At 61.3% G+C, this 57,671-nt stretch carries 48 protein-coding genes (2 of these 48 running past the window's edge); 32 read left to right on the forward strand and 16 right to left on the reverse strand.

Annotated features, from left to right (window positions below; genetic code table 11):
- From FQ705_RS12685 to FQ705_RS12725, 9 genes are all read left to right on the forward strand, one after another.
- A protein-coding gene (locus FQ705_RS12685) for a beta-galactosidase (protein WP_144141253.1) crosses the window boundary here: on the forward strand, nt 1-1,508 show its 3' portion. It extends 466 nt beyond the left edge of the window; the window shows 1,508 of its 1,974 coding nt (coding positions 467-1,974); its start codon lies beyond the left edge, outside the window; its stop codon occupies nt 1,506-1,508.
- 78 nt (nt 1,509-1,586) lie between these two features.
- On the forward strand, nt 1,587-2,840 hold the full coding sequence (locus tag FQ705_RS12690; RefSeq protein ID WP_144141255.1) for an ABC transporter substrate-binding protein: 1,254 nt from the start codon (nt 1,587-1,589) through the stop codon (nt 2,838-2,840).
- A 46-nt stretch (nt 2,841-2,886) separates the two neighbouring features.
- Nucleotides 2,887-3,870: a carbohydrate ABC transporter permease gene (locus FQ705_RS12695; RefSeq protein WP_144141257.1), complete on the forward strand. Its 984-nt coding sequence runs from the start codon at nt 2,887-2,889 to the stop codon at nt 3,868-3,870.
- A 10-nt stretch (nt 3,871-3,880) separates the two neighbouring features.
- Nucleotides 3,881-4,732 (forward strand): carbohydrate ABC transporter permease, encoded by an 852-nt coding sequence (locus FQ705_RS12700; protein ID WP_144141259.1) that lies wholly within the window; start codon nt 3,881-3,883, stop codon nt 4,730-4,732.
- Nucleotides 4,733-5,079: 347 nt separating this feature from the next.
- Entirely contained in the window at nt 5,080-6,081 is a 1,002-nt protein-coding gene (locus FQ705_RS12705) for a glycosyltransferase family 2 protein (RefSeq protein ID WP_144142386.1), read from the forward strand.
- Nucleotides 6,074-6,475 carry a GtrA family protein gene (locus FQ705_RS12710; RefSeq protein ID WP_144141261.1) on the forward strand — a complete coding sequence of 134 codons (402 nt, stop codon included), beginning with the start codon at nt 6,074-6,076 and terminating at the stop codon, nt 6,473-6,475. Before FQ705_RS12705 ends, FQ705_RS12710 begins: the two co-directional genes overlap by 8 nt.
- Before the next feature lie 63 nt (nt 6,476-6,538).
- Entirely contained in the window at nt 6,539-8,152 is a 1,614-nt protein-coding gene (locus tag FQ705_RS12715; RefSeq protein WP_144141263.1) for a glycosyltransferase family 39 protein, read from the forward strand.
- A 185-nt stretch (nt 8,153-8,337) separates the two neighbouring features.
- Entirely contained in the window at nt 8,338-8,838 is a 501-nt protein-coding gene (locus FQ705_RS12720; RefSeq protein WP_144141265.1) for a lysozyme inhibitor LprI family protein, read from the forward strand.
- Between the two features lie 983 nt (nt 8,839-9,821).
- Complete coding sequence (locus FQ705_RS12725) at nt 9,822-12,152, forward strand: hypothetical protein (RefSeq protein WP_144141267.1); 2,331 nt, start codon at nt 9,822-9,824, stop codon at nt 12,150-12,152.
- A 114-nt stretch (nt 12,153-12,266) separates the two neighbouring features.
- Here the strand turns inward: FQ705_RS12725 and FQ705_RS12730 are convergent, their stop codons facing one another.
- From FQ705_RS12730 to FQ705_RS12745, 6 genes are all read right to left on the reverse strand, one after another.
- Complete coding sequence (locus FQ705_RS12730) at nt 12,267-12,641, reverse strand: DUF4148 domain-containing protein (RefSeq protein WP_144141269.1); 375 nt, start codon at nt 12,639-12,641, stop codon at nt 12,267-12,269.
- A 61-nt stretch (nt 12,642-12,702) separates the two neighbouring features.
- Nucleotides 12,703-12,852: a hypothetical protein gene (locus tag FQ705_RS34065; RefSeq protein ID WP_186307841.1), complete on the reverse strand. Its 150-nt coding sequence runs from the start codon at nt 12,850-12,852 to the stop codon at nt 12,703-12,705.
- 439 nt (nt 12,853-13,291) lie between these two features.
- The gene (locus FQ705_RS12735) at nt 13,292-14,452 is read right to left on the reverse strand and encodes a porin (RefSeq protein WP_144141271.1); all 1,161 of its coding nucleotides are present in this window, start codon (nt 14,450-14,452) and stop codon (nt 13,292-13,294) included.
- An 18-nt stretch (nt 14,453-14,470) separates the two neighbouring features.
- Nucleotides 14,471-14,647 (reverse strand): hypothetical protein, encoded by a 177-nt coding sequence (locus FQ705_RS34070; protein ID WP_186307842.1) that lies wholly within the window; start codon nt 14,645-14,647, stop codon nt 14,471-14,473.
- 286 nt (nt 14,648-14,933) lie between these two features.
- Entirely contained in the window at nt 14,934-16,604 is a 1,671-nt protein-coding gene (locus tag FQ705_RS12740) for an FAD-dependent oxidoreductase (protein WP_144141273.1), read from the reverse strand.
- 78 nt (nt 16,605-16,682) lie between these two features.
- Complete coding sequence (locus FQ705_RS12745) at nt 16,683-17,552, reverse strand: metallophosphoesterase (protein WP_186307843.1); 870 nt, start codon at nt 17,550-17,552, stop codon at nt 16,683-16,685.
- Between the two features lie 447 nt (nt 17,553-17,999).
- Here FQ705_RS12745 and FQ705_RS12750 point away from each other — a divergent pair, with 447 nt between their 5' ends.
- Nucleotides 18,000-19,916: an SMP-30/gluconolactonase/LRE family protein gene (locus FQ705_RS12750; protein WP_144141277.1), complete on the forward strand. Its 1,917-nt coding sequence runs from the start codon at nt 18,000-18,002 to the stop codon at nt 19,914-19,916.
- 87 nt (nt 19,917-20,003) lie between these two features.
- Nucleotides 20,004-20,336, forward strand: coding sequence for a DUF2322 family protein (locus FQ705_RS12755; RefSeq protein ID WP_144141279.1), 333 nt, complete (start codon nt 20,004-20,006; stop codon nt 20,334-20,336).
- Nucleotides 20,337-20,399: 63 nt separating this feature from the next.
- Here FQ705_RS12755 and FQ705_RS12760 read toward each other — a convergent pair whose 3' ends face one another.
- Nucleotides 20,400-21,308, reverse strand: coding sequence for a LysR family transcriptional regulator (locus FQ705_RS12760; RefSeq protein ID WP_144141281.1), 909 nt, complete (start codon nt 21,306-21,308; stop codon nt 20,400-20,402).
- A gap of 135 nt (nt 21,309-21,443) precedes the next feature.
- Between FQ705_RS12760 and FQ705_RS12765 the strand changes: the two genes are divergently transcribed.
- The gene (locus FQ705_RS12765) at nt 21,444-22,244 is read left to right on the forward strand and encodes an alpha/beta fold hydrolase (protein WP_144141283.1); all 801 of its coding nucleotides are present in this window, start codon (nt 21,444-21,446) and stop codon (nt 22,242-22,244) included.
- 243 nt (nt 22,245-22,487) lie between these two features.
- Here FQ705_RS12765 and FQ705_RS12775 read toward each other — a convergent pair whose 3' ends face one another.
- From FQ705_RS12775 to FQ705_RS12795, 5 genes are all read right to left on the reverse strand, one after another.
- A complete protein-coding gene (locus FQ705_RS12775) occupies nt 22,488-23,681 on the reverse strand; it encodes an MFS transporter (RefSeq protein WP_144141285.1) in 1,194 nt (397 codons plus the stop codon).
- A complete protein-coding gene (locus tag FQ705_RS12780; RefSeq protein ID WP_144141287.1) occupies nt 23,678-24,472 on the reverse strand; it encodes a DeoR/GlpR family DNA-binding transcription regulator in 795 nt (264 codons plus the stop codon). Before FQ705_RS12780 ends, FQ705_RS12775 begins: the two co-directional genes overlap by 4 nt.
- An 85-nt stretch (nt 24,473-24,557) precedes the next feature.
- Nucleotides 24,558-26,093: a PepSY-associated TM helix domain-containing protein gene (locus tag FQ705_RS12785; RefSeq protein ID WP_144141289.1), complete on the reverse strand. Its 1,536-nt coding sequence runs from the start codon at nt 26,091-26,093 to the stop codon at nt 24,558-24,560.
- A gap of 51 nt (nt 26,094-26,144) precedes the next feature.
- Nucleotides 26,145-28,523 (reverse strand): TonB-dependent receptor, encoded by a 2,379-nt coding sequence (locus FQ705_RS12790; protein WP_144141291.1) that lies wholly within the window; start codon nt 28,521-28,523, stop codon nt 26,145-26,147.
- Between the two features lie 82 nt (nt 28,524-28,605).
- Nucleotides 28,606-29,007, reverse strand: coding sequence for a DUF2946 domain-containing protein (locus FQ705_RS12795; RefSeq protein ID WP_144141293.1), 402 nt, complete (start codon nt 29,005-29,007; stop codon nt 28,606-28,608).
- A 170-nt stretch (nt 29,008-29,177) separates the two neighbouring features.
- On the opposite strand from FQ705_RS12795, the gene FQ705_RS12800 reads away from it, so the two are divergent.
- Nucleotides 29,178-31,328 carry a tetratricopeptide repeat protein gene (locus FQ705_RS12800; RefSeq protein WP_144141295.1) on the forward strand — a complete coding sequence of 717 codons (2,151 nt, stop codon included), beginning with the start codon at nt 29,178-29,180 and terminating at the stop codon, nt 31,326-31,328.
- A 54-nt stretch (nt 31,329-31,382) separates the two neighbouring features.
- Here FQ705_RS12800 and FQ705_RS12805 read toward each other — a convergent pair whose 3' ends face one another.
- Nucleotides 31,383-32,345, reverse strand: a complete 963-nt coding sequence (locus tag FQ705_RS12805) for a LysR family transcriptional regulator (RefSeq protein WP_144141297.1) — start codon at nt 32,343-32,345, stop codon at nt 31,383-31,385.
- A gap of 104 nt (nt 32,346-32,449) precedes the next feature.
- Between FQ705_RS12805 and FQ705_RS12810 the strand changes: the two genes are divergently transcribed.
- From FQ705_RS12810 to FQ705_RS12820, 3 genes are read left to right on the forward strand one after another with little or no spacing between them, the layout of a single operon-like run.
- Nucleotides 32,450-33,565 carry an aryl-sulfate sulfotransferase gene (locus tag FQ705_RS12810; protein WP_144141299.1) on the forward strand — a complete coding sequence of 372 codons (1,116 nt, stop codon included), beginning with the start codon at nt 32,450-32,452 and terminating at the stop codon, nt 33,563-33,565.
- A 38-nt stretch (nt 33,566-33,603) separates the two neighbouring features.
- A complete protein-coding gene (locus tag FQ705_RS12815; RefSeq protein WP_186307844.1) occupies nt 33,604-34,932 on the forward strand; it encodes a uracil-xanthine permease family protein in 1,329 nt (442 codons plus the stop codon).
- 50 nt (nt 34,933-34,982) lie between these two features.
- A complete protein-coding gene (locus FQ705_RS12820; protein ID WP_144141301.1) occupies nt 34,983-36,089 on the forward strand; it encodes a porin in 1,107 nt (368 codons plus the stop codon).
- An 18-nt stretch (nt 36,090-36,107) separates the two neighbouring features.
- On the opposite strand, the gene FQ705_RS12825 is transcribed toward FQ705_RS12820, so the two are convergent.
- Entirely contained in the window at nt 36,108-36,701 is a 594-nt protein-coding gene (locus FQ705_RS12825) for a molybdopterin-dependent oxidoreductase (protein ID WP_144141303.1), read from the reverse strand.
- Nucleotides 36,702-37,277: 576 nt separating this feature from the next.
- Between FQ705_RS12825 and FQ705_RS12830 the strand changes: the two genes are divergently transcribed.
- The 7 genes from FQ705_RS12830 (at nt 37,278) to FQ705_RS12860 (ending at nt 46,139) form a co-directional block, all read left to right on the forward strand.
- The gene (locus FQ705_RS12830) at nt 37,278-40,046 is read left to right on the forward strand and encodes a type VI secretion system Vgr family protein (RefSeq protein ID WP_144141305.1); all 2,769 of its coding nucleotides are present in this window, start codon (nt 37,278-37,280) and stop codon (nt 40,044-40,046) included.
- Nucleotides 40,047-40,048: 2 nt separating this feature from the next.
- The gene (locus tag FQ705_RS12835; RefSeq protein WP_144141307.1) at nt 40,049-41,611 is read left to right on the forward strand and encodes a hypothetical protein; all 1,563 of its coding nucleotides are present in this window, start codon (nt 40,049-40,051) and stop codon (nt 41,609-41,611) included.
- 23 nt (nt 41,612-41,634) lie between these two features.
- On the forward strand, nt 41,635-42,714 hold the full coding sequence (locus tag FQ705_RS12840; protein WP_144141309.1) for an Imm72 family immunity protein: 1,080 nt from the start codon (nt 41,635-41,637) through the stop codon (nt 42,712-42,714).
- The gene (locus tag FQ705_RS12845) at nt 42,715-43,392 is read left to right on the forward strand and encodes a hypothetical protein (protein WP_144141311.1); all 678 of its coding nucleotides are present in this window, start codon (nt 42,715-42,717) and stop codon (nt 43,390-43,392) included.
- Between the two features lie 205 nt (nt 43,393-43,597).
- The gene (locus FQ705_RS12850; RefSeq protein ID WP_144141313.1) at nt 43,598-44,326 is read left to right on the forward strand and encodes a PIG-L deacetylase family protein; all 729 of its coding nucleotides are present in this window, start codon (nt 43,598-43,600) and stop codon (nt 44,324-44,326) included.
- A complete protein-coding gene (locus FQ705_RS12855) occupies nt 44,323-45,018 on the forward strand; it encodes a 4-carboxy-4-hydroxy-2-oxoadipate aldolase/oxaloacetate decarboxylase (protein WP_144141315.1) in 696 nt (231 codons plus the stop codon). The genes FQ705_RS12850 and FQ705_RS12855 overlap by 4 nt, the downstream gene beginning before the upstream one ends.
- Nucleotides 45,019-45,032: 14 nt before the next feature.
- A complete protein-coding gene (locus FQ705_RS12860) occupies nt 45,033-46,139 on the forward strand; it encodes a 4-oxalomesaconate tautomerase (protein WP_144141317.1) in 1,107 nt (368 codons plus the stop codon).
- A gap of 22 nt (nt 46,140-46,161) precedes the next feature.
- Here the strand turns inward: FQ705_RS12860 and FQ705_RS12865 are convergent, their stop codons facing one another.
- Nucleotides 46,162-47,430 carry a LysR family transcriptional regulator gene (locus FQ705_RS12865; RefSeq protein ID WP_144141319.1) on the reverse strand — a complete coding sequence of 423 codons (1,269 nt, stop codon included), beginning with the start codon at nt 47,428-47,430 and terminating at the stop codon, nt 46,162-46,164.
- A gap of 363 nt (nt 47,431-47,793) precedes the next feature.
- Between FQ705_RS12865 and FQ705_RS12870 the strand changes: the two genes are divergently transcribed.
- The 6 genes from FQ705_RS12870 to FQ705_RS12895 all read left to right on the forward strand — a co-directional run bounded on the left by FQ705_RS12870 (nt 47,794) and on the right by FQ705_RS12895 (nt 53,385).
- On the forward strand, nt 47,794-48,639 hold the full coding sequence (locus tag FQ705_RS12870; protein ID WP_144141321.1) for a gallate dioxygenase: 846 nt from the start codon (nt 47,794-47,796) through the stop codon (nt 48,637-48,639).
- Nucleotides 48,636-48,995: a protocatechuate 3,4-dioxygenase gene (locus FQ705_RS12875; RefSeq protein ID WP_144141323.1), complete on the forward strand. Its 360-nt coding sequence runs from the start codon at nt 48,636-48,638 to the stop codon at nt 48,993-48,995. The genes FQ705_RS12870 and FQ705_RS12875 overlap by 4 nt, the downstream gene beginning before the upstream one ends.
- A 109-nt stretch (nt 48,996-49,104) precedes the next feature.
- Entirely contained in the window at nt 49,105-50,448 is a 1,344-nt protein-coding gene (locus FQ705_RS12880) for an MFS transporter (RefSeq protein WP_144141325.1), read from the forward strand.
- A 47-nt stretch (nt 50,449-50,495) separates the two neighbouring features.
- A complete protein-coding gene (locus tag FQ705_RS12885) occupies nt 50,496-51,716 on the forward strand; it encodes a porin (protein WP_144141327.1) in 1,221 nt (406 codons plus the stop codon).
- A gap of 185 nt (nt 51,717-51,901) precedes the next feature.
- On the forward strand, nt 51,902-52,450 hold the full coding sequence (locus tag FQ705_RS12890; RefSeq protein ID WP_144141329.1) for a carboxymuconolactone decarboxylase family protein: 549 nt from the start codon (nt 51,902-51,904) through the stop codon (nt 52,448-52,450).
- An 80-nt stretch (nt 52,451-52,530) separates the two neighbouring features.
- On the forward strand, nt 52,531-53,385 hold the full coding sequence (locus FQ705_RS12895) for a helix-turn-helix domain-containing protein (RefSeq protein WP_144141331.1): 855 nt from the start codon (nt 52,531-52,533) through the stop codon (nt 53,383-53,385).
- A 27-nt stretch (nt 53,386-53,412) separates the two neighbouring features.
- Here the strand turns inward: FQ705_RS12895 and FQ705_RS12900 are convergent, their stop codons facing one another.
- On the reverse strand, nt 53,413-54,363 hold the full coding sequence (locus tag FQ705_RS12900) for a LysR family transcriptional regulator (RefSeq protein WP_144141333.1): 951 nt from the start codon (nt 54,361-54,363) through the stop codon (nt 53,413-53,415).
- A gap of 128 nt (nt 54,364-54,491) precedes the next feature.
- On the opposite strand from FQ705_RS12900, the gene FQ705_RS12905 reads away from it, so the two are divergent.
- The 3 genes in view from FQ705_RS12905 to FQ705_RS12915 are tightly spaced (at most 54 nt apart) and all read left to right on the forward strand, a layout consistent with a single transcriptional unit that may run on beyond the window.
- The gene (locus tag FQ705_RS12905) at nt 54,492-55,922 is read left to right on the forward strand and encodes a sulfatase-like hydrolase/transferase (protein WP_144141335.1); all 1,431 of its coding nucleotides are present in this window, start codon (nt 54,492-54,494) and stop codon (nt 55,920-55,922) included.
- A gap of 54 nt (nt 55,923-55,976) precedes the next feature.
- Nucleotides 55,977-57,284: an MFS transporter gene (locus FQ705_RS12910; RefSeq protein ID WP_144141337.1), complete on the forward strand. Its 1,308-nt coding sequence runs from the start codon at nt 55,977-55,979 to the stop codon at nt 57,282-57,284.
- A gap of 28 nt (nt 57,285-57,312) precedes the next feature.
- Nucleotides 57,313-57,671, forward strand: the beginning of a protein-coding gene (locus FQ705_RS12915) for an FAD-binding oxidoreductase (RefSeq protein ID WP_144141339.1). Its footprint extends 1,066 nt past the window's final position; the window shows 359 of its 1,425 coding nt (coding positions 1-359); its start codon is at nt 57,313-57,315; the stop codon falls past the right edge of the window.

Consider the following 57,671-nt stretch of genomic DNA (forward strand, 5'->3'; position numbering starts at 1 on the left):
CCGTAGGGCGCTTTCGCGAATGGCTGAAGGCGCGCTATCAAACCATCGACGCACTGAATCTCGCGTGGGGCACGGTGTTCTGGAGCATGGAATACCGCAGCTTCGACGAGATCGACGCGCCGGTGGCGACCGTGACCGAAGCGCATCCGTCGCATCGCCTCGATTACCGGCGTTTTGCTTCCGACGAAGTGGCGCGCTACAACCGCATGCAGGTCGAGATCATCCGCGCGCATTCGCCGGGGCGGCCGGTCGCGCACAATTTCATGCAGCTCTTCACCGAGTTCGATCACTACAAGGTCGCGGCCGACCTCGATATCGCGACCTGGGACAGCTATCCGCTCGGCGCGCTCGAAGAGCAATGGTTCGCGCCGGAAATCAAGGCGCGCTGGCTGCGCAGCGGCCATCCCGACTTCGCATCGTTCAATCACGATGTCTATCGGGGCATGTCGAAGCTGCCGTTCTGGGTGATGGAGCAGCAGCCTGGTCCGGTGAACTGGGCGCTGTGGAATCCAGCGCCGTTGCCGGGCATGGTGCGCTTGTGGAGTTGGGAAGCGTTTGCGCATGGCGCGGGTTGCGTGTCGTATTTCCGCTGGCGTCAGGCGCCGTTCGCGCAGGAGCAGATGCATGCCGGGCTGAATACGCCGGATAACCGGCTCGACGTGGGCGGCAACGAAGCGGCTCAGGTGGCCGACGAGATTCGCGTGGTACTCGCCGCGAATGCCGACGCCGACGCCGCCATTCGCTCGAAAGTCGCGCTCGTCTACGATTACGAGGCGAAGTGGTTGTTCGAGATTCATCCGCAGGGTGCGGACTTTCACTATCCGCGTTTTGCTTTCGAGTACTACTCGGCGCTGCGTGCGCTCGGACTCGACGTCGACATCGTACCGGTCGACGCGAATTTCGACGGCTACAGTCTGATCGTGGTGCCGCCGTTGCCGGTCGTGCCGGCCGATTTCAGCGCACGTCTCGAGAGTTCGGGCGCACACGTGGTCTTCGGCCCGCGTACCGGTTCGAAGACCGAAGACCTGCAGATTCCCGCGAACCTGCCGCCCGGCGCGCTGAGTTCCGTGCTGCCGCTGCGTGTCTGGCGCGTCGAATCGATGCGGCCGAACGTGACCGAAGCGGTTCGCCTGGTTGACGGTGAAGGCGATGGCGTTGGGCGTCACTGGCGCGATTTCATCCACAGCGCGAACGGCGATTCGCTCGACGTGCGTGCCCGTTTCGCGGACGGCCATCCGGCGTATGTACGCAGCGGCGCATTTCACTACTTTGCCAGCCTGTTCGACGACGCGCTCACCGTGCAACTGTTCGATCAGATCGCCCAGCAAGCCGGGCTCGACACGATACCGCTCGGCGACAGCGTGCGAATCAGCCGCCGCGGCGGACTGACTTACGCGTTCAACTACAGCGACGAAACGCAGACGCTCAGCGAGATCGACGACGGCGCGTTCGTGGTCGGCTCGCCCGACATTGCGCCGCAAGGCGTGGTCGTCTATCGATCGATATGACAATGCAGTGAGCCGACCAGTAGATTCCATGCAGTACCGACAACGACGCAAAATCAAGGAATATAGGAGACAGGCAGCATGAAAATGAAACCACGCAAAGTTCTGTTGGCCCTCGCGCTGGCTGCGGCCGCTGCGGGAACGTCCGTCGTCAGCACGGCGCAAGCGGGCACGCTGACCGCCAATATCGCGTTCAAAGGCGCAAGCCAGCGCGCGGTGTGGCAGTCGGTGATCGACGACTTCAAGAAAGCACATCCCGGCATCGACGTTAAGGTGTCGTTCGTCGACGAGGAAGCATACAAGGTCCAGTTGCCGGGTTGGCTCACCACCGTTGCACCCGATATCGTCAACTGGCACGACGGCGAGCGGATGGCGTATTACGCGCAGCGCGGGCTCTTCGAAGACCTGAGCGGCGACTGGTCGAAGAACGGCTGGAACGACATGTATGCGTCGACCAGGGAAGCGTCGTCGTATAAGGGGAAGCAGTACGCAGCGCCCACCGTGTACTACTCGTGGGGCATGTTCTATCGCAAAGATCTGTTCCAGAAGGTCGGCATTGCCGGAGAACCGAAAACCTGGGACGAGTTCCTCGAGGACTGCAAGAAGCTGAAGGCCGCGGGCATCACGCCGATCGCCGTGGCGGGCCGCGATTCGTGGACGCTCGCGGGCTGGTTCGACTATCTCGACTTGCGCGTGAACGGCAATGCGTTCCACCAGAAGCTCATGGCCGGCGAGATTCCGTATACCGATCCGCGCGTGAAGAAGGTCTACACGACGTGGAAGCAATTGATCGATGCGGGCTATTTCATCGACAACTCGCTCTCCTACGATCTGGATTCGGTGCAGCCGTTCCTATTCCAGGGCAAGGCCGCGATGATGCTGATGGGCACCTTCATTACTGCCGGTTTCCCTGCGAACGTGAAGCCGGAAATGGGCTACTTCCAGTTCCCGATCATCGACTCGAAAGTGCCGACCGCCGAAGATGGCCCGGTCGAATCGCTGCATATTCCGTCGAAGGCGAAGAACAAGGCGGATGCACACACTTTCCTCGCCTTCGTCGAGACGCCTGAAATCGGCGCGAAACTGGCAACGGGTCTCGGCTCGCTGTCGGCGAACAGCAAGTCGCCGGAGCCGGAAGATCCGATTTCCAAAATCGGCTTCCAGATTCTCGCGAATACGAAGGGCGGCATTGCGCAGTTCTACGATCGCGATATGACCAAGGAAATGGCCGACGAAGGTATGAAGGGGATGCAGCAGTTCATCTCCGATCCTTCGAAGCTCGACGATGTGCTCGCGCAACTCGAGCAAACGCGTAAGCGTATCTACAAGAAGTGAGCGGTGGCGGCCGCGAGGCCGCCATTCGTCGTAATCGATCGGGAGAATGATCGTGTCGCATTCCGTCACCCGGCAAACTGTCGGCGGTCCTGCTGAACCCGGCGGCTCCAGCCTGCCCGCATCGGGCGGCTCAGTGCGCGGCGGCCCGCCTGCCGGCGCGCGCCGTCGCCGTCCGTCGCCTACTGCGCGCAGGCAGAGTCGTGCCGCCTTCCTGTTCCTCGCGCCGGCCTGCGTGATGGTGGCCATCTACGTGGTGTGGCCGATCATCTCCACTATCCGGCTGAGTTTTTTCAGCTGGGATGGGATGAGCGACCCATCGTTCGTCGGGCTCGCGAACTATATCGAGTTGTTCCATGCCGCTACGTTCTATACGGCGTTGAAGAACAATCTCATCTGGTTGCTGCTGTTTCTGCTGGCGCCGCCGATGGGTCTTGCCGTCGCGCTCTATCTGAACCAGGCGGTCGCGGGTATCCGCATCGTCAAATCGCTATTCTTCGCGCCATTCGTGTTGTCGGGCGTGGTGGTCGGTCTGATCTTCTCGTGGTTCTACGACCCGACCTTCGGCCTGCTCGCGGTGATTCTCGGTCACGGCGTGCCGGTGCTGGGCGACCCGCGCTACGCCACGCTCGGGATCGTTTTCGCGGCGCTCTGGCCGCAAACCGCCTATTGCATGATTCTGTATCTGACTGGCCTCACGTCGCTGAACGCCGAGCAGATCGAGGCCGCCCGCATGGAAGGTGCGCGTGGCTGGTCGATGCTCTGGCATGTGATCCTGCCGCAACTTAGGCCCACGACGTTCATGGCGATCGTCGTGACGATTATCGGCGCATTGCGCAGTTTCGATCTGATCTCGGTGATGACAGGCGGCGGTCCGTTCGAAAGTTCGACCGTGCTCGCTTATTACATGTACGACCAGGCGATCAAGTACTACCGCATCGGCTATTCGGCGGCGGTGGCAGTCGTACTGTTCTGCATCATGCTGGTGTACATCGTTTATCACTTGCGGCGGATGCTGCGCGCCGAGCAATAAGGAGTCGACCATGTTTCCGATCCCAATCGACAAATGGAAGCCGGCGACGCGCCGCGCGTACAAACTGACCTTGCCGATCGCCTTGCTGATCTGGCTATTGCCGATGATCGCAGTGCTCGTCACCTCCGTGCGTTCGACAGAAGAACTCAGCGAGGGCAATTATTGGGGATGGCCGAAGCACTTCGCGATGATCGAGAACTATCGCGAAGCATTGACTACGTCGCCGATGCTGCATTACTTCTGGAACAGCGTGTTGATCACGGTACCGGCGGTGGTTGGATCGATTGCACTGGCCGCCATGGCGGGATTTGCACTGGCGATTTACCGGTTTCGCGGCAACTCGACCCTGTTTGCCACTTTCGTGGCGGGCAATTTCGTGCCGGTACAGGTACTGATGATCCCGGTGCGAGATCTGTCCTTGCAGTTGGGCCTGTTCAATACCGTCGGCGCACTGATTCTCTTTCACATATCGTTTCAGACCGGATTCTGCGCGCTGTTCCTGCGCAATTTCATCAAGCAACTGCCTTTTGAACTGGTCGAGGCTGCGCGCATCGAAGGCGCCAACGAGTGGACCGTGTTCTTCAAGATCGTGCTGCCCTTGATCCGCCCGGCGCTCGCGGCGCTGGCGATTCTCGTGTTCACTTTTGTCTGGAACGATTATTTCTGGGCCTTGTGCCTGACGCAAGGCGACGACGCCGCACCGATCACGGTCGGCGTGGCTGCGCTGAAAGGGCAGTGGACCACTGCCTGGAATCTGGTCTCGGCTGGATCGATTCTGGCGGCGCTGCCGTCCGTTGCGATGTTCTTTGCCATGCAGAAGCATTTCGTGGCCGGTTTGACGTTCGGTGCGACGAAGGGCTGAAAAGGGTTGTGTGTTGTCCGAGAGAAGTTTGCCCGCGTAAGCGGGCTTTTTTTTGTCCCGCCGTTTGTGTTCTTGTCAGGGTTTGTACCGATGCCATGGATCATAGGCCGTGTCGCGTCGATATCCAGTGTGGGATCGCGAACAAACTCGGGCCTCGAACCCGGCTACATTGCCTTTCATTATCCAAAAACGTGCACCTTGCGCGAGCGGACTGGCGGATTAAGTGATCCCTTCAGTCGCGGTGATGATCGAGGCAAATCATGAATCACATAGGTCGCGAACCACTGCTCGACTCGCCCATGCTGCGGGAGCGTTATCTCGACGTGCCTCTCGCGGTCGATGTGCGTATGCCGCCGGTGTCGTTGCCGCTTGCCAGCGCGCCTCAGGCGGTCGCGGAGCCCACGGTTTTGCTGTCCCTCGTCGTACCGATGTACAACGAAGAGGAAATGATCGCGCAGTTCTTCGACACGACGCTGCCGGTGCTCGAAACGATTCCCGGCGTGACCTTCGAAATCGTCTGCGTGAACGACGGCAGCCGTGACAGCACGCTGGACCGCCTGCTGTATCAGTCATCGCTGGACAGCCGTATCCGTGTCATCGACCTCACGCGCAACTTTGGCAAGGAAGCAGCGCTGTCTGCGGGACTCGACGAGGCGTTGGGCGATATCATCGTCCCGTTCGACGCGGACCTCCAGGACCCGCCGCATGTGATTGCGAGGCTGGTGAGCAAGTGGCGCGAAGGCTACGACGTCGTGCTGGCCCGGCGTAGCAATCGCGACTCCGATTCGCTGATGAAGCGCATGACCGCCGCGCAGTTCTATCGGATGCATAACGCGGTCTGCGATACGCATATTCCCGAGAACGTCGGCGACTTCAGGTTGATTACGCGTGAAGTGGCCGAGGCGCTCAAGAAGTTGCCTGAAACAAGGCGCTTCATGAAGGGACTGTTCGCGTGGGTCGGCTACCGTACGGCGGTGGTCGACTATGCACGCGAGCCTCGCGCGGCGGGTACCTCGAAGTTCTCCGGCTGGAAGCTGTGGAATTTCGCGCTGGAAGGCTTTACGAGCTTCAGCACGTTGCCATTGCGGGTGTGGACTTATATCGGCAGCTTCGTGGCGCTGGGTGCGTTCCTCTACGCGGCATTTCTCATCACGCGCACTCTGATTCAAGGCATTGCCGTGCCGGGCTACGCTTCCATTCTGACGGTCGTACTCATGCTGGGTGGCGTGCAATTGATCGGCATCGGCGTGCTCGGCGAATACATCGGGCGGATTTATTTCGAATCGAAGAAACGACCCGTGTATCTGGTGCGAAGCCGCTATCAGAAACCCGGCGCGAGCGATGTTTAGCCGCCGCTTCTTCGCTTACGCCGCCGTTGGCGCGGTCGGTACGCTCACGCAATATCTCGTGTTGATCGTGGTCGTGCACACCGGCGCCGCCACGCCGGCGGTCGGCTCGATGGCCGGCGCCGTGCTCGGTGCAGTGATCAATTACTGGCTGAATCACCGGGTGACATTTCGCGCCACCTCCAGCCATCTGACCACCTTGCCGAAGTTCGCGGCGATTGCGTGTCTCGGCGTACTCGTCAATGGACTCGTGATGAAGGTGCTCGCCGAAAATCATCATGTCAATTACCTGCTCGCGCAAATGGTCGCGAGCGGACTCGTATTGATACTCACATATCTGATCAATTCGGTTTGGACCTTCAGGCCGCAGCAAACCCGTACCGGCGCGCGTCTTTAGTTTCATGTGGAGCGGTAGCGCCAAACCAATCAAATAACAGGCAGGGAAGGGGGTGTCACGATCATGCAGTCCGAGAGCATCGAAACACCAGGCTATAAACAGTCCGCAGTCGACGGCCCCGCACTTTCCCAGACGGACCGCGTGACGCGAGCGAGGGCTAGTGTGAAGTCGGTCGGCTGGTTTGTCCCAGCGGTCGGACTGGTGCTGGTGCTTGCCATCGCATTCCGTCTGCCGACGCTCACAGGCCGTTCGATCTGGACGGATGAAGCCTACAGTTACTGGTTTTCCAATCTTTCATGGACGGCGCTCTGGACCCAGACACCGTTCTACGAAACGCATGCGCCGTTCTATTACTCCTTGCTGAAACTCTGGACGGCGGTGCTGGGATCGTCGGAGGCGGGCATGCGTTCGCTTTCGGTAGTGGCGAGTCTGGCGACGGTGGCGCTGACCGGGTTCGCCCCGCGACTGCTCGGCTTGGGCAAACAGGGCGACCGGGTCGGTGTCGTAGCGGCGTTATTGCTCGCCATCAATCAAGGCAATATCGAATATGCGCAACAGGCACGCCCTTACGCCATACAGACGCTCTTCGCCACGGCGATGATCCTGGCGTCGGCGATCATGCTTAAACGCCTGCTGATCGATGAGCGCGCCGCGCCAAAAATTAGCGCTGTCAGATGGCTGTACGTGTCCGCGGGTGTTTTTGGTGGCCTGACGCTTTGGCTTCACAACACGAGCCCATTCATTATTTTCGGCAACTGGATCGGTATTTTCGGTGCGATTCTTCTGTTTTCAGCGAACCGGCGGCGTGACTTCACGATTGCGATTCAATCATTGCTTATCGCGTTGCTGATCTGGGCGCCGTGCGTTCCGATCACGCTCATTGAATCGAAAACCGTCGCAGGCGCTTTCTGGGCAACCATTTCGCCGAAGATGCTCACCTGGCCGTTCACGCTCGCTGCAGGCGGCAAGTTCGCCTTCGTTCCCGCGATTATCATTGCGGCGCTTGCGTGGAAGAGTCTCTATCAGTCGAACAGGGCGCTTGCGCTCTACGTGGCATCTATTCTGTTCATTCCGGTTGCCGGGCTCTTCACGGTTTCGTATCTGTTCAAGCCCGTTTTCGTCACGCGCACATTCGAATGGATGGCGCCGGTGTTTCTGTTCGTCGTCGCAGCCGGCCTGTTCTTGCCGGGAAGAATGCAAAAACTGAAGTTCGTGCTGCTGCCGCTTCTGCTCGTTCTGTGTATTGGACAAGACATGGCTTACTATGCGGCGCCCACGCAAGACTTGCGCGGCGCGGCTCAATACCTGCAAGCCAATTATCGCAAGGGCGATCTGTTGATGACTTACCCGAATGAAGTTCAGGTGGGTCTCGACTACTATCTGCGCGACAGCGCGAATGGCATGCAGACGGCCCCGCTGCCGGCGAAGTACCCAGCGGTGGGATGGCCGCGCGCGTACCTGCAAAGTAATCGGGGAGTGCCGAGTGTGATCGAAAGCGATCGTCCGCAAATCGCGCGACTTCTCGCTTCGCACAAACGCGTGTGGTTCGTCGGGGAATTGACGAAGCAGGAAGACAATATGAGCATCGTTGCGAGCGAGCTCTATCGTGCACACGACGCGGCGGTGTCTTCGGCGGCATTCGCCGGGACGCCCATTACGTTGTTCGTGAAGCCGTGAGTGACTCGCCGGCAAAGAAACTTCTGGTAATGACCTTTGAATCAGGCCGTTTTCTCATCGGATCGCGGCCTCGTCGTCCCACTATCCTATGGTCGCAAGCAGCGCATGCCTGCATGCACGGCGACAGGCAGTGACAAAGTTTCGCCACGCCTCAGCCGGGTGACTTCCCTGACCAGAGGCTCGGTATGTTGACTTTCAATATCGCTTTTCTCCATTCCCTTCAGCGCGCCGACAAGCCGTTCCGGTGGCTATCGATCGGCGTGCTCGCCGCAAGCGCCATGTTGGCCTCGCAAGCAGATGCCGCGAGTTTCAAATGCACCGGCAAATTGTCGGCTTCGGAACAGATCGTCTGCAAAGACCCTGCGCTTTCAGCGCTGGATGACCGCCTGGCAATTGCATGGCGGCACGCGAAGGACACGACGCTCGATAGTGCCGCGCTCGAATCGGCACGCACTCAGCAATGGCTTTGGCGTCAACACAACTGCACCGATCAAGCCTGCGTGAAGAGCTGGTACGACCGTCGAATTGCTGAACTCGATGCCGACTACGCACAAGCCACGCATGCGCGCGACGAAGCCTTCGACGCGTCGCTTGCGATGCAGAATCTTGCTCCTTCGGCCGCCGATGCAGTGAGGAAAATGAATGGCCGACCGGTCGCGGATGAGAAGACCGCGAGCACTCGTTAGTCGACTTCGTATCACGCTGTTGTGGTCGAACACGCGGGCGTCGTTCGCGCGCGTGTTCGATGTTTATTTCTCTCCAGGCACATCGTGCAATCCTAGTTCTAAACCGCCTCGCCGATATTTAGGGAGCTACCCTAAACCTGTACTGGCATGCAAAGCATGGTCACTAAAGCGGTCCTCGAGGTACCAGCCCCGCCGATATTTAAACGGTCACTGCCAATGCTCTGGCGAATTTTTTTCTATCCACTGATGAATCAAAGAATTATCTTTTCCCTGCCGTGGTGAGGAGAGATTTTCGGAAGTGGGCACTTTGCAGGGCCATGCCCGGCGCTCGACATGAGATGCTTGCCATTCTCACTTATCGTCCGTGGCCACTATAACGTTAAGTGTTTGAAACGTTTATAATTCCTCTGCCGAAAGCGTCTGTAAGTAATACCGGGCACGCTGTGATTGACATGTGGCCGGTAATGTTTGCAGTGCTAGTTGCGCGACGCCAAGCTGTCTCATGGGACTGCTGAACGCGCGGTGCGCAAACTGTTTGTCACCTACAAGGCACGCCGGACTGTCGACGTGGCCCTTGCCAGAGTCACGAGTCGTACACCAACATGCCGTGCCCCTTTTGATGGGCTGGTCGCGCTGCGCATTGCGGCGGGACACGCGTTGTCTTGTCGACCTGGACTTTGACTGATTGATTCACGGCGCGTGGTGCGCGTTGCTCTCCACGCGCCGCGCTGCGAATCCAGGAGTGCAGACATTGACAGCGTCTTATTCAGATGACAGGTTTCGCACTCTGTAGTAAGGAATGCGTAATAAAAATACGGAACCCGTTGTTGTCTCTGATTCAGGCATGTGGACGTTCTTGCATCATCCGCAACGAACGCGATCAGTGCGTTCTCCTCTCTGTACTCAATAACGCCAAAGCGGGACGGCCACGACCGATCTTGCTGAACCTTCGGGGATAACCTGCTTTCATCGACATACGGACAATGACGAGATATTTCAATCTGCTGGGGGTTGCGGCGGCAACCGTTCTGGCGTCGTTTGGTGCGGAGAACGCACAGGCGCAAACAAGCACCATCACCGTTTCGGGCTTGCAATACAAGTTGTGCGGTCAAGAGAATGGCAACTGCTCGTTTCTCGGGACGGGTTCGGTCGTGTTCGGCGCAGTGCCGCCTAACTCGCCGTCGGTCATGCTGACCGCACCGCGTACCTTCAGCAATGGCGTGGGTTGCTACGTCGGCGCAGTTTCGCAGACAGACCCCGCATATGGTTATGGCAAATCGTGCTGGGTCAGAGCCGTAGCCGCGACGCCAACGCCAACGCCAACGCCAACGCCAACGCCAACGCCAACGCCAACGCCAACGCCAACGCCAACGCCGACGCCGACGCCGACGCCGACGCCAACGCCAACGCCAACGCCAACGCCAACGCCAACGCCAACGCCAACGCCAACGCCAACGCCAACGCCAACGCCAACGCCAACGCCAACGCCAACGCCAACGCCCACACCGACGCCCACACCGACGCCCACACCCAGCAACTCGACCCTCTCGTGCAGCACCCCGACGCAAGCCGCCGGCGGCACCGCAAACGGTCTCATCAGCGCCGACACGCCCACCACCGACGGCCTGCGTGTGTTCCAGAACAACGCACCGTTCAAGCTCGCGATTACCACGAACGCCCCGAATGCGGACACGGTGGTCTGGTCCGTCGCGGATTCGAATGGCGCGATCAAGGCGCAGGGTAGCTTCGCAGTCAAAGCGGGCACGCAAACCAGCACGATTCCGTGCACCTCGACATGGTCCGGCTACGGCGCGCTGACGGCGACGCTGCGTTCGAACGGCGGCAATTTGCCGAATAGCGGCACCCGTCCGATGGGCATCGCGACGTTCGGCGTATTGCCGAACCTCAGCTCGGTGATCGGCACCGTCACCTACGCGCATCAGGATCAGCATCGTTTCGGCATGCAGGGCTTCAACGGCAACATCGCCGCGCTGCACGACCTGGGCATCTCGTGGACGATCGACGACCGCGAGCAATCGGCCATGGAACCCAATGGCCCGAATACGTACACGCCGAGCGTGAGCGACCTCGATCCGTTCTACAAGGCCAATCCGGATCAGATGCGCATCGTGCGTCTGGATGGCATTCCTGCATGGGACTCGAAGACGGGTCAGTTCAACGACAGCTACTACGCGCCGTCGAACCTGACTGAGTTCCAGAGCTTCATGGCCAAGGTCGGTACTGACACGAGCCAGATCCGCGCGGCAACCTATCCGAACCAGCAGAAGAACTACTATCAGGTGACGTGGGAGCCGAGCCTCGGCTGGGCCGATAGCGATGCGAACTTCGTCGCCATGTACAAGGCCGCGTATCAGGGCATTCACTCGACTGATCCGAATGCCGTCGTGATGGGCACTGCCAACCCGTTCGCCTCGAATTGCCAGACCTGCACCACAGGCTATCTGCAGAAGTTCGGCGCGCTCGGCTTGTGGAACTACATCGATGCTGTCTCCACGCACGGCTACTGGAACGCGGGTACGTATCCGTCCCATCCGCCTGAGTTGCAGGACTCGGATCCGGATCCGGCAAACCAGGCCAATGCGCTCGACAACCAGATGACTCAGCTTCGTTCGATCATGCAGGCCGGCAAGCCGAACATGAAGCTGTTCTTCACGGAAGCCGGCGTGAGCTACGACCCGGGTATGAGCTACGGCCCGAACGTTCCGTCGCAGAACCAGTTGTTCGCTCATGCCGCAGTCGGCGTGCGCGCGCACATCATCACGCTGGGCGGCGGCGCACAAACCACCACGCTGTTCTACGGCGCGGACTATCCGGGCGAAGTCGGCTACGGCTCGTTCTTCGATCTGAACGACGCCCAGGGCGCATTCGGCGCGACGAATCTTTCGCCGAAGCCGGAAGCCATGGCGTTTGCCACGATGACGCGTGTGCTCGACGGCACCAATACACTGGGCCGGATCACGGGCGCGCCGTCAGGTGTCTTCGCGTACGCGTTCCAGCAGCTCGGCAACGGCAAGGTCGTCACGGCCGCATGGGCGCACAGCAATGCACAGTGGCCGACCAGCGGCGGTGTCTACAGCCAGACGTATTCGACGAGCTATTCGCTTCAGGTCGACAATCCGGGTACGTCGGGTAACGTGACGAAGATCGATGGTTACGGCAATGTCAGCACGGTTGCCTATACCAACGGCCAGGTCGCGTTGACGGTCACCGAAGTGCCGCAGTACATCGTGTCGGCTAACGCCACGGTGGCGAAGGCCAATTCGACGGTTCCGCTCGGCTACACGGGCCAGTAAACGTTGCAAACTAACGACGCGCCGCCCGTAAAACGGCGGCGCGTCGTCGTTTCAGCTTCCCCTGTCGCTTTCGCGACGGCTGTGCGCGCGGCGCCAGTTTCCTCCAGCATTCGCTCAGCTTCCGAAGAAAATATCGCAGTAGCTAACCGGCCCGACACAAGTGGACCCCATCGGCATAACGTTAGGCTTGCCCGAGGCGCCGACGTTCTGTGTCACGCCACCGTAGTCTGCCTGCGAAGCTTGAGGCGCTTGAACTGCCTGCGTCGCTTGCGGGACATCTTGTGCGGCGATTTTCGCTTCCGCTGCCTGGATGCCGGCGGGGTAGGTGGAATCGTCGCCAGTGGCGGGGCTGTAGCCGGCTTGCTCGACGCGGATCAGATCGGCACGTACTTCAGCGCGTGTCACCGGCGCATTCGATTGCGCGAAGCTGAGAGCGGGAGCGGCCAATGCACCGGCGGCGAGTGCGAAGCAAACGAGAGCGTTTTTCATGATGGGTACTCCTTGAATGAGATGAACTGATCGTTAGATCATAAGAGGTCGTGCGTCTGTGTTAGCTGCCGAAGTACGGCGTGCAGAAACCGGCCGGGCCGACACACTCCTGTGTCTGGGCATGCGCTTTTTCGTGAGTCGCAGCCTGGGCGATGGAGCCTGCGGTGGCGAGAACGAGCGTCGAAAGGATGAGGAGAAGATTGCGTTTCATTTGGATGCCTAAATAAAAGTAAATTTAAACCGCCTGTCTGGATGATCGGGAACCGTGCCTTCACTTTGCGCGCGGCGCCCCCCGCTATGTGTCGGAACCGGGCAGACAGGTTGTTTCTGTTACTGGCTGCGGCGTCCGACTGTGTTGCTGTTCATGTAAGGGCTAACAAGACAAGTCGCGGGTTTATTCCCGAAATTTTTTCAGACTCATCACAATCTTTTTCTTACGCTCTTGTAAATGTCGCGCAAAGCAGGCGGCACACGGGCTCCAGGCGCAAACGGCCGGACGTCGCAGCCCGCGTCGCGGGTCGTAACGTCCGGCCGTTCTATTGAAATACTGAAGCGTCGGCGCGAATCGACCCCCAAAATGACACATGCCCGGCGCAAGCCAGGCATGTGTTTTCCTACTGGAGGCGTTGCAGTACGCTAAACGCCGCGCGTTAGAACGCGTGGCGCATGCCCACCGTGACCGCCACTTGCGAGTTCGTCGACGACGGCGAGAGCGTATTGATCATCGCGTGCGACAGCACGGAGTCGGCCGGCGCGCCATGGACGTTCTGATACACGCCTTCCAGATAGAAGTCGGTGCGCTTGCTGATCGCGTAATCGGTCTGCAGCATGGCCGTATTCCAGCCCGGCGACGAGCCGTTGTACGCGCCACGCGTATACGTGTAGGCGCCCGAGAGCGTCAACGCCGACGTGAGCGCGTACTTGGCGTTCACTTCGTAGTTGTCGAGGCGCAGCGAGCCCGCCAGCGTACCGGCGGAAGCGTCGTCGGCGCCGAGATAGCTGCCGGTGCCGAATGAGAACACGCCCGATGCATTGTCGATCTGCGTATGGCTCCAGACGAGGCCGACAGTTGCCGGACCGAACGTATAGTTGCCGCCGAGCGACCAGATCCGCTGACGCTCTGCGACGAAGTTCGCGCTGGTGTCGGCCGTGGTCACGGCGCCGCCTTCGTTGCCGGCATTGTTGAATTGCAGGTAGCCCGCGGCAAGGTTCAACGGGCCCATCGCGTACGAGAGGCCGAAACCGTACGAACGGTTATTCGCGAAGTCGCCGGACTTGTTGCTGAACGAGTACATCGTCTCGAACGTCACGCCGCGATACGTCGGGCTGGCGTACTTGACCGAGTTGTTGATCACGACCGAATTGCCGGCCAGGTTGTCGTTCTCGAACGGGTGGCCGGCCATATTGCCGCCCCACGTGTTGAACTCCGAGGTGAGCGGTCCGACCAGGTCGTTCATCGCGTCGAACTGGCGACCGAACGTGACCGTACCGTATTGGTCGCTTTGCAGACCGACCCACGCCTGCGAGCCGAAGCCGTCACCGGAGAATGCCTGAGCACCGTTGTTCAGCAGGAAACCTTGTTCGAGTTTGAAGACCGCATGCAGGCCGCCGCCCAGGTCTTCCGAACCCTTGAGGCCGAAGACCGTGTTCTGCGTCGAACTGGTGTTTTCCTGCCAGTTGCTGTGGCCGCCCTGATTATTCGTGTAGACGAGGCCTGCATCGATGAGGCCGTAGAGCGTGACGCTGCTTTGCGCATGCGCCGAGATCGTGAACGCGCCGAGCAGCGCGGCTGCGATTAAAGACTTTTTCATACCGGGTTGGCTCCGTGATCAAGCGGTGATTGAGGAAATCAATTGCTCTATCCACCAGCGCCATGAACGCACCTGCAAAACGTTCGCGACACGTTGCTGCGAGAATTGCGAAAACAAGAATAATTGTTTTTGTTTATTGCGCGCGACGTCATTCCATTGCCAATCACCCCTGATGCGCGCCGTGAAATCGGTCACGCCAATCATAGGGTGGTGAAAATAAATGGGGTGTCAAAAAATACAACAACGTGGCGCTGGCGGAACAGTAAGGGGGCGAAGCTTAGCGCGTTCCGGCGCGGGTTGGCGAGCCTGCGGAGCCGGTTTGGCGGCAAAAATGCAAAAGTACAACATAACGCGCAATGCTCGACATCGTTCGCTGCGGATTGTCGAATCATGATGCAGAGACTATGCGCGCTCTGAGGTTATATTGGTGAAATGATGTAGAAAGTTAAACGTAATTATTGGAATAAAGGTGCAATACCTGTCAGCCGTCCAATGCCAGATATTGATGGAGAGACTGAATAGCGGCCGCGCCTTCGCCCACTGCCGCTGCTACGCGCTTCACCGAACCGCTGCGCACATCGCCCACCGCAAAGATACCAGGCCGGCTCGTCTCGAGATAATGCGGAGCGCGTTCGGAGGGCCATGTGTCGATGGCGTCCTGGCCCGTGAGGACGAAGCCGTTCTTATCGAGCGCTACACAATCGCCGAGCCAGCCGGTGCTGGGTTGCGCACCGAGAAAGAGAAACACGTGGCGGATCGGCTTCTCTTCTATATGCCCCTCGTTGTCCCATTTGATCGATTCCAGATGCGCATCGCCATTCAATTCGACGATCTGCGTGCGTAAATGCAGCGTGATGTTTTCGGCCGCTTCGATACGCCGGATCAGATAGCTGGACATGCTGGCGGCGAGTCCTTCGCCGCGAATCACGATATGTACATGGCGCGCCAGTCCCGAGAGAAACACGGCCGCCTGGCCCGCTGAATTGCCGCCGCCCACGATGACCAATTCCTGATTGGTACAGAACGCGGCTTCCATGAAAGTGGCGCTGTAATAGATGCCGCGTCCCTGGAAGTGTTCGAGTCGGGGCAGCAGCGGTTTGCGATAACGCGCGCCGGTAGCGATCACGACGGCGCGCGCATACACGTGCTCGTCATAGTTGAGGCGGATATGAAACGGCGGCGCATTCTGGCAATCGATACTCAGCGCTTCGATCGGCACGCCCACCTCCGCACCGAATTTCCGGCATTGCGACAGGCCGCGTCCGGCCAGCGCCTGACCGGAAATGCCGGTGGGAAAGCCGAAATAGTTTTCGATCTTCGAACTGGTGCCTGCCTGACCGCCCGGCGCCTTGGTGTCGAGCACGGCGACCCGCAAGCCTTCCGAGGCGGCATACACGGCGGCGGCGAGGCCTCCCGGTCCCGCGCCGACCACGACCACGTCGAAGCGCTCGCCATTGAGCCGGTCGGGACTCAGGCCGATCGCGTCGGCCACTGCACGGTGAGTCGGTTGCTTGAGCACATTGCCCTGGAACGTGATGACCACGGGCAGATCGGCTTCCGTCGCGCCATAGCGCTCGAGCAATGCGGGCGCTTCCTCGTGGTCGACGATATCGAAGTACGCCGATGGCTGGGCATTGCGACTCAGGAAGTGCCGCAAAGCGAGCGTGGCAAAAGACGCCGAGCTGCCGATCACCACCAGACCGCCGAGCTGATCGTGAATGAAGGCGACGCGTCTCAAGATAAACGCGCGCATGATCGTCTCACTCAGTTCGGCCTCGGCGACCACGAGTGCGCGCAGCGATTCTTCGTCGATGGCAATCACTTCCGCATCGGACGTGACACGCGCGCTCGCGACGGCCGCGCGTCCGGCCAGCGTGCCGACCTCGCCTGAGAAACTGCCCGGGCCATGCACGCCCAGCACGTGATGTGTCTCGCCCGAACCGCGCGACGTTTCGATCGTGCCGGAGACGATGGCGAACATGGGAATGTGGCGGTCGCCTTCGGAGAACAGTACGTCGCCGACACTGACTTTGCGGCGCTCGCCGTAGCGCTCCAATAGCGCGAACTGCTTTTCGCTCAGCCTGGGAAAAACCTGATGATGACGACTACCGCCTGGTATCAACTCTTCGAATTTGCCTGAAGACTTACTCATTAGAACGTTCCGCACGGGTGAGCGCACGGGCGGCCCAGCCGAGTCAGCTGCCGGATAGGGGGTGCCGCGTGGCGCGAATCAGGAAGACTGCAAACTGGATGATCCGCCCAGATTGTGCGCCTCAGTTCCCTTGTCCGTAAAGTAAGCGGGCGCCGGCTTGGCCGCGGCCTTGCGATTGAGCAGCATGGGTATCTCGTCGAGGCGCAGAAGCGTGAGATTGCCGCCGTACACCAGACCGGTGTCGACGTTGATGACATTGCCGCGAATCAGCATCTTCGTCGTCGGCGTATGGCCGACGATCACCGCGGCCACGCCTTCAACGTGTCTGGTTGGCTCACGCAGGCCCGACGTGAGCCGGCGCAGCAGGTGCGCGGCCGTGCGGCGTAGCGAGAACGCGCTGCCGGTCCGGCGCGTTTTCCAGCGCGAGCGATCCCACATGACCTTGCGGCGAATCCGGCCGTCGCGGTTTTCCTGCTCGAGCGCCTGCATCGTTTCGCCCCACGAGGGCAGCGGCACGTTGGCGTGCACGATGCCGACCAGACCGTCGTCGGTTTCGATTTCGATCGCGTAGGGCAGCGCCGCCATGTAGGCGACGATATCGTCCAGGCGCGTTTCGTCGTCCGCCAGTTCCAGCGCCCACTCGCCGCCGTTACATCGAACCGAGGCGTCCTTGCCGCCATGAAGGTGCCAGCGCACGATCACGTCTTCGTGATTGCCGCGCACCGATTGAATGTCATAGCGGCGCACCATCTCGAGCACCGACGACGATTCCGAACCCCGGTCCACCAGGTCGCCGACCGAAAACAGCCGGTCGCGAGCCGGGTCGTAGTGCCGTGCATCCAGTTCGCGGCGAAGCTGCTCGAAACATCCGTGCAGATCGCCTACGACGAAGTCGCGACCGGACGTATTCTTTTTATAGCGTCGGACAGGTAAAAAAGTGGGCTGCATGCATGGACCGCCTGGAAGGTTGACGTGAGACGGCGAAAGACTTCTGAATGATTCAGTGGCGCAATTCGTGTAATGCCAGTGTCGACTGCCAATTAGCCCATTGCAGTAGTGATTTGTAACGAGGTGTATTCGCCGTAAAGGCATAACGATTCGCCGGTCCGGCTGCCGGGAATGCATCGTTGCCTGCGCAGCCATGCGGCATATAGGCGGAATCGTCGGATGGCTTCAGCCAGCCTTGGAACGGTCTCTTACCCACGGTTACAAGTGACACGAATGGCCGGCCGTCGCCGGACTGCAGTTCGCTGACGACGCAATTCATCCGGAAATAAAAAAATCGAAAAAAATAGCCGAATAATAGGAATTAAATAAATCATTGATATGGTTCGGCCTATCTATTCAGGCTGAACGAAATATGTTTAGCGCATTGCGGTTCGAGGGGTATGACGTATGGTCAAGAAGATAATCCATGTCGCATGGATCGGTGCATTGCTCGCGATGCTATCCCCGGCGTGTCAGGCGCAATACACCACGGACTGGCTCGGCAATACCTTCGGCACCCTGGCTGCTCACGTAGGCAACGCCGCGCGCTCGCTCTGGGTCGCGCCCGAAGGCGTGATCTACACGGCGTCACTGTGGGATGAAAACGAGGGCGGCGTCGCGATCTATCAGAACGGCCAGAGCATCGGCTCGATCGGCACCCATGCGGATTTCCAGGGCAGTGCGATCACCGGTAACGCCACCTCGATCTTCGCGGCCTTGCAATACAACACGAGCTTCGGCAGTGGCTCGGTCGGGCGTTACAACCGGGCCGCGCAGACGCGCGACCTGGTGATTCCCGTCAGCACCTGGACGGGCATCCCGCACGCCGACGTCATCACCGGTCTGGCGACAGCGGGCTCGCTGCTCTATGCGAGCGATTTCTACGGCAATCGCGTGCGCGTGTTCACCACCGACGGCGTCTGGCAGCAGGACATCACGGTCGCGAGCCCCGGCGCGCTTGCACTCGACAGCGCGGGCAATCTCTGGGTGGCCCAGCAAAGCGCCGGCACGGTCGCCGAATTCAGCCCGGGCGGCGCGTCGCTGAACACGATCCAGATGTCCAGTGCCGCGCGGCCGTCCGCGTTGTATTTCGACGGATCGTCCGGGCAATTGATGGTCGGCGACGAAGGTCCCGACATGAACATCAAGGTCTATAACCTGGCCGGTGCGCCGACACTCGCCGGCACTTTCGGCATTCAGGGCGGCTATCTCGACACCACCACCGGCATCAAGGGGCAGGTGGGCGACAAGCGCTTTACCCGCGTCGCCGGGATCGGCAAAGATGCGGCCGGCAACCTGTACGTGCTCAACAATCCGTGGGGCGGCAGCTGGGATCTCGGCCGCAACGGCGCGACCGATCTTCACGCCTACGACGCAGCCGGCAACCTGCAATGGAAATTGCAGGCCCTCAACTTCGAAGCGGTTGGCGCGCCCGACCCGGTGACCGACGCCGCGTACTTCTACAGCGGCGCGCACATCTACACCGGCACGGCGGGCGGCACATTCGTCGCGAACACGGTCGATCCGTTCACCTACCCGAACGATCCGCGCCTGAACATGAACGACACGCAGCGCGACGAGCACTTCGGCCAACTCGTCAGCGTAGGCGGCAACCGCATTCTCGTCGCCTCGGGGCAGAATCCGAGCATCTTCTACTTCTTCCATTTCAACCCGGCGAGCGGCTACATCGCGATACCCGATGGGTCGCTTCCAGGCACCGCGTTCAATACGGATCGCCAGGTGACCGCCGGGTTCTGCATCGACAGCCGGGGCGACGTGTGGGCGGGGCTGGACCGCACCAATCACATCTATCACTATCCGTTCGCGGGCTTCGACGGTAATGGCAAGCCGAGCTGGGGCGCGGCCATCACGATCTCCATTCCGCTGAGTATCCGGCCGCTCACGCGCATCATCTATCTTGCAGAGAGCGACACGATGATTCTCGTGCAGGGCATTGCCGGCAGCACGGACTGGACCGCCATGCAGTCCCGAATCGAGGTGTATCACGGCTGGAGCGCGGGCAACACCACGCGGCCCGATCCGGTGATCAACCTCACCAGTGCCAATCCGAAGTCGATCGCGGCGGCCGGCAATTATCTGTTCGTCGGCTACGTGCACACCGTGCCGAATATCGACGCCTTCAATCTCACCACCGGCAACCTCGATACGACGCTGATCAACTCGAGTCCCGCAACCGTGGATGTGGGCAACGACGTCGATTCGATGTACGGACTGCGGGCCTACCTCAGAGCGGCGGGTGAGTACGTGGTCACGAAAGACAACTACAACGGTACGAGCATGGTGGTGTATCGCTGGACGCCGTGACGGTGAAAACCTCGGAAGAGGCGCGGGAGGCTATCGGCTAAGATACGGCCCGCGACGCAATTTTCCGAACCGAAGGAGTGTTTTTCAATGATTCAACCGAGCAGCGTTTTCAAGGACAACCTCGCGCAACTGCCCGCCATCGACGCAATTTCGCGTATCGATCTGGTCGACGCTCAGGGCGCCGTGGTGGCAAGCATCGAGAACAAGCCGGGCAAGCAGGGCTCCCTCGCGGTGTACAACTATTTGCAGAAGACCTTCGGCACGCTGGACGCCCAGGCGGCCGGGCATGGCCTCGCGGTGTTTGCCGAACATACGGTCGACGCACGCAATCGTCCGGGCGCCCACCCGAACGTCGATCACCTGCTCGCGATCGTGGCGGGTGGCGAAGCGCTGCGTATCGACGTGGTGGCCGCAAGCTAACTGCCAGCCAACGAGTGTGTGCGAGTCGAACGGCAGTAGGCGAAGCCGTTCGACGACGCCAGCCTAGAACGCGTCCCAAACTGGCTCGTCGCCAAATGCGGCGGCGAGATAGTCGATGAAATGCCGCACTTTCGACGGCACATAACGCGCCGACGAAAAAACCGCGTGGATGGCCAGTTCGGGTGCCTTGAAGCGCGGCAACAACGCGACGAGGCGTCCCGCCTTGATGTCCTCGCCGAACACGAAAGTCGGCCCGTAAGCCACCCCCATTCCCGCGAGCGCCGCTACGCTCAGCATCTGCATGTTATTCGCGCGCAAGCGCAACGGCCCCTCGATCACATGCTGGCGGCCGTCCTCGTCCAGCAGGCTCCACGCACCCGCCGTTACGGCTTCACTGAACGCGAGACGCGGCGTGTTCTGCAAATCGTCAGGGCTTGTCGGTGTGCCTTCGCGCGCAAGGAAATCCGCTGACGCGCACAGCACCATCCGGCACGGCGCGAGCCGCCTTGCGACCAGTTGCGAATCGGGCAGGCGGCCGATGCGAATCGCCACGTCGATGGCATCGCTTTGCAGGTCGACATAACGATCGTCGAGCGAGATGTCGATATCGACGTGCGGATGATCCGCCAGGTAGCGCGTCACGACATCGCCCAGATGCAATTCGCCGAACGTGACCGGCGCGGCGACCCGCAAAGTACCGCGCGCGAGTCGCTGGGCGTCGCTCGCTTCGCGGTTGGCGTCGTCGAATTCTTCGAGAATGTGCTTGCAGCGGACGTAATAGGCGCGGCCCGCGTCCGTCAGGCTGAGGCTGCGCGTGCTCCGCTGCAGCAGGCGGACGTTGAGTTCCGCTTCGAGCTGGCTCAGATACTTGCCGGCCATCGATGCCGACAGGTCGAAGCGCCGTCCAGCGGCGGCGAGGCTGCCTTCCTCTACGGCGGCGACGAACACGGCAATGCTGGCGAATCGGTCCACTGCGCCTCCAGTCGATAATACGGAGATTGGGTGTTGATAGAAAAGACGGGATTATCGCCTGAAGAGATCGAATCTACCATTGTCTTCATGATCCGGTTACGGACAGCAAACCCTCACTACGAATGGAGCCAGCAGATGAAGATCGACTCGAACGGTGTACACATCCACGTCCGGGAACTCGGTTTCGATAGCGCCGAGACCCCCGCCCTGGTGTTTCTGCACTATTGGGGCGGTTCGTCGCGCACGTGGGACGACGTAATCGCGGCCTTACCCAACGTGTATCGCACGATTGCGCCCGACCACCGCGGCTGGGGCGACTCGGACCAGCCCGCGAGCGGCTACGCGCTCGCCGATCTCGCCGACGACGCACGGCGCGTAATCGATGCGCTCGCGCCGCGCCGCTTCGTGCTGATCGGGCACTCGATGGGCGGCAAGGTCGCGCAGTTGCTGGCCTCGCGACGTCCGCAAGGTCTCGCGGGACTGGTGCTGGTCGCGCCGTCGCCACCCGTGCCGCTGAGTTTGCCGCCCGAAGCGCTGGCCGCGATGGAGGGGGCTTATACGTCGCGCGCTTCGGTCGAAGCCACGCTCGATGGCATGCTGTCGGCCAGGCCACTGAGTCCGGCGCGTCGTCAGCAGGTGATCGACGACAGTTTGCGCGGCGCCGCCGCAGCCAAAACCGCGTGGCCGCGTGCTACGAGTCAGGAAGACATTTCGCGCGAGGTCGCGTCGATCGAGGTTCCGACGCTTGTCATCGCCGGCGAACTGGACCGGGTGGATAGTGTGGCGACGCTCGAAGCGGAATTGCTGCCGCGCGTCCCGCAGGCCGTCATGCACGTGCTGCCCGGCACGGGTCACTTGTCGCCTCTCGAATCGCCCGATGAGATCGCCACGCTGATTCACGCATTCACGCAGCGCCTGGGTTCCTCGCAACGCTGAATGAACTCGGGCGCGCGGCTCGTAGAAAATCACGCGATGCGATTTCGCGCGCGGTAGCAAGCGGTTTGCCGCGCGCGAACCTGCTGGTGAACTTCGGCTTGCAAAACCTGCTGGTGTACGGTTGCCAGTTCGCCTTGCAGGTAGGTCGCATCGTTCGCGAGGAACAGCTTCTTTCGGCCGATGAAGACCATCGCGTCTATCGCGGCCGGGTACGTTTTCGCGTGCTCCCCAGCGTGTTCCAGGCTAGCCTGCGGGGCTCGCGGCGCGCACGGCTTTGCCGCCGAGCAGGCAAACGATCAGTGTGGCGACGACCAGCACACACAAGGCGAGGCGCAAGCCGAGCAGGCCCGCGCCGAGACCGATCAGCGGTGGCCCGACCAGGAAGCCCGCATAACCGGCGGTCGCAGCCATCGAAACACCGACGGCCGGCGTCACACTCGAGCGGCCCGCCGCGCTGAAAATCACCGGCACGATGTTGGCGAGGCCCACGCCGACCATCGCAAATCCGACGCAGGCGGTGAGTACGGTCGGCACGCTCAGCACGAGGGCGAGGCCCGCCACCGCGATCGAACCGCCGAACGCCACGACCTTGCTTGCGCCGAAGCGGCGCACGGACACGTCGCCGACAATCCGGCAAGCCGCCATCGAAAACGCAAACGCGGAATATCCAATAGCAGCGATGCTGGCGTCCCGGTTCAACACCGAGCGCAAATACACCGCGCTCCAGTCGGCCACGGCGCCTTCCACCAGCATGCAAAGAAAGGCGAGCATCGCCAGTTTCAGCACGCCACCGCTGGGCCACGCGAAGCCGCTGGACGAAGCGGCCACGCGCGCGCCGAGATCGCGCAAGGCGAGCAAGGCGGCGACGGCAATCAGCGTCGCGATCGCGAGGTCCGGAACCGCCAGTCCACCGAACACGCCGACGCCGCCTTTCTGCAGCATGGCACCCGAGGCCGCACCGAGCAGGCCGCCCGCGCTCCATGCCGCATGAAACGACGACATGATCGGCGCATGCCAACGCGTTTCGATGGCACTGGCGTGGCCGTTCATCGAGACGTCCAGCGCCCCGTTGGCTGCACCGAGCAGGAAGAGCACGATGCACAGCGCGGCCATGTCGGGGGCCAGCGCAGGCAGCGGTAACGCGACGATAAACGCTGCACCGAGCAGGGCGGTAGCGCGGCCGCTGCCGAAGCGCGGCGCGAGTTGTCCGGCCAACGGCATCGCCACGATCGCACCCAGCGCGAAAGCGAAAAGCGCGAGGCCGAGCGCGGTGTCGCTGAGCGCGAGACTCTCCTTGATGCGCGGCACTTCGACTGCCCACGCGCCGATGCCGAAGCCGTTGGCGAGAAAGACGCCGAGCGTGGCGATGCGCTCCTTCAGCAGTCGCGTGTCGGTGCTCGCGGGTCGGGTCTTCGATCGTGCGGTGGATTGCGTCATGAGCGGGCTACCAGAACGTTATCGCAGACCGCTTCGAGACTGGCGAGGCGATTGGCCGGCACATCCGCCTCGACGAACAGATAGTCGACGTCGGCAGCCGGCGCGACGGAAAACGGCGCGGCCGTCATCAGCTTTTCGGAAGTCATGGCAATGGCGATCTGGCCACTCGCCTTGACCATGGCGCGCTTGAGTTCGGCGTCTTCGGCGTGGAAGGCGGCGACGCCTTCTTGTGGATCGAACGCGCAAGCACCGAGAAAACAGAGGTCGGCGCGGATTTGCTGGATCTGCAGCAAGGCCGTCGCGCCGAGCGAGCCCGCCGCGCCATGTGCGATGCGACCGCCGATCAGGATCACGTCGAAACCCGGTCGGTTGAGCAGCCGCGTGCAGGCTTCGGGTGAATTCGTCACGACGCTCAGATGCGCGTTGTCAGGCAGTGCTTCGGCGATGGCGACATTGGTCGAGCCTGCGTCGAGCAGAAGAATCTGCCTGGGGCGAACGATCGCCACGGCGGCGGCGGCAAGCCGCGCCTTGCGGTCCACGGCTTCGTTCATCCGCACAGCCGCGGGTTTGTCGGACGGCGAAATCAGCAGGGCGCCCCCGTACACGCGTTTGCAATGGCCCTGGTCGGCCAGATCGCGTAAATGGCGGCGCACCGTATGTTCAGAGGTCTGCAGTTCGGCGGCGAGTGCCGAGGCAAGCACGCGCCCGTGCGTGCGCAGCCGCGCCAGGATTAGCTGCTCGCGTTGTTCGGGGAGGAGCCCGTCGATGGCTTCCTGGCGTGTGCGCTGCATGATTTCACCTTGCTCGTTCGTGAATCGATCATAATCGAGCAAAATGTATCGTAAACGAGAGGCGGGTGCAATCGCCCGTGGTGCGTCAGTGTTCCCCGTGCTCCAATGCGCTTGGGTTGGCCGGTCGCGACCCGCGGCCTACGATCGCCCGATCGACGATCCACACGGCGACGAGCGTCACGCCCATCAACGGAAAGACGACGCCTAGCAGAACGAGGCCGATTTTCCAGCTGCGCATCGGTGGCGCGGCGCGCTCGCGCGACGGCGCGCCGAGCGCGCTTTGCGGCCGGCGCTTCCACCACATCACGCAGCCGGTCACGGCCATCGCCGCAAGGCCGAGCGAGATTGCCGCGCACAGCAATTGATTGGCGAGCCCGAAGTAGCGGCCCATATGCAATGACGTGCCATACGACACCGCCTTCGATACCGCACCATAGTCGCCGTAACGGATGTCTTTCAGAATCGCGCCACTGTATTGGTCGAGATATAGCGTGCGTTCCTGCCTGGGGTCGTCGGGAAAGTACGAGACGGTGTAGACACCGGTCGCCGAGGTGGGCAGTACGATGCTGTAGCCGTCTGTCACGCCGAGCGCCGCGATCCGTTCGACGATGTTGCCGAGCGGCAGCGCTGAGACCGCGTCAGCTTCGGTCGATGCGGGCACCCGGAGATTGCCGACGGCCCACGGCGTGAGCGGCAACGGTAGATCGTCCATTACCATGCCCGGCATCGAGTCCATGTCGGCCGAATGGGCGTGGTGCGCTGAGTGCGGATCTGCTGCATCTGGTGCAGCGGCTTGGTCGCCAGGGGCGGCGGCGGTCGCCACGTTCCGTGTGCCGGGCGATATGGAGCGCAACGGCAAGCCGCCCCACGAACCCGGCGGCGCGCCGAGATTCGCCGCGGTGGCGAGCGCCTTGAACTGCTTGCCCCATGAGCCGGTCCAGGGCAAACCGCTCAACACGAAGGCGAGCGCGCCGAGCGCGAGCCAGATGCCCATCACCGAATGCAGGTTCTTCCATAGCGGACGTCCCTGCAATTTGAAGCGCGGCACCAGTGCAGCGCGTACCGTCTGCGACCGGCGCGGCCACCAGAGCGCAACGCCGGTTGCGATCATCACCAGAGTCCAGCACGCGGCCAGTTCCATCAACAACTCGCCCGGCTTGCCGAGCAGCAGCTTGCGATGAAGCATGCGGTCCACCTGCATGAAGCGATGCTCGACACTCAGCGTGCCCAGTACCTCGCCGCTATACGGGTTCACATAGACACTCTGTTTGTCGCCATCGGCGAGACGGAACACGAACTCACTGCTGCGATCCGGCGCGCTCGCAATCGTCGCGGTGACGGCGGTGGACGTCGGCGGCATCGCCGCGCGTGCTTTTACCAGCAGGGCGTCTTCCGTCAGGCGAGGCATCGCGACGGGTTTGACGACGAGAAGTTGCGGGTACAACAGCGGTTCGATTTGCGGCTGGAAGCAGTAGAGCGTGCCGGTTATCGCCAGCACGACCAGAAATGGCATTACGAAGAGGCCGGCGTAAAAGTGCCAGCGCCACAGCGTGCGGTAGCCTGGATTGAGCGTGCTCGCTGTCGGCGCAACACTGCGTTGAGCGGCGGTCGTGGCGGACATGGAATCCTCCTGATACGAAAAGATAGATCGATCGGTTTGCGTGGCGCGGCCTTACATGCGCAGCCTGGCTTCGACGTAGAAGGTGCGGCCCGGATACGGGTGGTAGACGAAGTAGCGGGCGTCGAACAGGTTGTCCACGCCGATGCCGATTTCGCTCAGCTTCGTCGGCCTGAAAGTGAATTTCGTATCCACCACCGTGTACGAACTCGTGCCGCCGAACACATCGGGATTCGTATCGGTGTTGTTGAGCGTGTTGTACTGACGACCCGAATAGCGCGCGGCGAGCGTGAGCGCGGCGCGTTCGTCGAAGCGATAGGTCGCGGCAAGATCCGCGCGCCACAGCGGAATCCGATAAAAATATTTTCCGACGCTGGCCGGATTCTGCGCATTCGCGACGATCTTCGACTGCGTATAGGCCACGCTCGCCAACAGATCGAGGCCGTGCACGAACACATCCTCGCCCGAGTAGCTCGTTTCCACGCCGCGCGAGCGGACCTTGCCGATGTTCTGGAAGTTCGTCACGTTAGGAATCACCGTGGTGTCGGTCTGACTGAAGATCGTGTTCTTCACGTCGTCCTGGAAGAGCGAGAAACGGAACACGCCATTCCAGTGCGCCCATTCGGCGGTGAGTTCTTTCGAGAGATCGTCTTCCGGCTTCAGATTCGGATTGTTGTTGACGATCGACGAGCCGTTGATTTGCCCCTGGAACAACTCGCTGACGGTCGGAAAACGGTAGGCACGGCCGATCGACGCGCGCAGGGTGAGATCGTCGGTCACGTCGAACGAAAGCGAAGCTTTTGGCGAGAAGTGATGCTGGTTCACGTCGCTGTAGGGAAGCGTCTGGCCGGCTAAGGCCTGCGAACCGTTATAGGCTTGCCAGTCTTCATACCGTACGCCGTACACGAACTTCCAGCGCGGCAGAAAGCGCCACGCATCCTGCGCGTAGAGCGCCTGGGTTTGCGTCTTGCCCCTGAAGGCATTGGCGAATGCGCTCGCCGCACCGTCGCGCCAGTTCAGGGTGGCGTAGCTTTCGTTATCGAGGAAGTAGTTGTCGTAGTGATAGCCGAAGCTGAGCGCATGATTGGCGAGGCCGGCCTGCTGCGAGGCGGGTGTGTGGGTGCTGCGCAGATCGAGGGTCTTCCAGCCGGTGCCGTCGCCGAAGATCACCGTGCCGGGACCATTGCCCGGTGCGCCGGAGTTGGCCGTGCGCGCGACACTGTTACTGATGTCGTAGTACGAAGCGATCGCTTCCCCGTTCCAGCCGGTGGCGTTACGCGTTTTCAGCGAGAGACCGTACAGCCAGTTCTCGCTATAACCCAGACTCGGTGCAAGAGCGGCAGCGGGAATCGTGTACTCGTAGCCGCCGATGGCAACCTTGCCGCTATAGACCGGATTGCCGTTCGCGTCGCGCAGAAAACTCGAAGTCTGGCTGTTATAGGTCTGATGCCAGTAGCCGAGCGTGAAGGCGGCTTGCAGGGTCGGCGTGAAGTCGTACTGCATCTTCAGCTTCAACTGGTCCTGCACCGTGTGCTCGATGCCTTCGCCGTTCACGCCGAGCACGGCCGTGGGTGTGTTGGTCTGGTTGTTGTAAAAATACGCGCCGCTTACTGGCGTGTCGCCGGCTTTCGCGGGCGTCGTGGATTTCGCGAGCGTCGCGAATTGCAATGGCTGACTCGTGTTCTCCAGATGATTGACGCCGAGGCGGTAAGAGAATTGGCCGATCCGGTCGCCGATGGTGGCGCTCGCTTCCGTGCCGCTGAAATTCTGGTTCACGCCGAACAGGCTGAAGTGTTGCGTGAAGGCTTTGACGTCGGCGTCGGCTTCGAATTTCTTCGGCATGCTCGTGCTGATGAGCACCGTCGCACCCAGCGAGTTACCCGGATAGAGCGCCGAATACGGGCCGTAGATCACATCGACCTGCTGGATCTCGTCGGGAAACACCATCGACCAGCGTGGTGGAAATGAAAAGTTATTGCCGAGCAGATTGCTGAGCAGCAGGCCGTCCGCATAGACTAGACCGCGTGCGCTTTGCGAGTTGCTGGTGCCGCGCACGGCGATGATCGAATTCAGGTCGCCGACAAAACGCTTGCGTACTGCCAGGTTCGGCAGGTACTTGAGCACGTCTTCGGTGTTGACGACGTTCCAGTTGTCGAACTGCTCGCGAGTCACGGTCTCGACCGAGGCCGGCAAGTTGGGATCGACGGCACGCGCGGTGGCGCCTCCCCTCGAACTCGCGTTCGCATTGACGTTGAACGTCGGCAACGTGGCCTCGGCCATCGTGCTGTCGGCGTGGGCGGGCGAAGTAACGAAGGCCGGCAGGAGTGCCGGAACGAGGGCGGGAAAAGCCGGCCGCATCAGCGGGCTGAATGCGAGACGGCGAGCACCACGGCGGGCGCAGGAAGGCAGCCTTCGCAGGGCGAAGTTGAACATGAACGTTTCCTGGATGCATTGAACAGACGATCGCGCGCCCCCTCGACGGGTGCGACGAATGCGCGATCAGGACCGGCAGCGATCAGGAAACGACGGGTGGGGCGCGAGGACGTCCGGACGGAAATGCGCCGAGCGGAGTGAAGCGGGTGGACAAGGTGGGCGCCGCGGTGCCGGCGAGCAGGAGTGCAGCCGGCGGCTCGACGGCGGCGACGGTCGGCATCGCGACGTGATGGGCGAGCAGGTCGCAGTATCCGCAGGCGCTGAATGCGTTGTCGTGACTGAGATGAACGGGAGCGGGGCCGGCATGAGGCGCGACACTCGCCTCGTTCGAACCATCCGGTTGAAGTGCCGAGCACAGCGCCGCAACAGGTTCGTGCGCGCGACTCGACAACAGCATCTGACTCACGAGCGGCGCGAATACGACGAGCCACATGGCGAACAGGCCAAGCCAGGCAGTCGTGCGGTGATGAGCGCGTCGAGTCATGATGTTGAAAGGTAAAGGCGGGGCGATTCTAGCATTGCCGCGCAATTTTTTTCCACATGATCTCCGGTATAGCGGTCGATTAGAAGGCCGAAAGCGCTTCATTTCTTCCCGTCACATTTCGGCCGTTGACCTTATCCTGCGTGGTACATGTTCCGCTTTCCGCACTCTTCATGACGTCCACGCCGATGCTCGCTCCTTCGATTACCGAACTCAACCAGCAGGCGGCCGCGCTCTGTTGCGCCGGACAATTCGCCGAGGCTTTGTCGATGGTGACGCCGGCGCTCGCCAACACCACCTTGCCGGAAGATGCGCGTGCCGCTGCATTGAATATCGCAGGCATCTGTTCATTTACCTTGCAGCGACCTGACGATGCGGAGCGCTACTGGCGCGAGTGTCTGCAAATAAACGCAAGCTACGCCGATGTGTACAGCAACCTCGGCATGCTGTTCAAATCGCTCGGACGCCTTGCCGCCGCCAAAGCGATGTACCGGCAGTTGCTCGCGCTGCGGCCGGCCCAGGCGGATGGCCACAATCACTTCGGCGCCGTGCTCTACGAAATGGGCTACCAGGAACCGGCGGAGGCGTCGTATCGCGAGGCGCTCAGGATTCGTCCGGACTACGCGGAAGCCCACTACAACCTCGGCATCCTGCTGCACAAGATGCGCCGGCTGCACGAAGCGGAAGCGGCCTACCGTCAGGCGCTCGACGGGCTGTCCGGTCGCGCCGAGGCGCACAACAATCTGGGCCATGTGCTGATGGACCTTGGCCGTCTCGCCGAGGCCGACGCCGCGTATCGCGAGGCGCTGACGATTCGTCCGCAATACCCTGAGGCGCTCAACAACCTGGGTGGCGTGTTGAAGGCATCGCGGCGCCTGGTCGAGGCCGAGCTGGCTTGCCGGCTTGCATTGACGATTCGCCCAGACTACGCGGAAGCCCATCTGAATCTCGGCACGGTGCTGACCGACCTCGGCCGATTGGCGGAAGCCGAAGCGGCCTATCGCGCGGCGCTCACCTGCCGGGCAAACTACGCTGAGGCGCAGTACAACCTGGGCATCGTGATGTTCGCGCAGGACCGTCTTACCGAAGCCGAGACGGCTTACCGTGAAGCGATTCGTCTGCGGCCCGACATCGTGCATGCGCACAACAACCTCGGCTGCGTGATGCGCCGTCTCGAACGCCTGCCCGACGCCATCGAATGTTTCGACCGTGCATTGACGCTCTGTCCCGAGCTCGCGGAGGCGCATTACAACCTCGGCGTCGCGTTCGCGCAGCTGAGACGCTGGAGCGAAGCGGAACAGGCCTATCGCCAGGCGCTTGCTTTGCGCGCCGACTACGGCGATGCGAAGTTCGGTCTCGGTGTGCTGCTACTCGGCATGGGCCAGTTCGAAGAAGGGTGGCGGCTTTACGAATGCCGCTACGAGCAGCCCGGTCTGATACACAACAAATCGCGCGCGATGCTCGCTTGTCCGCAATGGCAAGGCGACACACTGACGGACAAGTCGCTGTTGATCTGGCAGGAAGACGGTCTCGGCGATATGGTGCAATTCAGCCGCTATATCGCGTTGCTGAAAGCGCAGGGCGCGCGGCACATCGCGTTCGCGTGTGTGCCCGCGCTGCACCGCTTGATGGTCGGCGTCGACGGTGTGGATGCGGTGCTCGATCATCAGGCAGCGATTGCGCAAGTGTCACGCTACGATTGCTGGACCAGCCTCCTGAGTCTGCCAATGCATTTGCGCACGACACTGGATACGATTCCGCGGCCGGTGCGTCTGAACGTCGAGCCTGAACTGATGGAGCAGTGGGGCGCGAAGCTGGAGACCTTGCCGCCGGGACGCCGGATCGGTGTGGTGTGGAAGGGCAATGCGAAGCATCATAACGACGAAAATCGCTCGATTCCTTCGCTCGACATCCTGGCGCCGCTCTGGAGCGTGGCTGGTCTGAGCTTCGTGAGTCTGCAAAAAGGTCAGGGCGAGGACGAGGCGAAGGCCCCCTCGGCCGCGCAGCCGCTGCTTGAGCTCGGTTCAGCCGTAACGGATCTCGCGGACAGTGCTGCGATCCTCGCGCAACTCGATCTGCTGATTTGTGTGGATACGTCCATGGCGCATCTGGCCGCGTCGCTCGGCAAACCGTGCTGGGTGATGTTGCCGGACAAGGATATCGACTGCCGCTGGCTGCACGAGCGCACCGATTCGCCGTGGTATCCGCATACGGTGCGGCTGTTTCGCCGCGCGCTGGGCGAAGATTGGGCCACGCTGGTCGAGCGCGTGCGGCAGGCGAGTGTCGAGCGATTCGGCGTGGCGAGCGGTGTGATCGAACCGTGAGAATGCGCGCACTGCGCGAGGCAATGCAGCGCGTGCCAGTGTCCGTCTAGTGCGTCATGCCCGCTTGCTGGTTGCCGCGCGTTTGCGCGGTGCACGCGCCGGCGCGTGAAAACGGCTCTCGGTCGTCTCGATGGTCTGACCGAGGAACTGCAGGAACATGCTCATCGCGACCGTGGTCGTCAAATCCGAACGCTGATAAAGACAGCTGAACGACTTCGCACCTGCGTCGGCGAGCGCGGTCCATACCAGCTTGCGTTGTGCCACATCGTCCACTACGTTCTCCGCGATCAGAAAGCCGATGCCCACGCCGTGCGCCACCAGTCGGCGCACCATCGGCACCGAACTGGTTTCCACCAGCGGGCGCGCTTTGCGTTGCTCGCGGTGGTCGATCTGATCCACCATCGCGCGTAGTTCGGTGTCTTTCGTCATGAGGACGAGCGGATAGTCGAGACAGTCGCGTAGGCGCGGCCGTTTGTCGAGCTTCGTCAACGGATGGCCGGGCGGCGTGACCAACCCGAGATGTTGCGCGAACGCGCGTACTTCCACAACGCCTGGTGGCGGCTTGCGCCGCAGTCCGTAGCCGATGTCGGCCTCGCCGGTCTCCACCCATTTGAGAATGCTTTCGCCGTTGCCCGAGCGCACGCTGTAGGTCACGCCGGGGTAGCTTTGCATGGCCGCCTGGATCGCGTCGGGCACCAGTTGCTCCGCCGACGAAGGCGACACCGCGAGATTGATATGCCCCCGGCGCAGCGAACGCAGGTCTTCCACTTGCGTCATGGCGTTGTCGAAGTCGCGTTGCCCGCGACGCACTGCTGCAATGATGATCTCGCCCGCCGTGGTGAGTTGCATGCCGCGCGGCAAACGGTCGAAAAGCGGCGAGCCGACCTGCTCCTCGAGATTGAGAATCTGTTGATGCACGGCAGCGGCAGTCAGATGAAGCGATTCGGCCGCCTTACGGATCGAACCACGCCTGACTACCTCGTCGAAACAGCGGAATGTCTGTGATATTGGACGCATCGAAGCACCGTATGGTTTTTGCGAACGGCCTGTATAGAACAATCAGGTTTTCCTGACGGATCGAATAGCCTAGATTTTGCTCCATCATCTTAACGGAGCGAACCATGGCTACCACTGTCGATCAAATTACCCAGCGTCGCCGCGGCGTCGGTCTCATTGCTCACGACCCGGCTCGCTCGGCTGGCGGCTACACGCTGATCGCGCCGCAGACGGCAAGTGGGCGAGTCTATCTCGTCGACATGGCCGGCGAAGTCGTGCACGAATGGCAGATGCCGGTGCGCCCAGGCCGTCATGCGGTGATCCTGCCGAACGGCAATCTCGGCTACAACGGCAATCACGCGACGTCGCAAGCGCGCTACGCAGCGTGGTCGATGTGGCATGGCGGCGATTTCTACGAAGTCACGCCGCAAGGCGAGGTGGTGTGGCGCTACGAAGACCCCGCGCATCACCACGACGCGCAGTGGCTTGCCAACGGCAATCTGTTGTACGCCGCATGCGCGCCGGTGTCCGAGGCATTCGCGCAGCGCGTGCCGGGCGGCACCGCGCATGGCGAGCACGAAACCATGTTCGCGGACGTGATCCGCGAAGTGAATCGCGCCGGCGAACTGGTGTGGGAATGGAAGGCATGGGAACATTTGAATCCCGAGGATTTTCCAATCGCACCCGGCTTTGGACGTTATCACTGGCCGCTCGTGAACGGTCTCGGCGTAAACGCGAAAGGCGAGGTGTTGATGAGCTTGCGCACCACCTCGGGCATCATCGCGGTGGATCGCGAAACGGGTCACGTGACGATGCATATCCCGCCGGGCGTGGTGTCGCACCAGCACGCGCCGGTTTCTCTCGCCAACGGCAACATTCTCGCTTTCGACAACGGCAACTTTCGCAGCGGCGCGCATGTAGCGTTCTCGCGCGTGCTCGAAATCGATCCGTCGACCCACGAAGTGGTGTGGTCCTACGCCGACGACATGGTGAACGCGTTCTACAGCGCGTTCATGGGCAATGCGCAACGTTTGGCGAACGGCAACACGCACATCACCGAGTCGGCCACGGGGCGCCTGTTCGAGGTGACGCCGGCCGGCGAAGTGGTGTGGGAATACGTGATTCCGTGGTTCGGCGAGTACCCGGATGCGGCGGCGCGCCAAACCGGTCCGGGTCAACTGAATAGCGTGTTCCAGACGTTGCGCTACCGGCGCGAGCAACTGCCGTGGCTGCGCACATGAATGTCGCGCGTTTCTTCGAGCCGAACCCTGGAGGTCACGTGAATTCCGAACCCGCTGAACCTGGCGTCGACGCGCGCCTGCCTGCATGGCAACTCGTACTGTTCGGCCTGCAACATGTTCTGTCGATGGCCGCCTCGCCGGTCACTGCCGTGTTCCTGGTGTCCAGGATGCTGTCGCTGCCCGCGGACATGACCGTGCATCTGATCGGCGCGACGTTTTTCGTGTGCGGCGCGGGCACGCTGCTGCAATCGGTGGGCGCGGGTCCGGTCGGTGCCCGCCTGCCGTTCGTGATGGTGCCGGGCGGCGCCCCCGCGATGCTGTTCGCTGTCATCGCCACGCAGACGGATTTGCGTACGGCAGCGGGTGCCGCGATTCTGACCAGCCTGTTCTACTGGCTGATCCTGCCCGTGTTCTCGCGCTGTCTGCGGTTTTTCCCGCGCGTGGTCGTGGGCACGATGCTGCTGCTCGTCTCGGTCAGCCTCATCAAGATCTATGCGGGCATCATCGTCGGACAGCCCGGCACGGCGGGTTTCGCGCGGCCTCAGTCGCTCGCGCTGGCGCTGGTCACGATCGGGGCCACGCTGCTGGTGGCGCGTCTGTTCAAGGGCACCGTGGGCCGACTCGCGGTGCTGTTGGGGCTTGTCGTCGGTACGTTGGCCGGGTGGCTGCTCGGACTGATGCCGGCCGCCGGCATGTGGAACGGCCCGCTCTTCTCGTGGCCGGTCCTGCTGCCGTTCGGCATGCCGCGCTTCGACGTGCTGGCCGCGTTGCCGATGCTGATTTTTAGTGTCATTTCGATGGCCGAGGCGACGGCGCAGACCGTGGCTGTCGGCGAAATAACCGGGCGGAAGATCGATATGCGCCGCGACGTGCCGCGCACGATTCGAGGCGATGCGCTGGCCTCGCTGGCGGGCTCGCTGCTGGGCACCTCGCTCATCATCACCAGCGCGGAAAACATTGGCGTCGTGCAGACCACGGGGGTGCGTTCGCGCTATGTCACCGCGATGGCCGGCACGATGCTGATGATCGTTGCACTGTTCGCGCCGCTCGGCCGCTTCGCCTACGCGATTCCCGCGCCGGTGGTGGGCGGCACCGCGTTGATCGTGTTCGCGATGATCGGCGTGATGGGAATCAACCTGCTCGGCAAGGTCGACCTGCAGGCCCGCGGCAATCAGTACACCCTGGCGGCGGCGCTCGTCGTCGGTCTGATACCGATCCTGGTGCCGAATCTGTATGCCTCGTTTCCGGGCGCGGTGCAGATCGTTTTGGGCAATGGCATGGCGGCCGGCACGCTCACGGCCATCGTCGTCAATCTCGTGTTTGGCGCATGGCGCTTCACACCGGCGGAAAAAATTCAGCCTACCTGATACGGGCCACGACGCCCTCGCAATTTCCCTCCAACGCTTCATCACACGCCATGAAAATAAAATTCGCTTCCCACGCGACGTGGGTCGCGGGCGCGGTTGCGCTCGCCTTTTGCCCCACGGTCCACGCACAAAGCAGTGTCACGCTTTATGGCAGTCTCGATGCGGGTCTCGGTTATGTCAGCAATCTGCACGGCTCTGCCGCGTATATCGCGGAGCAGGGCACGTTGCAAGCCGATCGCTTCGGCTTTCAAGGTGTCGAGGATATCGACGCGGGCCGTTCGGTGGTATTCCGGCTCGAAAGCGGTTTCGTGACGACGACCGGCGCATCCGCAAGTAGCAGCACGTTCTTCAATCGCCAGGCTTATGTTGGACTCGCCGACCCTTCATTTGGCACCGTCACGCTCGGCCGTCAGACCGACTGGAATTTCGAGTGGCTCGGCTCGGTGTCGACTGGTCAATCGCTTGGCGACTTCTCGGCGTTTCACCCAGGCAATCTCGATGGTCTCGGCAGTACTTTGCCCGTGCAATTGTCGAGTACGGTGAAATGGAAGAGCGCGGACTATCACGGCTTGAATCTCGGCGCGTTGTATGGATTTTCCGGCGCGACAGCCAGTAACACCAACGGACGCACGATCAGCTTCGGCGCGAATTACGCGAACGGTCCGCTCAAAGTGGTCGCCGTCTATGCCGAGTATCGCGACCGGTTGCTGCCCTTGTCGAATGGTCTCGGGCTGACGTCGTTCGAAGGGCAAACGCTCGCGGCCGGAGCGACTTTCAATGCGAAGCAGGTGCGGGATGTGGGCATTGGCGGCTCATATCGCTTCGAGCGCGTCACGCTGCATGCGCTCGCCACCGACTTGCGGATTGCGTCCGACGGCGGCAGCGAGCACTTTCGCAGCTTCGACGGCGGTGCGAATCTGCGTCTGACACCCGCCGAGGAAGTGGCGGCCGGAGCATGGACTGCGACGCTCGCGGGGCGCCGCTGGAGTCAGTTCACCCTGGCCAATATCTATTCGCTGTCCAGGAGTACGCAGCTTTACGCAGACCTGATGTTCGAGACCGCGGGTGGCGGAGCGGTGGCTAACACATTGGGGATTGGCGCGTCGTCGAATGGGCGGCAAACGGTGTTCCTCAGCGGGATTCATCACCTGTTCTGAGTGCCGTGCGGCGTGCCGCTATGCCTCCGTGATCTGCATGTGATACAAGCCCCACGGCGACAACTCGAAACGGTCCTTGAGCGGCTTGCCCGAGAGTTCGGCGATGTTGTCCGCATCGTAAATTGCCCACAGCGGCCCCACGCCACCGAGCGGGAGCGGTTTGCCGTCCATTTGCGTGGCGACGATGAACCGGTAGGCGCGGACTTTGTCGAGCGTCGTCATGACGGCATAGCCGTCTACGGCGTGCATCACGATCTGGGTCGATCCCGCCTCCGGCGCACCGACGTGTTTCAGCAGGTCGGTCAGCAGCGGGCCGCTCAATGCGTGTGCCCGCGAGTCGTATTCGGTGGTGGGTTTGATCGTCACTATCGGCAGGCTGGCGATCCAGGGCAGATCGACGCCGTACGCCTCGGAAAACTTCACCTGATGCCTGGCGAGCAGCTGGTCGAATGCGGGGTCGAGCGCGCCGCGATTGTGGCGTTTGATTGCGCCGCTGATGGTCAGCACGACGGGGGCGGCCGCGCATTCGGGGTGCCCGGATTGGGCCGCGAAGGCCGGTGTTGCGCTCGCGCCGAGTATTGCCGCGTGCGTGAGGAATTGGCGTTTATTCATGGTGGGATGCGGTTCGGGCTGAGTCGAAAGGATAGCAGGCGGAAGAATTCGCGCAGACCGATCACTGCGCTGGCTCGCAATACGGCGGTCAACGGGGCGTCCGGTGGTTGCCGCCGGCTCGCCAGATGTTCGTCCATCGCGTTTCAGTGTTGTTCGTCAATGGCTGGCCTGCCCTTGGGTTTGCGTGGAGGTGCTTTTGTAGTTGTAGCAGAAAAGGGCGAAGCCCATTGGCGGTGGTTTGCAAGCAAAGCCCGGTCTAGGTGCACTCGCACGTACTTGATTAAGAAACGCACTTATCAAATTCATATGGCCTTGGCTCGAAAAAATGGAACTGGCTCGGCCATTGAGAACCGACCGACCCGGTTGGCTTCGTTGCCTTTGTCGGCGTCAATTATCATTTTGCCGCCGCCTTATTCGTTTTGCATAAAACGCTTATTTCCGATATTGCTGTCCGCTGTCCGAATGAAAAGCATCCATAGCGAATATTTTTAACAATCTGACGCATTGCTTTCCTCTGAATTTTTGTAGAATTGCGCGTGGCGCGTCTGCGCTGTAAATAAATTATTCAGAGGCGGCATGGGCGCGCAGGACTTAATCACGGCAATATCGGGCGGCCTGATTCAGCAGAACCGGCTTCTGAAACTGGACACGCCGTTGGGCGGCAATGTTTTGTTGCCGCAGCGAGCTATAGGTCGCGCGCGGGTCGGTCGCCATTACGAATTAAGTGTGGATGTCGTTTCAGCGTCTATTGATCTAGAGCTCAAAAATCTGATTGCGCAGCCGATCTGCTTATGGCTGCGGCAGAGCGACAGGTCTTATCTGCCGCGTCACGGATATATTCATACCGTTCGCCGTCTTGGATCAGACGGCGGGCTGACTAGCTATCAGATTAGATTTTCGTCATGGATGCATTTCCTGAAGCTCAGGAAAGACGCTCGCGTCTTCCATGACCAAACAGGCGACGAAATTCTGTCCGCAGTATTTAACCACCATCCTCAAGCGCAAGGCGCATTTCGCTTTGAATTGCGGAAGCCGCTGCCGCAACGGTCGTTTTGTGTTCAATACGAAGACGATTGGAATTTCTGTCACCGGCTGATGGAATCGGAGGGCCTCTTTTGCCATGTAGAGCACGCCGAAGACGGTAAGTCGCACAGGCTGGTTATAACCGACGATGTCTATTCGCTGAAGTCCGTCGAACCTGTCACTCTGCAATTCTCTCGAGCTGGTTCAAATACTTCATCCGACGCATGGGTCCTGTGGTCCGGCTCGCGCAAGCTCCATAGTGCGTCACTGTCCACGAGAACGTTCGACTACAAATCTCCCGGCAATGACAAGTCGACCAACGTACCTACCTTGCCGACGCATGGAAATCTGCCCTTCCAGGCCGAAGTCTATGAATATACCGGTGCATATACTCATCTGTCTCAGGACCGCGGCGACCACTTGTCGAAGGTCAGGATGGAAGAGTGGGAGTCGCGGGCGAAGCGCTTCACCGCCGTTGGCGGCGCCCGAAACATTGACGCCGGAAAATGGTTCGAACTTCGCGGTCATCCTGAACATGACCGGGACGCGGCGGAGCAGCGACAGTTCGTAGTTATCGAAGCGCGCTGGTACATCGAAAACAATCTCCCGGTTTCGACCACCGCCGATTTGCCGCACAGTCTCAAAACGGAAATCGCGCAAGTGCGCACAGTACATGCAGGCGCCGCCTCCGCGTTCCATGTCGCACACGCCGACCGGAGCGAAGGTTTTTATCTCGTTGAGGTGGAAGCTCAGCGCCGCACGGTCCCTTTCCGTAGCCCGCTGGAGCATCCGAAGCCGATAATGAACCTGCAGACGGCTACGGTCGCCGGACCGGCCAGTGTGGAGGTTCACACAGACGAGTTGAACCGCATCAAAGTCCTTTTCCACTGGGACCGCTTGAATAGCGGTGATGAAAACGCTTCGTGCTGGGTCCGGGTGGCCTACTCCGACACGGGGAGCGCCTACGGTGGCGTCCATGTGCCGCGAGTCGGTGAAGAGGTCATCGTCTCTTTCATCGATGGCGACTGCGACCGCCCCATCGTCACCGGCCGGGTATTCAATTCCGGCAATTCACCGCACTGGCATTCCAACGGACTGCTATCGGGATACAAGTCCAAAGAGTATGGCGGAGCCGGCTATAACCAGTTGGTGATGGATGATGCGAGCGGTCAGAACCGGGTCCAGTTGTATTCGACCAGTACGGATGTGCACTTGCACCTTGGGTATCTCATCGAGCAGTCCGGCAACACGCGGGGCTCTTATCTGGGCAGTGGGTTCGACTTGAAGACCGACGCCTACGGTGCCATTCGGGCGGGGCGGGGCTTGTACATGTCGACTCATGCGGCGAACGGTTCTTCGAGCCAGCCGCTCGATGTTCGAGGAGCTCAACAGCAGCTCGTCAATTCCGAAAGCGTTATCGAGTCTTTATCAAATGCTGGCGAGGCGCATCAGGCCGAAAGTTTGGTTGACGGACGTGATTCACTCAAGGCGTTCGCCGACGCGACACAGAACAGCGTCTCCGGAGCATCGTCGAAAGGACGTACCGCTGGCGGGGGCATGGGCACTGCCAATGCTTTCAATGAGCCAGTGATGCTCCTCGCGAGTCCGGCAGGCATTGCCCTGTCGACCCAGCGCTCCACGCATGTTGCAGCGGACGAGCAGATCAATATCGTCAGCGGGCAAAACACGCATATGGCGACTGGTAAATCGCTGGTGGCAAGCGTCGCTCAGAAACTCAGCGTCTTCGTCCAGAACGCCGGCATGAAGGTATTTGCGGCAAAGGGAAAAGTCGAGATTCAGGCTCACTCGGACAACATCGAACTGTCAGCGCAGAAGACACTTCGTTTGGTGTCCGCTACTGAGAAAATCGAGGCCGCGGCAGACCAGGACATCCTGTTGACGTCGGGTGGCGCATACATCCGCATCTCGGGCGGAAACATCGAAATACATGCGCCCGGCAACGTCGACATAAAAGGCAGTCAGCATTCGTTCAACGGGCCCGCCAGTACCAGCTATCCTCTGACGGCATTGCCGACGTCGGGATACGATACGGCCATGCAGTATCTTTATCACGACGACGAACCCGTTCAGGGCGCGAAATATGTTGCGACGCTCTCTGACGGTAGCATTCGACAGGGCACGTTGGACATGTACGGGCGGATGAGTCTCGAGGACGTGCCAGTGGGACCGGTCAAGGTTGAGCTGGGACCGGATTCCCGTTCATATGCGCGCAAGGACCAGATTAATAATCCAGATTTTAAAAGCGAGCAACTGACTGACGCCAGTATCGACTCGTTGATTCAGAAGCACGGGGGAGCGTGACAGTGAGCTGGAGTGTAGAAGACTTCAAGACGACTTCTCTGGAGGTCGGCCAGTGGTGCTGGGGCACCCTGCAGGGTGCATTCAACGAGAAACAGACGATTAGCCAGGTTATCACCGATGCCGCCATCGGTATGATTCCGCTCGTGGGGGATGTCACGGCCGTCCGCGACCTCTTGTCAGTGAGTATCGGAATGAGTTCGGACCCGCGAAAACGCCAGGAGGTCATGCAGTGGGTCTTATTCATTGTTCTCATATTCGCGCTGATTCCGGTTGTCGGAGGTGTTATCAAAGGCGTGGGCCGGCTGGCATTGCGCGTCCTCGGCGACGCGGCAAAAGATGCCGAACTACTGCAAGAAATTGTTCAGTTTCTTAACCGGATGGGGCACGGTGATGCGCCAAAGTGGTTGAAAGCGCTGGATATCGGCCAGTACCAGTCGCAGTTGCTCTCGAAGGTAAAAGACTTTTGTGCCACGGTACGGCTGGCTATCGAGCGCTCGTTAAAGGCGCGCGTCGGTCAACTGTTGCCCGAGATGTGGCGCGCGGAGCTCGAACGGGTTGGAGACGGGTTTCGCGCCGTGCAGGATCTGGCGGACCAGATGGTCCCGAAAGCTGTCAAGGAACTCGATGCCAAACTGAAGACCCTGCAGAATATGGTCTATCGTGGCGAGATTCATGAGATTACAACCGGTGGCATGCCGAAGGTGAGGCGCGAGGCCGAGGCGTACCTGGAGGAGCGCAAGCTTGCGCGGGAAATACGGCAGGGCAAGTTTGCATCGACAGAGTGTTTGGCTGACAAGGGCAAGATTGAAGCCGCAATTCGGGGCAAGTATCAATCGAAAATCGACCAGGGCTGGCCGGATATTCTGGCAGATACCACGACAGAAGTACCTGCATTTAGAGGCGAGAAGGTCTTTCGAACACTGTCTACGTTTCATGGCCAAGTCGCCGCAGTAGACGCCGCGGAGCTTGCGGGAAAAACGCTGTATCGCGCTTTCGGCAACCCGTCAAAACACGCGTCGTGGGGCAGCAAAGCTGCCGGCGGCCGGCAGCCGGCATTTTGGGGATTAAGTAATGCCCCGAAAGACGCAGAAGAATGGCGAATCCGGTCAGCCGTGCTCGACGAATGGAACGGGAACGGTTTTCTTGCGGTTGTACATCTGCCCAGTAACTTTGCGACACAAATGCCATCGGCGAAAGGCTGGTCAGGACAGATAGCCGAACAGTTCGGAAATGATATCCCTGCGCAATTTCTTGAAGGGGGAGGGCAGCAAATAGTAGTTGACCTAGGCGCGCTCGCGACAGAAATTACGCGTATCGGCGAAAACGTCAAGAAAACTGGAATCGGGGTGTCGGAGACAATTGGCGGAGTTCAAATCCAGTTCTACCCGACACATTGGACGAACGTCGAAGACTTATATGGGTACAGCAAATTCTCCGACGACATATCTAAGACTGCACGAACGCGTCGGCTCGCCAGCGACGAAATCCAGACGAAAGTTACAAATAGCCGTGCGACCGCTACAGTGCGCACCGGAAACGCCGAAAATCAGGAGCAATTGCAGTGAGTGCTGCCGGTACGCCGTATGACATGCAAGACCAAGAAACGAGACGCCGAGTCTTCTGGTTGCTCAAGCGGCTAACCAGCTACTCCCTATGGGAGCGTAAGCGCGATGCCTGGCAGGCTTTTGCTGCTGCATACGAGAATGCGGTTCAGATCTGGCCAGAAAGTCAGCCCGAACAGATGGACGCAGACAGGCTACCTCGAATTTTCGAGACGCTGAGTGCATTTAACAAAGGGCTCGATCAGCTTCGAAGTGGTCACCGCTTCGTGTGGCGCACTGGCGAGCCGTTGCAAGTAGCGGTGGTTAATTCCGGCGCGATTGCGAGCTTTCTTTATCCCCACCCTGACTACTGGGAACGCGGTGCTCAGTTCGCGCCTTATCCCGACAAGGTTGAAACACTTCACCGATTGCTTCTTGCCAGTCAGTATGAGGGCGAATACGCACCTATCGAAGTTCCGTTCGTTGCTCACATGGCAGCTCGGTACAGTAGTGCAGGAGGTCTGCTAAACCAGGATGCTTATAGATACCAGTTCTACGAGCTTCCCTATCCGGTCTTTCCGGACGTCCTTCCTCCCCTTCCTGCAGCGACCGACATCGTCATTAGCTCGGGGCGTTGCGTTCCCGTCGACGGCATATGGGAGCCCATCAAAATAGAGCGGGAAAAGCTGTTCGGTATCGTTCCGATAGGTGTAAAGAGCACAGAAAATAACGGTTGTTTCAATTATTTGGTGATGGGCACAAAGGCGCCCAATATCGTTGGCGATTGGAACCAGGCAGTTTCAAAAGCCGACAGAATCGGTACGCACTGGCGTCTTCTCTGGGAAGACACTCGATACAGGAACGGCGTGATCCCAGATGAATCCGGATACTTCCTCGCGCCCAAAGAAAGTTACGAAGAAGCCGCAAAGGAACAACCGGTAGGCGAGGTTGAGGTCCGTACAGGCGAAGTTTGCCCGGTGTCGGGTACGTGGGAGGCAAAGGGATTCCACACTCACCGTGTCGAGTTGTCGAAGGGCAAGGTCATGCCCGATGTTCTAGCCAATGTTCCAGGCTCGGGAGAGCGCCGCGTTCACTGGGTCACATGGCGCCTTATCAAACGCGTGTGAATGTCCGATGCATTGCCAACAACTCGATTGAACGAGGCAGGATGCAACGCTTATACCGCGGAGTCGTCGGAACGGCGAATTGCGGATCGGCATCGAGCACATCCAGTTCCAACCCGCGCGAGCTGTGAACAGGCCGGCCATCCTTTCCTCAACTTCTCATGTGAGGTGCCGATAATCCATGTGCCGTCTTTGCATTCAAACAGGAAAATAAAAATGCGCACATTGGTTTCATTGCTGGCCACCGCCTCGGCGCTCGCCTTCCTCCCCGGCTGCTCGACGACTCAGAACGTCACCGCCGGTCCTCAAGTGAAAAACTCACCGATGACGACAGCGTGTTTCACCGCGCATGGCGGCAGGTCGGCGGATATGGATGCAGCGATCCAGCGAAACCTGGAGAACCACGGAGTGTCGGTCTCGCTGGCGCCAAAATGCGACAACGCGGATATGAGTGTCACCTACACCGATAGCTGGTTTTGGGACATTGTCATGTATCTGCGGTCAATGGACATCCGTTTCTACAAAGCCCCAAGCGGTGGCCTAATTGCATCCGGACACTGGAAGAACTCAGTATTGCATCAGTTTCCGAACGCGGACGGCGTCGTTCAGGATTTGATGGACCAAATGTTTACGCAAACTGGCGAGCCGAGCGCGGTTCGAACCAAGGCTGCATCGAACTAGCCAATGCCTGCCCGGCATGCGGAACTGTGCACCGCCTCGGTGACAAGGTTTCTCCTCGCCGGGCCGCTCACAACCCCGTAAAAACCCTCGAATTATCTTACCGATAAACAGATTAGATAGCATTGAACGCCCCTTTAGGTGCGTCTGACGTCCCTTCAAATCCTACAATAACCCTCATCACATACCGAACAATGGCGGGTTGGAAATGGCTGACAAGGCGATGTTGGTGGTAAGCGCGCATAGCGCTGATTTCGTGTGGCGGGCAGGCGGCGCCATTGCGTTGCACAAACAGAATGGATATCGGGCCAAGGTCGTGTGCCTGTCGTTCGGCGAGCGCGGCGAGTCGGCCAAGCTGTGGCGCAAGGGCGAGATGACGATCGAAAAGGTCAAGACGGCGCGCCGTGAAGAAGCCGAGCGCGCAGCGGATATCCTCGGCGCCGAAGTGGAGTTCTTCGATCTCGGCGATTACCCGCTGCGCGTCTCCGATGAAGCGCTGCTGCGTCTGGTCGATGTCTATCGCGAACTGCAACCGGCGTTCGTATTGAGCCATTCATTAAAAGACCCCTACAACTTCGATCATCCGCTTGCGATGCACGTCGCCCAGGAGGCGCGCATCATCGCGCAGGCAGAGGGCCATAACCCGGGCCAGAAGGTGGTGGGCGCACCGCCCGTGTACGCCTTCGAACCGCATCAGACCGAGCAGTGCGAGTGGATGCCGAACACCTTTCTCGACATCACCGAGGTGTGGGACACCAAGCGCCGCGCGATCGAGTGCATGGCAGGCCAGGAACATCTGTGGGATTACTACACGCGCGTCGCACTGCAACGTGGCGTGCAGGCCAAGCGCAACATCGGCATCACGGCTACACGCGACATTCAATACGCCGAAGGTTATCAGCGCATCACACCCACGGTGACGGGAGACCTGTCATGAAGCGCGGTGTCGTAGTCACAAATATCGGTCGCGCCGATCCGCGCGATGTAGCCGTCCTGCAGCAGGCAGGCGCGGCCACGGTCCATGAAGCGCAGAGCCGCCTCGGCCTGCTCGCATCGTATATGCGGCCGATCTATTCCGGCGCGGCAATTGCCGGTTCCGCGGTCACGGTGCTGGTGCCGCCCTCCGACAACTGGATGCTGCACGTCGCAGTCGAACAGTGCCGCGAAGGTGACGTGCTCGTGGTCGCGCCCACCTCGCCCTGCGAGGACGGCTATTTCGGCGACCTGCTGGCCACGTCGCTGAAGGCCCGCGGCGTGCGCGGCCTGATCATCGACGCGGGCTGCCGTGACCTCGCCTCGCTGAAAGAAATGAACTTCCCGGTCTGGTCGAAGGCGGTGTCTGCGCAAGGCACGGTCAAGGAAACGCTGGGCTCGGTGAATGTGCCGGTGGTTTGCGCGCAGCAGATCGTCAACCCCGGCGACGTGATCGTCGCGGACGATGACGGCATCGTGGTCGTGCCGCTCGCCACCGTGGCTAGTGTGGTGAAAGCGACTCAGGCGCGCATCGCGAAAGAAGAGAAGACGCGGGCGGTACTGGCCGGTGGCACGCTCGGTCTCGACTACTACGGCATGCGCGAGAAACTCGCGGAAAAAGGCCTGCGCTACGTCGCTTCGGCCGACGATCTGTGACGGAGGGCCCGACGATGTCCAGTCGCACGCAAACCCGCATTCCTTGCATGATGATGCGCGGCGGCACGTCGAAAGGCGCGTTTTTCATGGCGTCCGATCTGCCGGCCGACCCCGCTGGGCGCGACCGCGTTCTGCTTGCGGTGATGGGTTCACCCGATCCAAGGCAGATCGACGGCATCGGCGGCGCGGACCCATTGACGAGCAAGGTGGCGATCATCTCGCGCTCCACGCGCGAAGACGCCGACGTCGATTACCTGTTCGCGCAGATCGTGGTGAACGAGGCGCGGGTCGATTTCGGCCAGAACTGCGGCAATATCCTCGCCGGGGTCGGGCCGTATGCGATCGAGCGCGGTCTCGTGCCGGCGCAGAACGGCAGCACGCGGGTCGCGATTCACATGGTCAACACTGGCCAGATCGCGGTGGCTACCGTCAGCACGCCCGAACGGCGCGTCGCCTACGAAGGTGACGCGCGCATCGACGGCGTGCCCGGTCTGGCCGCGCCGATTCCGCTCGAGTTCAGGGACACGGCGGGTTCTACCTGCGGCGCGCTGTTGCCCACGGGGCATCTCAAGGATCTCGTCGAGGGCGTCGAGGTGACCTGTATCGACAACGGCATGCCGCTCGTGCTGATGCGCGCGGCCGACCTGGGCCGCACGGGCTACGAAACCCGCGAGGAACTGGACGCGGATGAACCGCTGAAAGCCCGCATCGAGGCGATCCGTCTGGCTGTCGGCCCGCTGATGAAGCTGGGCGATGTCAGCGCGCGCACGGTGCCGAAGATGTGTCTGGTGGCCGCGCCACGCCATGGCGGCGCGTTGTCCACGCGCAGCTTCATTCCGCATCGCTGCCATGCGTCGATCGGCGTGCTGGGCGCGGTGAGCGTGGCGACGGCGGCCGTGCTTCCCGGCACGGTCTGCGACGAACTCGCCGCCGTCGATCCGGAAGGGGCGCGCAAACGGGTGTCGGTCGAGCATCCGACGGGGGAGTTCACGGTCGAGCTCACCCTCGGCGGCGACCCACGGCAACCCGACGTGCTCAGCGCCGCGTTGTTGCGCACGGCACGTTGGCTGTTCGACGGCGTGGTCGGAATTCCTGCGTCGGTGTGGGAGCCGCAAAGATAAGCGACCTTAGCGGTTGAAACACCTAGCTCGCCGCGATACTCACCGTGCGGGTCACGTCGACCACCGAGAGGCGAATCGCATCGATCAACGCACGTGCGGCGGGCGAGGGCGTGCCCGCCGCGCGCACGGTCAAACCGATCTCGCGCCGCGTGTTGTGTAGCGGCACGTCGAGCACCGCCAGTTGGCCCGACTGCACCTCGTAGTGCAACTGCTGAGCCGACAGCGCGGCAATCATGTCGGTGTTCAGCAGCAGCCCGCGAATCACGGCGAGGTCGGCGGTTTCGACCGTGGGCATCGGCGGCTTCACCTTCGTCCGCCTGAATTGCGTTTCGAACAACGCGCGCGCGGGCGCATTGCTGCGCGGCAAAATCCACTGCGCGTCGCGCAAGTCGCCAATGGTCAGTGTCCCCCCGCGCGCGAGCGGATGATCGCGGCGCACCAGCACCACCATATCTTCCGACATCAACCGTTCGTTCTTCAGGCCGCTCGTCGCGTCGTTTTCGCGTAATGCGCCGAGAATGAAGTCGATATCGCCGGCCCGCAAGCTCGCGACCAGCGCCTCGTAAGAACTCTCGTCGGTCACCACCTGTACGCCTGGATGCGCCATGGTCATCCGCGCAATCGCTTTCGGCAGGATCAACGTGCGTCCGAGCGGCAGTGCGCCGACGTTGACGGCGCCCTGAACCTTGCCGTGCAGAGCCGCTATATCGTCAGGGATATGCCGCAATTCGTTTAGCGCACGGCGCACGTGCAGCAGAAACGTTTCGCCTTCCGTGGTGAGCAGAATCCCACGCGGGCTTCGATGAAAGAGACTCAAACCGGCACCGCTTTCCAGCACCCGAATCGCCGTGCTGACCGCTGGCTGACTGATACCGAAGGTCTTCGCGGCACTTGGCATGTGGCGGTGCCGTGCAAGTGCCACGAAGAGTTGCAGCCGACGCGTATTGAGCAGATACGCGGGCAACGCGCCCTCTGCCGTGGGTCGGCGGCGTGCTTGCCGCGCCGAACACCATTGCGCGAGTTCTTCCAGTTCCGCGAAAATCCGCTCGCAGCGCTGTAGCACGGCACGACCGACCGGCGTGGGCAACATCCCCGACGGACCGCGGTCGAAGAGCGGCTCGCCGAGGGCTGCTTCGAGTTCCTGCACCGAGCGGGTGACAGCCGATTGCGCACGAAAGAGCGCGGTTGCCGCGCGCGTTGCGCTGCCCATCTCGGCCACGAGGCGAAATGCACGAAGCTGTGCGAGATTGAGCAGTTCGGTGCTGCTGGCCTTCGGGAGGGTTGGGCTCATCGTGATCGACTCGTTATACGCCGAACAGTATAGCTACCCGCGCGGCCCTGCACCACGCTTACAGAGCGGCTTGCGACTTCGTTTCAGGGTCATCTGTTCTGTTTATCGGATATGAACCCAGATGGATATTCCGCGCGTTCGGATCGGTCGCCCCGTCACGCCGCCAAAGCTATATCTGGCATGGCTTAAAGGACGAGTCGCCGGCTCGGGTTCTGGCTATCCAAACTGTTTTTCGCCATTACCCGCTGGCCGCGCGTGGTTTACCCGTACTTTCTGCCAGCGCGCACAATTCCTATCCTAAGCAGGCAACCCATTGGAACGGCGCGCGGCTCGCGCGGCATGAAGTCACGGAAGGCAACGAATATGGCAAGGATCATTGGTGGCATCGGTACATCGCATGTGCCGACTATCGGCATGGCGTACGACAAGGGCAAGCAGAACGATCCCGCGTGGGCGCCGCTCTTCAAGGGCTACGAACCGGTCGCGCAGTGGCTCGCCGAGCGCAAGCCGGACGTGATGGTGATGTTCTACAACGACCACGCCAATAGTTTCTTCTTCGATTGCTATCCGACCTTCGCGCTGGGCGTATCGCCCAGTCACGAATTTGCCGATGAAGGCGCGGGCAAGCGTCCGCTGCCGGATATCGCAGGCCATCCCGATCTTGCGATCCATATCGCCGAGCAGATGATCGCCGATGAGTTCGACCTCACGATTTTTCAGGACCGCGCGCTCGATCACGGTTGCAACTCGCCGCTCTCGCTGATGCTGCCGCATCAGGGCGGCTGGCCGATGGCGCTGGTGCCGATGGAAGTCAACGTGCTGCAATATCCGTTGCCCACTGCGAACCGCTGTTATCGCCTGGGTCAGGCGCTGCGCCGCGCGATCGAATCGTTCGATCAGGATCTGGATGTCGTCGTGGTCGGCACGGGCGGACTGTCGCATCAGGTGCATGGCGAGCGCAGCGGCTTCAACAACACCGAGTGGGACATGGAGTTTCTCGATCTGATCGTGAACGACCCGCAACGGCTTGCGGCGATGAAGCATGTCGACTACGTGCGTCTGGGCGGCGCGGAAAGCGTGGAAACGATCATGTGGCTCGCGATGCGCGGCGCGCTCGGTCTGACCGTGCGCGAACTGCATCGCAACTATTATCTCGCGACCAGCACCGCGATGGCCGTGACGATCTACGAAGACGAGGTGGCGCAATGAACCCGCAGCTGGTCGGCATCGAAGCACTGACGGGCACGTATCCCTTCGACATTCGCCAGAGCATCAAGGCGATGCGCCTGAACCGTTTCTTCTGGCAGATGCGCGAGGCACCGGCGCGCACGCTATGGCTCGAAAACCGAAGCGCCGCTTACGACGCGGCCGGTCTCACGGCAGAAGAACGCGCGCTGGTCGACAGCACGGACTGGATCGGCCTGATTCGTTATGGCGTGTGTTTCTTCGTCCTCGAGAAATTCGCACGTGTGGTGAAGATCACCAATCTCGGCATGTACGCCAGCATGCGCGGCGAAACTCTCGAAGCGTTTCTGAAAACGCGTCTGGTGCCGGACGCGGTGTAGCGGCGCTCGCTCGACGCCGCGATTTCCCGCGGCTTTTTATTCGATACCAACAAGACCCTGGATTCGACAAGAAATCCGGGGCGGGAAACTATTTTCTCCGGAGACATGCATGAAATCAGCAGACTCAGTCGACATCAAGGCGTTTATCGACGCGCGCAAAGTTTCGCCTTACCAGTGGCTCGTTCTCGTTCTATGTTTTCTGATCGTGATGATGGACGGGCTGGACACCGCCGTGATGGGCTTCGTCGCGCCCGTCATCATGCATGACTGGAGTGTGAGCCGGGCCGCTTTTGGTCCGGTGATGAGCGCCGCGATGGTAGGCCTCGCGATCGGCGCGTTGGCGGCGGGTCCGGTGGCCGATCGCATTGGGCGCAAGAAGGTGCTGGTGGCATCGGTGCTCTGCTTCGGCATCTTCAGCCTGATCTGCGCCTTCGCGCAAACGCCGTTGCAACTCGTCGCGCTGCGCTTTCTGACCGGGCTCGGTCTGGGCGCCGCGATGCCGAACTCGACCACGCTGCTCTCCGAGTACGTGCCTTCGCGCAGCCGCTCGTTGCTGCTGACGATCATGTTCACCGGCTTCAATTTCGGCTCGGGCGCGGGCGGCTTCGTGGCGGCTTCGCTGATTCCGCACTTCGGCTGGCGCGCGGTGTTTCTGTTCGGCGGCGCGTTGCCGGTTCTCAGCGTGCCGCTGTTGCTGTGGCTGCTGCCCGAGTCCGCACGTCTGATGCTGGTGCGCAAGATGTCGGCACAACGGATTGCGGCAACGTTGGGACGCGTATGCGGCCATGTCTTCGCCAAGGACGTGCGCTTCACCGCGCCTGAACCGGTCATCGCCGCCAGGGCGCCGGTGCGGATGCTGTTCGCCGACGGCTACGCATTTAGCACGCTGATGCTGTGGCTCACGTATTTCATGGGCCTGCTGATCATCTATCTGCTGACGGGCTGGCTGCCCACGCTCATCAAGGACGCGGGCTTGCCCGTCGAGCGTGCGGCCGCGATCACCGGTCTGTTCCAGTTGGGCGGCACGGTCGGTGCGGTGGCGGTCGGCTTCGCGATGGACCGCATGGATCGCAATGCCGTGATCGGCGCGGCGTATCTGCTGGGTGGCGTGTTCATCTTCGCATTGGGTATGGGCACGCTCAAGTCGAACCTGCTGCCGGTGCTGGTGACATGCGCGGGTTTCTTCATGAGCGGCGCGCAGACAGGTCTCAACGCGCTGGCGCCGACCTGCTATCCGACGCGGGCGCGCGCCACCGGCGTGAGCTGGATGTTGGGCATCGGCCGGCTCGGCGGAATTCTCGGCTCACTGGTGGGCGGCGCGTTGCTGTCGCTGGGGTTCAGCTTTGAAGTGGTCTTCTCGGTGCTGGCGGTGCCGGCGCTGATCGCGGCCGCGGCCATCGTCATGAACCGGCTCGCGTTGCGTTTCATCACCAGCCCGGTCGCCGACGCATAAATCAAAAAAAGAATTTCAACGAGACGTAGTAACTGGAGATCTGGAGCATGAATAAAAGTATCAGGCGAGTCGATGCCGTGTTGTTCGGCGCGGCGATCGCGGCCACCGTGCCGGCCGTCGCTCAAAGCAGCGTGACCTTGTACGGGATCGTCGATAACGGCGTTTCCTACACGAACGGGCAGGGATCGCTCGGCGCCAGCAGCGGCGGCAAGTCGGCTGTGAAGATGACGCCGGGCGTGTGGGCCGGCAGCCGTTTCGGCCTGAAAGGCGGCGAGGATCTGGGCGGCGGCACGAAGGCGATCTTCCAGCTCGAATCGGGTTTCAATTCGACGACCGGCGCCCAGCAATACACCAACGCGATGTTCGGACGCCAGGCCTGGGTCGGGCTGACCAATGCGACCTACGGTACGTTCACGGCAGGGCGGCAATACGCGTCGTACTACCAGTTGCTCTCGCCCTATAGCCCCACCACGTGGATCACGGGTTACTACGGCGCGCACCCTGGCGACATCGACGGACTGGATACGATTTATCGCGCCAACAATACGCTGGAGTACACGTCGCCGAAACTGTTTGGCGTGACGGCGAGCGGTTCGTATTCATTGGGCGGTGTGGCGGGCAGCGTGAATCGCGGCTCGACCTGGTCGGCGGCACTGCAGTATGCAATGGGCCCGGTCGGGCTCGCGGCCGGCTTCTCGCGCATCGACAACTCGACCCTCGGCGGCGGCGCGTGGGGTGCGGATTCCACCACCACGAACGGCGGTTCGCAGATCGGCGTCTCCGCGCTGACGAACGGTTATCAGACCGCTCAGGCACAACAGCGCTTCGCGGTGGGCGGCGGTTACACGTTCAGCAGCGCGTGGGATGTATCGGCCACGTATTCGAACGTCCAGTACATTCCGGGCGTGGGCTCGAAGTTCCACGACACGGCCATCTTCAACACCGGCGGTCTGGTTCTGCACTGGAAGCCGGCCGTGGCGTGGGACTTCGGCGCGGGCTATAGCTACACGCGCGCGACGCGTGCGAACGGCATCGACGAAAACGCGCAGTACCATCAGTTCAATCTCTCCGAGTACTACTCGCTGTCCAAGCGAACCGGCTTGTATGCCCTGCAGGCGTATCAGAAGGCGAAGGGCAAGACGCTCGGCACCAACGGAGCAGGGCAGATCATCGACGCCACGGCGACGATCGGCGACGGTTACAACAGCGCGCCTTCGACGTCGAGCGGGCAATTCGCGGTCGGAGTGGGCATCATTCACCGGTTCTGATGACCGGGACGTAATGAGGTGAAAAAGAGCCGGACGCGGTGCAGCGTCTGGCTTTTTCATTTGTGCGTCCGCCTGGACGAGTCGCCGTTATTACATGCGAGGTAATTGGCGAGCCTCGGCCGCGCACCTAATCTTCGGTGGTCGCGCGATTCATTCCGAACCGCGTCCACCATCGAGGACTCATCATGTCGACGTTTCAAGTTCATACCCTTGCCTGCGCGCCGGAACACGCCAGGCCGGTATTGCAGCAGATCGAGCAGACTTTCGGCTTCATTCCCAACATTGCCGGAGCGATGGCGGAATCGCCGGTCCTGATCGACGCATTCTTCGATCTGTTTAAAAAGGTCCACGCGGGTACGTTCACCGAGGCGCAAATCCAGACCCTGTTGCTGACTAACGCCGTCACTAACGCCTGCACGTGGGCCGTGGCCTTTCACACCGCGCTGGCGCTGAACCAGGGACTCACCGCCGCCGATGTCGAAGCGATTCGCGCGGGCCGCGTGCCGGCGGATGTCCAGCATGCCGCGCTCTCGACACTGACGAAGACCGCGATCCAGAAGCGCGGCCATCTCGGCGATGAAGACGTCAGCCGTTTTGTCGATGCCGGGTTCCGTCGCGATCAGGTGCTCGAAGTGCTGGCCGTGGCGGCAGCGTCGACGATCACGAACTACGTGGGCAGCATCGCGCAGCCGCCGCTGGAAGCGCAGTTCCAGGTGCATGCCTGGCACGCGTAGATCGAATCACAGAGAGTATCCTGACCGGCGAGGTCCAAAGCATCGGACCTCGTCTGTCTCGACCAGCGGATATAAGAGCGATGAACCCAGCGAACCCCGTGAAGAAAACGCCGCCGAACGATCTCGGCATGCTGTTGCGTCACTGGCGCGATAGGCGTGGCGTCAGCCAGTTGGACCTGTCGTTCAACGCCGGCGTCTCGCAACGCCACATCAGTTTTATCGAGAGCGGACGCAGCGTGCCGAGCCGGCAGATGTTGCTCGACATCGCGCAGACGCTCGACATTCCGCTGCGCGAGCGCAATACGCTGCTGCTCGCCGCAGGCTATGCGCCGATGTACAGCGATGGCGCATGGAATGCGCAGGAGATGCAGAGTGTCACGAAAGCGCTGGATCGCATGCTGCGCCAGCATGAACCGTTTCCGGCGCTGGTCATGGACCGCTACTGGAACGTGCTGATGACCAACCAGTCCGCGCCGCGTTTCTTCAATTGCTTCATCGACATGGCGGCGCGCAAGGGGCCGCGCAACATGCTGCATCTGGTTTTCGATCCGCAGGGCATGCGCCCGTTCGTGGCCGACTGGGAAACAGTGGCGGACAGTCTGATTCAGCGTGTCTATCGGGAATCGGTGGGCCGTGTGGTCGACGACCCGACGCGCGAATTGCTCGCGGCCATACGTGCGTATCCTGACGTGCAGACGCATGTCGAGCACGACAAGGCCGCAGGCACCGGTTCGGGCGCCGCGTCCATGCCGGTGATCCCGATCGGCTTCGTCAAGGACGGCCACGTGTTGAGGTACTTCTCGATGGTCGCAAGTGTCGGCACGCCGCAGACGGTGGCCGCGCAGGAGTTGCGCATCGAATGCATGTTCCCGGCCGACGATGAAACCGAAGCGCGGCATCTGGCGATGCTCGACGCGTTGCCGCAAACACGCTGAAGCTGAGGCGAAAGTCAGCGCTCCACTTCAATCCACAGCGGGCCGGCTCAGTCTTTCCTGAACCGCAGTGATGCACTCCAGCGCAGCCGGCAGCACCGGATTGACCGATGACGCGCTATAGAACACTCGAACTGTCTCGAGAAAGCTCGCGCCCGGCAACACCAGAACGGCGAGTCCCGAGCGTCCCGCACGTTTGCGGGCCACGGCAAGCGGCATCAACGCAAGAAACGGGTAGCTTGCGAGCATTGCCTCGTTGGTCTGCAAGGAAATGGATTGCACGCAGCCGTCGGGAAACGCGAGTCCCGATTCGGCGAGCCAGCTTTGCAGGGCGAGGAAGGTCGGCGCTTCCTTGGGCGGAAGTATCCACGGCAAGCCGGCCAGGTCGTCGGCCACGACACTGCGGCGGCTCGCCAGCGGATGATCGCGCCCACACACCACCACGATGGGGTCGTCCATGATCGTGCGCGAGGCGAATTCGCTTTTGCCGAATCCCACCGGCTCGGTGCGGCTCAGGACGAAATCGAGCGAGCCGTTGGCAAGCAAAGGAAAGAGACGGTCGCTGGTCGCCTCCTGCAGCGCGACGTTGACGTGCGGCGCGCGCCGTTTCAATTCGAGTATCAGTTCGGGCGCGAACACGGGCAGCACGGTGGCCACGGCGCCCACGGAAATCTTTCCGGAGATGCCGCTGGTGAGGGCGTCCACTTCGTAGCGCGCCTGTTCGAGCTGGTGCAAAACCTCGCGCGCGCGACGGGTGAGCGTCTCGCCGACCGCCGTCAATTGAAGCCGGTTGCCGACGCGGATCATGACCGGGACGCCGAGTCCGGCCTCCAGGTCGGCGAGCTGTTTTGAAATGGCCGGCTGGGTGACGTTGAGCTTGTCGGCCACCAGCCGGATTTGCCCGAGGCTGTCGAACAACGCGAGCAGCCGCAGATGGTTCAGCTTCAATCCAGCCTGAAAAAACCGTTCGATCGGGTCCACGGCATGCCTCGTAGCGAATAACTCATGGTTATGCGCTTTCGAAAAAATGTCAATTGCTTGTCATGCGCCTGCGCACCATGATTGGGTTCAGGAGACAGCCGCACCCACAGCGCGCCCTGACACATCACATGAATGCCACGAACGTACTGTTCATTCTTTCGGACGAACATCAGCACAACCTGATGGGCTGCGCCGGCCACCCGTTCATCAAGACGCCCAATCTCGACGCGCTGGCCGCGCGCGGCACGCGCTTCAGCAATGCCTATACGCCGTCGCCGATCTGTGTGCCCGCGCGTGCGAGCCTGGCGACGGGCCGCTATGTGCACGACATCCGTTGCTGGGACAACGCAATCGCTTACGACGGCAGCACGCCGGGCTGGGCGCATTACCTGTCGCGCAACGGCATGATCGCGGACTCCATCGGCAAACTGCACTACCGGAACGACACGGCGCCCGTGGGCTTGCGTCGTCAGCAGCACGCGGTGCATATTCTCGACGGCATCGGCCAGGTGTGGGGCTCGGTGCGCGAGCCGATGCCGCGAACCATGGGGCGCTCGCCGCTGTACGACAAGATCGGCCCCGGTCTGTCGAACTACAACCGCTTCGATATGCGCGTGGCCGACACGGCCGTTGAATGGCTCGGCGAGCAGGGCGACGGCACGCAGCCCTGGGTGTTGTTCGCGGGTCTGGTGGCGCCGCATTTCCCGCTGATCGTGCCGCAGGAATATCTCGACCTCTACGATCCCGACACGCTCGATCTGCCGCCGCTACAGCCGTCGAGCGGTTATGTGCGGCATCCTTGGGTAGAGCGCCAGGCGATCCATATGGATCACGATGCCGCCATCGGCAGCGACGCCCGCCGCCGGCTCGCGATGGCGTGCTACTTCGCGCTCGTGACGTTTCTCGACGCCCAGGTCGGCAAGATTCTCCAGGCGCTCAAGGACAACGGGCTCGACGACACGACCACCATCATCTACAGCAGCGATCACGGCGACAACCTCGGCAAGCGCGGCATGTGGAACAAATGCCTGATGTACCGCGAATCGACCGGCGTGCCGATGATGATCGCGGGGCCGGGCATTGCGCAAGGCCGCGTATGCGAAACGCCGGTGTCGCTGATCGACATTCAGAATACGATTCTGGAGCGCACCGGTTGCGCGTTGCCGGCCGATGCGGGTCCGGGCGAGTCGCTGGTGAAACTCGCCAACTCACCGGATCAGCCTGGCCGGCTTGCCTTCAGCGAGTACCATGCTGTCGGTTCGGAAAGCGCGGCGTATATGCTCGCGGACGCGGAATACAAGTATCACCATTACGTCGGCTTGCAGCCCGAGTTGTTCGACCTGCGTCGCGACCCGGAAGAATTGCACGACCTCGCGGGTCTGCCCGAGTACGCGCGGATCGTGGCCCTGTTCGAGAAGCGTCTGCGTGAATTGCTCGATCCCGAAGGCGTGGACAGGTTGGCGAAAGACGATCAGGCTCGTCTGATCGAGGCGTTCGGTGGCCGGGAGGCGGCACTGAAAACCGGCACGCCGGCAGCGACGCCCGTGCCGGTGGAATAACCGTCGGCCGGACGGCCGATGGAACCATAAAAAAATTTCGATGGAGACAACGCGATGGCCTCAGCAGAACTGGCAGTGACCGCGCATCGGCCGGTCCGCCAAACCCGGTGGAAGACCGTCATTCTCGCGAGCCTGGGCGGTTCGCTGGAGATTTACGACTTCATCATCTACGGCGTGTTTGCGCGCGAAATCGCCCGGCAGTTCTTTCCGGCCGCCGATCCTGTCGCTTCGTTGATCAGCACCTTCGGTGTATTCGCCATCGGCTACGTGTCGAGGCCGCTTGGCGGCATCGTGCTCAGCAGTCTCGGCGACCGGTTCGGACGCCGCCTGGTGTTTCTCGTCTCCGTGCTGGCGATGTCCGCATCCACGATCGGCATCGGCCTGATTCCGGGGTATGCGTCCATCGGCGTCATGGCGCCGGTGTTGCTGATCCTGCTGCGTCTTGCGCAAGGCTTTTTTCTCGCGGGTGAACTGCCGTGCTCGATCACGTACGTCGTCGAGGAAATCCCGCAACGCGCGAGTCTCGTGAGCGGGTTGGTGATTTTCTGCCTGAACTCGGGCGTGTTGACGGCCACACTCATCAGCCTCGCACTGCATGCGGGTTTGAGCGCGGAGGCGGTGTTGTCGTTCGGCTGGCGGATCGCCTTTATCTTCGGCGGCGTGATCGGGCTGGTGTCGTACTGGCTGCGCACGTCGCTCGAGGAATCCACGGAATTTCAGCGCCTGCGCAGCCATAAGGTCAAGCGTCCGTTCCGGATGGTGCTCACGGACTATCCGAAGCAGGTGGCGGTGGGCGTGGGTGTCGCGGGCATCGTCAATGCGTCGAACACTCTGCTGTTCGTGGTGTTGCCTTCTTATATGACCACCGTGCTGCATGTTTCGCCGAGTCTGGCGAGCGCGGGCCAGAATCTCGGTATCGCGACCATGTCCGCCTCGCTGCTGTTTTTTGCATGGATCGGCGATCGCGTGGCATCGCGTCACTGGCATCGGATCGGTTCGATTCTCATGCTGGTGGGCAGCTATCCGTTCTACCGGCTGATCGCCGATCATCAGATCGACCCGCTCGTCGCGTTCGTGGTGATCGGCTTCGTCGGCGGACTCGTGAACGGTTCCTATGCGTATCTGCTGGCGGATCTGTTTCCGACGCCGGTACGCTTCAGCGGCATTGCGTTGTCGCTCAATCTGGCGACCGTGATTTTCACGGGCATTACGCCGCTGCTGGTGACACAATTGCTGCACAAGACGGGTTCGACGGCAGCGCCAGGTTTGTATCTGACGGGCGTGGCATTGATCGCGCTCGTGGCGGGGTGGGCATTGAAACGCTTTGGCGGCCAGCTTGCTTACGCCGCCGACAAGGCCTGATCGTTAGACCACACGACACACACACGACATGACTGATTTGCAACGGACACTCATCGAACAACTCGGCGATCAATGCGTGTCGCTCGACCCGGGCGTGCTCGACGCGCACGCGGGCGACTGGAGCGACGCAGCAAAACACCGGCCACTGCTCGTGCTGACGCCGCGCACGCCGGCGGACGTGGCGCGCGCGCTCGGCGTGCTGTCGACCCTCAAGCAGAAGGTCGTCGTGCAGGGCGGCCTCACGGGACTCGCGGGCGGCGCGACGCCGCAAGCCGGCGAAGTCGCGATGTCGCTCGCGAAGATGAACGCGATCGAAGCATTCGACGAAGTCGGCGGCACGATTACGGTTCAGGCTGGTCTGACACTCGAGCAATTGCAGACGCACGT

This window comes from Paraburkholderia sp. BCC1884 (genome assembly GCF_900996225.1).
Classification (GTDB): Bacteria; Pseudomonadota; Gammaproteobacteria; order Burkholderiales; family Burkholderiaceae; genus Paraburkholderia.

Excerpts from the sequence above, each read along its gene's own strand:
- FQ705_RS12780 (WP_144141287.1), bottom strand. The coding sequence starts at position 24,472 with ATGCAGCGCACACGCCAGGAAGCCATCGACGGGCTCCTCCCCGAACAA.
- FQ705_RS12690 (WP_144141255.1), top strand. The coding sequence starts at position 1,587 with ATGAAAATGAAACCACGCAAAGTTCTGTTGGCCCTCGCGCTGGCTGCG.
- FQ705_RS12695 (WP_144141257.1), top strand. The coding sequence starts at position 2,887 with ATGATCGTGTCGCATTCCGTCACCCGGCAAACTGTCGGCGGTCCTGCT.
- FQ705_RS12910 (WP_144141337.1), top strand. The coding sequence starts at position 55,977 with ATGGCCTCAGCAGAACTGGCAGTGACCGCGCATCGGCCGGTCCGCCAA.
- FQ705_RS12705 (WP_144142386.1), top strand. The coding sequence starts at position 5,080 with ATGCCGCCGGTGTCGTTGCCGCTTGCCAGCGCGCCTCAGGCGGTCGCG.
- FQ705_RS12875 (WP_144141323.1), top strand. The coding sequence starts at position 48,636 with ATGAACCCGCAGCTGGTCGGCATCGAAGCACTGACGGGCACGTATCCC.
- FQ705_RS12825 (WP_144141303.1), bottom strand. The coding sequence starts at position 36,701 with ATGAATAAACGCCAATTCCTCACGCACGCGGCAATACTCGGCGCGAGC.
- FQ705_RS12730 (WP_144141269.1), bottom strand. The coding sequence starts at position 12,641 with ATGAAAAACGCTCTCGTTTGCTTCGCACTCGCCGCCGGTGCATTGGCC.
- FQ705_RS12880 (WP_144141325.1), top strand. The coding sequence starts at position 49,105 with ATGAAATCAGCAGACTCAGTCGACATCAAGGCGTTTATCGACGCGCGC.
- FQ705_RS12800 (WP_144141295.1), top strand. The coding sequence starts at position 29,178 with ATGACGTCCACGCCGATGCTCGCTCCTTCGATTACCGAACTCAACCAG.
- FQ705_RS12775 (WP_144141285.1), bottom strand. The coding sequence starts at position 23,681 with ATGACGCAATCCACCGCACGATCGAAGACCCGACCCGCGAGCACCGAC.
- FQ705_RS12905 (WP_144141335.1), top strand. The coding sequence starts at position 54,492 with ATGAATGCCACGAACGTACTGTTCATTCTTTCGGACGAACATCAGCAC.
- FQ705_RS12885 (WP_144141327.1), top strand. The coding sequence starts at position 50,496 with ATGAATAAAAGTATCAGGCGAGTCGATGCCGTGTTGTTCGGCGCGGCG.
- FQ705_RS12755 (WP_144141279.1), top strand. The coding sequence starts at position 20,004 with ATGATTCAACCGAGCAGCGTTTTCAAGGACAACCTCGCGCAACTGCCC.
- FQ705_RS12895 (WP_144141331.1), top strand. The coding sequence starts at position 52,531 with ATGAACCCAGCGAACCCCGTGAAGAAAACGCCGCCGAACGATCTCGGC.
- FQ705_RS12820 (WP_144141301.1), top strand. The coding sequence starts at position 34,983 with ATGAAAATAAAATTCGCTTCCCACGCGACGTGGGTCGCGGGCGCGGTT.
- FQ705_RS12865 (WP_144141319.1), bottom strand. The coding sequence starts at position 47,430 with ATGAGCCCAACCCTCCCGAAGGCCAGCAGCACCGAACTGCTCAATCTC.
- FQ705_RS12795 (WP_144141293.1), bottom strand. The coding sequence starts at position 29,007 with ATGACTCGACGCGCTCATCACCGCACGACTGCCTGGCTTGGCCTGTTC.
- FQ705_RS12710 (WP_144141261.1), top strand. The coding sequence starts at position 6,074 with ATGTTTAGCCGCCGCTTCTTCGCTTACGCCGCCGTTGGCGCGGTCGGT.
- FQ705_RS12810 (WP_144141299.1), top strand. The coding sequence starts at position 32,450 with ATGGCTACCACTGTCGATCAAATTACCCAGCGTCGCCGCGGCGTCGGT.
- FQ705_RS12715 (WP_144141263.1), top strand. The coding sequence starts at position 6,539 with ATGCAGTCCGAGAGCATCGAAACACCAGGCTATAAACAGTCCGCAGTC.
- FQ705_RS12790 (WP_144141291.1), bottom strand. The coding sequence starts at position 28,523 with ATGTTCAACTTCGCCCTGCGAAGGCTGCCTTCCTGCGCCCGCCGTGGT.
- FQ705_RS12850 (WP_144141313.1), top strand. The coding sequence starts at position 43,598 with ATGGCTGACAAGGCGATGTTGGTGGTAAGCGCGCATAGCGCTGATTTC.
- FQ705_RS12890 (WP_144141329.1), top strand. The coding sequence starts at position 51,902 with ATGTCGACGTTTCAAGTTCATACCCTTGCCTGCGCGCCGGAACACGCC.
- FQ705_RS12765 (WP_144141283.1), top strand. The coding sequence starts at position 21,444 with ATGAAGATCGACTCGAACGGTGTACACATCCACGTCCGGGAACTCGGT.
- FQ705_RS12720 (WP_144141265.1), top strand. The coding sequence starts at position 8,338 with ATGTTGACTTTCAATATCGCTTTTCTCCATTCCCTTCAGCGCGCCGAC.
- FQ705_RS12830 (WP_144141305.1), top strand. The coding sequence starts at position 37,278 with ATGGGCGCGCAGGACTTAATCACGGCAATATCGGGCGGCCTGATTCAG.
- FQ705_RS12750 (WP_144141277.1), top strand. The coding sequence starts at position 18,000 with ATGGTCAAGAAGATAATCCATGTCGCATGGATCGGTGCATTGCTCGCG.
- FQ705_RS12735 (WP_144141271.1), bottom strand. The coding sequence starts at position 14,452 with ATGAAAAAGTCTTTAATCGCAGCCGCGCTGCTCGGCGCGTTCACGATC.
- FQ705_RS12745 (WP_186307843.1), bottom strand. The coding sequence starts at position 17,552 with ATGCAGCCCACTTTTTTACCTGTCCGACGCTATAAAAAGAATACGTCC.
- FQ705_RS12840 (WP_144141309.1), top strand. The coding sequence starts at position 41,635 with ATGCAAGACCAAGAAACGAGACGCCGAGTCTTCTGGTTGCTCAAGCGG.
- FQ705_RS12860 (WP_144141317.1), top strand. The coding sequence starts at position 45,033 with ATGTCCAGTCGCACGCAAACCCGCATTCCTTGCATGATGATGCGCGGC.
- FQ705_RS12805 (WP_144141297.1), bottom strand. The coding sequence starts at position 32,345 with ATGCGTCCAATATCACAGACATTCCGCTGTTTCGACGAGGTAGTCAGG.
- FQ705_RS12725 (WP_144141267.1), top strand. The coding sequence starts at position 9,822 with ATGACGAGATATTTCAATCTGCTGGGGGTTGCGGCGGCAACCGTTCTG.
- FQ705_RS12855 (WP_144141315.1), top strand. The coding sequence starts at position 44,323 with ATGAAGCGCGGTGTCGTAGTCACAAATATCGGTCGCGCCGATCCGCGC.
- FQ705_RS12785 (WP_144141289.1), bottom strand. The coding sequence starts at position 26,093 with ATGTCCGCCACGACCGCCGCTCAACGCAGTGTTGCGCCGACAGCGAGC.
- FQ705_RS12700 (WP_144141259.1), top strand. The coding sequence starts at position 3,881 with ATGTTTCCGATCCCAATCGACAAATGGAAGCCGGCGACGCGCCGCGCG.
- FQ705_RS12845 (WP_144141311.1), top strand. The coding sequence starts at position 42,715 with ATGTCCGATGCATTGCCAACAACTCGATTGAACGAGGCAGGATGCAAC.
- FQ705_RS12740 (WP_144141273.1), bottom strand. The coding sequence starts at position 16,604 with ATGAGTAAGTCTTCAGGCAAATTCGAAGAGTTGATACCAGGCGGTAGT.
- FQ705_RS12870 (WP_144141321.1), top strand. The coding sequence starts at position 47,794 with ATGGCAAGGATCATTGGTGGCATCGGTACATCGCATGTGCCGACTATC.
- FQ705_RS34065 (WP_186307841.1), bottom strand. The coding sequence starts at position 12,852 with ATGAAACGCAATCTTCTCCTCATCCTTTCGACGCTCGTTCTCGCCACC.